Raw genomic sequence first — 56978 nt, 5'->3', positions numbered from 1 at the left:
TGCAGCTTGCCTGAATGGCCACAAACGGTGCAGCGGTACACATACAGCACAAGCGGGGTATTGGTGGTCGGCATGGTCGGAATTTCCTATCTCTCGACGCTGTTCGTACAGGTCGGGTAATTCTTCATGGAATCAGTACTGGAGAGGTCGCTAATTGCACTGAGTGCCTCCGCCAAACTCACAACCTTGGCTCCAGCAAATTCAGTCGGAACCTGTGATACGAGTGCCATTAGCAGAACCTGCCCTTTTGATTCGGCAAGGAGGTTCAACGGCCCCTTCTCACCAGCCTTGGTTTTGCCGGGAGCATCTGGACGAAACCAGTTGATGCGGATCTGCTTGGGGTCAATCGAGAAACTCTGTAGCAGTTGCCCATGAGTATTCTGAATGACCCATTTTTCAGTGTTGTTCATCGCATTTTTCCTATGCGTTAACGTAGGTACGCCATTGCATGTTCGTGTGACAATCCATCATTCCGACGTTGGTAGTACGCCTTCACATCCTCCATTCTTTTGATTTGCACGTCCCCAAGGTTCTGCATGATTGCCTCGGCCTTTGCTCCATGAAGCTTCAAGAACGACTGTGTGCACATCTGCAATTCGTCGCTTCGGCCCATGTCAAAAGTGTTCATCATTGGGTGTGGTTTGTCCTCCCCCCAACTCATGGAGACCTGCACAAATACAGTACCGTCTGCACGGAACCCAAGGGCTTCGTAGTAGGGAACCTTATCGGGATGGCAGCTCAAGCCGATAAATGAGTACTTCGACTTGATGCTTTCCAGCATTACTCTCAGAACGCCTTGCCGGCGGAAATCTTTTCGCACTGCGGCATAGTTCAACCCGCAGTCAGTAGAGCCAGGAGCGCTTAATGCGATTGCGAACCCTACGACGTCGTTCGTTGAAACCTCTTTGGCAACCAGAGCCTCAACGCATAGGCCATGAAACCCTGTTAATGCCTCCTCCAGATAGGCCCGCACCTCAATTTCCACCTGCGAGCTGCACAGGCTGCTAGTGGGCCCATACGGCTTGACCAATTTCTGAATCAAATCCGTGTAGTACAGCTTTGAAAGCCTCACAGCCTGGTCAATATCTCTCTGGGTTAACGAGTATGTGATGCTAAACAGTTGTTGGGCCATGCTTACTCCATTGTTCGTGGATCTGGTGGTGGGCAGGGTGACTTGTTGCCCTGGATATCAGCAGCCAGCAAGCCCAAAGGCGGCGGTAGTCGCATTTCCCTTCAGTCATCAACAACGACAGGACAATGCCTGAAGGCCTAAGGCGGTTGAGTAGTCCGCCCCTATCAGCTTGTCCCGCCACTCCTTGCATGTGCGCGAATTGTTTGCAAGTCAGGTGACGCTGAACGCCCGAAGTACCTGTGCTTCCTCGATCACCGGGCTTGTGGCGGAATTTCATCCTGAATGAACAGATGCTGCACATCACCACCCGGCTTTTGTAGATCTCCTGAGTCATCCGAATTCAGCGCTTCGCGGATACTGGAGAGTACCGAACGACCTAGAGTTTCAAGCGCACGCTGGTCTTGGCCACTAGGGTCGAGCATCTGGCACTCGGATACATGGTAGGCATAGTCGCCGGTCTGCGCTCCTGCGGGAGAAAGCTCAAGAAGGGTCGGCCACTCGTTGCACAAACGGTTTCCACACAGAACGCAATCCGTCGGGTCTCCCCGCCCTGCCGCTATCAGGTAGAGGCCGTTGTACCCGTCCGGATCTTGGTCCTCAAGGCGTACCACCTCACCAGTTCTCCGACGCTTGCACGAAAGCGAGTGCAACATGCTGGTAGTAACGTCCGCCACCAGCTTCGACACTGCTTCCGCAGGCATGCTGACCAGTGCATGCTGTAGCGCCACTTCCAGCAATGACTTTGGGTCGTAAATCGTGCCGTCAGATGAGAACGGACCTTCGACGGTCACTCTAGCCTCGAACTTTGTAAAGATTTCATCACTCATTTGCAGTGCTTCCCGTGAGAATCGTAAGTCGTTGAAAAGTATTGTGACCTTGCTCACCCAGGCTGCGCTTCCTGGTCGACGCGAAAACCGCTCCTCTCCTACTACTGCAAAGCCCGCGACAATGGCGGGCTGATGGTGCAACTGCTTTTCCGTTAACGATTCGAATTGTGGGCCGAGGGCTCATAGTGATAATCGCGGTACGACACCGCGGCGACGAACACAAAAGTGAAAACACCGGCGATCGCGGCTGCGTTGCGACCGACTCCGATCGGATCGATCGAATATCCGATGTCGAAAAGAAACCCTGCGCACAGTGTTCCCGCCACACCAAAAAATAGAACGCTGACGATCGTCATACCCACTGTCGCAAGGACATACGCTGATGGTGTTCCTGCCATGTCGGACTCCTTGTTGATTATCACTCGGACGCGAGAATGGCGCCCTTACGCCGGCCCACCCTCCCACTATGGCGGGGCACCGGTTTGCATGGTCATGTTCCGTATCTATCGCTTGTGGTCCAGGAAATTGCGGCCCTTCTGGCGCACCCTTTTAACGTGCGAAACCACAATAAAGCCGACCCAAAAAATGATCGAAATCCACGAGGCTACGCGCTTCCATTGAACTGTAAACACGTCACCACCAAGCAAATCGAAGATCCCGACGATCGCGAAAACAAACCAACCCATCGATACCGTCATGGCGACAGGACCACTGAAACTTCTCAGTAGCATTAACGCCAAGAGCTTGAGTCCGACCAAATACTCCTGAACAGCGGATTGATCACCGCCATCAGTGGCGGCCGCGTTTGTTTGCTCCAGGGTGACTTGAGCGTCGGGCTCAGAAGGTTCGGCCTTTTTGCCATTGAAAAGGTACATGAACGCACCAAACATCATGACCACAACCAAAACCGTTCCTGCCCATGGGGATAATGAAATATCCATCGCTGCTCCTAACTTTTCGGGCGGGAAAAGCCCCATCCCTCTACTGACCGGCCCCGCATAATGGCGAGGCTGGGGTGACCTGGTGGACTGCTATGCAGATAGGATCGGATTTCCTTTATGCATGTATACCTGCACGAGAAGCGGATGTTCTTGCTCCATCGTTTTGACAGTTATGCGGGCTTGTCGATACGACTTCAGCAGCTGTTCATTTTTTTCTTTCCAATCAGCCGTTGGCCCCTTCCACAACTTCCACCCGCGAAGATTTGCGTGCTTGATACATGCGTCATTTGAAGCGGCCGCAGCGTATCGTGCAGCTTGATAGTCGGCATAAAACTGGCGACGCTGATCTTCTGTGTATAACTCGCGGCTTAGCTCCAGGTTGGTCATTGCTGCCGTCGCTAATTTGGACATACCTTTTTTCCCGTTTTCGATTTTTACCGTGCCCGCCCCCACGAAATTTGCTTCGCTTGGGGTGTATCGGACTGTTGAAAGCCGACTTGAGAAAATAGGCTTTCAGCAGGGCCAGCGAACTGGCCGCGGGGTAAGTCACTCAACGCGACTCAACCACTCCTGCACTACCGCTGGCACATCTGGATCTTCAGTCGCCATGAGCGACTCAGCGAGGCTGCCCTCGCCGATTTTCTCGAGGAGCTCGAACCACACGCAGCCATCCCAATCATCACCTTCGTCTTGATGCTGCAACGCAACTTCTGTTGCAGCGGCTTCGGCCAATGCCAAGAGGTTGGCGTACCCCGCTGCGACCAGAGACTGGTCCCGTTCTTCCTCATTGGCTTCGACATAGCGAATGAGCGAGTGAAACAGCACACCAACATCTTCTAAATCTTTGCTGCGATCGTTCGACTCAATCATGAAGGCTTTCCCAGTAAGTGATTACGGGGAAATTATAGGTGCGTTTAACGCACCTCGACAAGTCCTATTGGCGTCAAATCGCAAAAGATTTGCCAATGATCTGACTCACGCCCAGAAAGGTTCTATGGCTGGGGTTTCGTACTCCTGGATCGCCGCTTTGTGCTGCTGGTTGTGAGCTCGGTACCGCTCGATGTGCTGCTGACAAAAAACTTCGAGCGACTGCTCGTCGAGTCGCGGCGAATACACGGCGACCGGGGTGCAGTCCTGGTCAGCAAACTGCAAGGTCCCGTCGGGATACATCGCCCGGCCGATCCCACCCAGCAGCATTTCGACCTCGGTGGTGAATGGAAACTCGCCGGCCTGGTCCGGACGGAAGTGGTTCGCGTCGTTCATTGGGGTAATCCTGCTATGCGGTTGACTTGACGAACGACACAGATCGTTCATGGGGTTGTTCGGTACGTCGTTTCGGGTGGCCCGGGCTCACCGGCGCCGGGACCGCCCGGCGGTGTTGAAATGTGCCATCGTTAGTGAAGGACTTTTAACACCACTGCGACCCCTGAATTCAGGGGAGTTGCCGTTTCCCAGATGTGCCATCGTTAGTGCTCGATGGTTCGGATGGCACAATTGGTCAAGTCGGCGCTGTTTTTTGCTCCCTCACCAGTGGCGAATCATTACTCCGTAAACAGAGGTTTTCGGCTTTGCCAGTAATTTGCGTAATCAGGTTCCGCAAGATTGCGAATCCAGGGAATGGTCCCTACGCGTCCACTGACCTTCATCAGGACCGATGTAAATTGGCAGTAGTCGCCTGCATGGACTCTGACCTTAGCTCCAGACAGCAAGCCTTCGGTCACATAACGCCGTTCGATAACCACCGCATCACCCAGCACAGCATCGAACCATTCCTCGTCCATTCCCTTTGACGGGACAGCTTTGTCTGGCCACAACCGACGCGGATCGTCTGAAGTGTCTTCAAACCAGATGGCCAATTCGACGTACACAGGCGGGCGATACCGCTCTTCCCTGATCGGTGCTGCTGATCCTTGCTCAAGTGCCGCTTGGCCCGTTTCTGCCGATGCAGGTAGAAAAATGCCGGTCAAATGCCGCAAAAATGGAAAAGAGAACATTTGTACTCCACCCGTGAAAATGAATCCTTGGCCACAAAAGCCAAAGCCGGATTACAGAAATACGGACTGGGAAGCCAGCGGCGCCGGCTCAGCAGTTCGGGCGCCCTTCCGACCAGACTTCTTGCCCCGGCCTGGAGTACTCAGGCTCACGCCGTACAGCTCACACAAACTCGCCAGATGCTCACCGTTCAGAAGGCGGTGGGTTTGGCTCAAGCGCAGCAAGATCGCTTTAGGCGTGCGCCGGTGTGCTTTGGCCAACGCAGCAACGTCAGATCCATCCTGATACGCCGCTACGAGCCGCTGATCCTCGTCATCCGTCCACTTGCTGCCTTGTGCGGTTGACTCGGCTGCCGCCGGAGATTCGGCCGGTACCGCCGCTGGCGCCTGAGGGACATTTCCTGCCTCTGGTACCGGTGGCAGCTCGGCGTCGATGACGGTCGAGAGCATGGCCAGCCACCGGGTTCGATCGGAATCCCGCGCATGGTGAAAGTTCACGCTGCCGATGATCGCCATGGGATTCACATTCAACGCAGTGGCGACCTGCCAGGCGTGGTAGTTGTCGAGCAGGTCCTTGCCGGTGCGCCAGCGTGAAAACTGGGTTGGGCTCACGCCCAGGAACTCCGCCGCCGTCACATCGCCATGGAACCCTTTGGCCTGTTTGAGCTGATCGAGCCAACCCGCCGCCGACTTGACTAACTTCACATTCGGGCTACCGGTGTCGTTGGCGAACGGCGTGGAGCGCTTTGAGCGCTGGGACAATGCGGCGGCGCCAGCGGCGGCAGCCAATCGCAAGTTGGCAGTCAGCTGCACCCGGTCGTCATCACACTCGCGACCGGTTTCATCGAGCCCGGCGGACAGGTTGACCAGAATGCCGATCGAGCGGTTTGTCAAAGCCTCGTTGCTTGCCATCTCTCCTACCTCCTCGGTACAGGTATCGCCATTGCGTCAAGGCGTGCCATACACAGGCAGGCCGGTGACACGAATGTCCCGGCCCTACCCTGGCGCAGATCTACAGCTTCAGGTCCTTGCGGATCTGGGCCGCCGCCGGCATGTTCTTGTAGCGGATCACCGCTACCCCCACCGCCTTCATCAGGTCGTCGCGACGACGATCCTTGGAGCGGGCCTTGAAGTTGTTGTGAGTCGAGTCGTCGACCTCCACCAACGCCACAGGCTTGAGCTTCTTGTCGCAGAGCAAAAAATCGCACCGGTTGTGGGCGACCACATGCCGGGCGTGGTTCTTGTCAGTCAGTGCTGTGGCCTTCACCTTGATGAACGCCCCGAACACCACTTGGGGAGCAATGACCAGGTCATCGCGCACCGCTTCCCTGAGCCGCCAGAAAAAATCCTGCTCCCGCTCAGTCAGCAGCGGGATGCACTGGTAATGCTTGGTCGAGTACTTCCTGCGGTTGCCCAGCTGGAAATACACGAAGGCCGCTACTGCGCAGGCGAACACCACGATTACGGTGTTGCCATCCAAAACGTCTGCAAGTGCCATCTTAGCTCCTTTTTCTAAATCTATACACGTACCAATACGTGTTATTGGCAGTATCTGGCGAATGGTTCGCCTGTGTGTTTGGTCAAGTCAGAATTACTTTTTGCAGCGACTACAGCGCCCGGCTCAGGACAACGCCTGTTCCTGTTCGGTTGCTTCATGCAGTTGATCCGCCACCGCAACAGGCTGCGGTTGCTGACTGAGCACGGAACGGATAGAGTCAGCGAACTCCAGCGGCACGCTCGTGCTGCTTCGCAACGCCCCATCCAACTCCGACAAATCGCGCACAGAACGCCCAACTGCAACTTTGCGTGCCGATTTGACCAACTTCACAAACCGTTCTTCGTAGCCTCCCAACCCCAACGCATTCTCACGCTGCGCCTGCACCAGGATCAGCTGCACCACCGTGACTGGTTCAACGGCGGTTACCGCCGTACACGCCCGGGCCAGTGCCAAAATCTCGTTGGTGTGCATCCACTGGGCGAGTAACGGCGCTCGCCGGTGGCCATTGATACGGACCAGCATCGCCTTGCCCCGCTCCGACAGGGTGAACACCTTCGCGCCCCGGTGTGCCTCGCAACAGGTGCGCGGCTCACTCTCCACCAACCCCGCACGCTCAAGATCCCAACACGCGCCCAGCGCCTCAACCGAATGCTCGCGGCTGTGAGACCAATGGCGAGAGACTTTCCAGAGGGGCGCATTGCCCTCGGCCCAACTGCCCTCCCGGCCCAGGGACCGGAGCATGACAAATTGTGCCATCGTTAGTGGTGGGCGGACCGCAGCAACGCCCGGGCCTGAATGATCAATCATGTTCCACCTCCAGGTGACCGGTCACCGCCGGCAATTGCTGCGACCCCTCGCCGCCATCCACCGAAACGGTGGCCCCGGCGCCGCGACTTTTCCCCTTCCCGCCCTTTGGCTGATTCAATTTTCGGGCGGCGATCCCCAACTTGACCGCCTCGAGGATCTCCACCGACATCCGCTGCTGAACCAGCCGCGAGTTACCGATCCGCCAGTTGGCCTCGGTGCGATCGGCGTCCGCCTCCATTGCCCACACCTTCAGCACGGCGCGGGCTTCGGAGATACCCCCTCGCACCTGACTGAAGATTTCGAACATCATTGGGTCAATCGAGACCGAGGTCCGCTTCGATTTCCCGCCGACTTCGCGCCTGTACACGATGCGTATGAAGTCATCCGCCATGGCAGCCTCCATCACCGATCAGTGATCGACGCATATCAGGCCGCCTCCAACTGGATGTTGGTGACCAGGCGTTGAGTGACCGCCTCGCAGTCGAGGAACAACACCGCCGACAGCCGGCCGCAACGCACCATCGTGGCCACCGCATCGGCGACCTCAGCCACCGAACCGCCCAAGGCGCCCGCCAGACCGGCCGCCGTCAGCAGACCCTGGCGCAGAATGGCCAGTTCGATGCGCGATTCCAGTTCATCACCGTCGAACAAGAGCGCCGCATCCGCGCCCACCAGCTCGGCCACGTTGGCGAACGCGCCCACGCCGTACTCAACCGCGACGAAGCCACCCTCTGGTTCACCCGCAACAACCAGAGCAGCCCCCCCGCCTTGTACGGTGCTGTTCGAAGCCGCCAAAGCCGCAGTACCGACTCGGCCGGCGGTTTCGCAGTAGCGCACGATCGCCAGGATTTGCTCATTCAGCTCAATGGCCGACTTCGCCCGGGTCAATGCCACGTACAGCAGGTGCAGTTCCTGACGCAGCTCAGGGGTGTCCAGCACCAGCGGCAGGCCGCCGTCGGTGATCAGGTTGTGGAAGTCGCTGAGCAGAACCAGCTGCGGGAATTCCAAGCCCTTGGAGCGGTGGGCAGTCAGCAGCGCAACGTCGGCGTCTTCGATCTTGCTGACGCAGGCGGCCTTGATCTGGCTGACCAGCGACGGGATCTGATCGCCGTACTGTTTGGCGACGCTGATCAGGGAGTGGATCTCCTTGTCGTCGGTATCCTGGGCGTACGCCTCCAGCTGGGCGAACGAAGCAAAGGCACTGATCAGAGGATCGCGCAGCTGAGCACCGGTGTTGGCACGCAGGTGGTGAACCTCAACCAGTTTGTCGAATGGGTACTCGTCGACCCCACCCACGAAGTGCAGGCGCTTGGTGCCCAGCAGGGCTACGGCGCTGGCAAACAGTCGGGCGTTGGTACGACCGATGATTGCGTATGGCTGGGTACGGTCAACCTCGAAGCGAGTAGTGAGATCCAACCGCGACGAACGCACAGGTTCCTGCTCGCCGGCGAACTCACGCAGCAGCATGGTCGCCAGTTGGGCGATCGCTGGGCCGAAGCGATGGCTTTCGGAAATCGTGACCACCTGATCGAAGTGCGCTGGGTCGAAGGCGTTGTATGCCCCGCGGAAGCCGAAGATGCTCTGGAAGTCATCACCGGCCAAACGCACCGGGATGGTCTGGCGCAGGATCACCGCAGCAAAGACTGGGTTGGTGTCCTGGTACTCGTCCAGCAGGATCTCGTTGTAACGGTGGCTCAGGTCAGGCTCGGTCATCGCCCACAGCTTGAGGTAGCCATCGTGCGGCATGCGCAGCGGTGTGGTGTCGAGGAACTCGGCACGTTGAGCCTGGCTTTCGCCGCAGCCCCGGGACCACTGACGCAGGCGTTGCAGATCCGACCACACCAGCTCAGCCCACTGCACGGCTTTGGGCTTATCGGCGGTGGAGATCATCGAAGGTACGTGCGACGGCAAGATCTCGTTGTCGGCGGACACCATGAAATTGTGCAGGGTCTCACGCAGATGCCGGGCAAAGGCCATCGGGATGTTGTAGGCCTTGGCCAACTGGGACGGAAACAACTCGCCGTGCTTGCCGGTCTTCTTGAACTGACCGCCGACCTCCCACGCCAGACCATGGCTGGTTTTGGTGACGACGTTGGACGGAAAGCGGGCAGCTGCGTCCTCCTGGTTGGCCTTGCCGAAGGTGACGTACAGAAGTTTCAGCTGCGGCTTGCGCACCGCGTGCTCGATCAACAGGGCGGTCTTGCCGGTACCGGCTTTGGCACGAACGAGCAAACGGTGCGCGGTGCTCGCCAGAGCAACAGCCTGCTCAGTGTTTGGGGTGAATGCTATTGCGGCCATTGCCGGCCTCCTTGTGGTTTGGGTTTTAGTTGCGATCGTCGTCGTCGCGATGCCATGGGCTGAACAGGTCATCCCATTCGTCTTCTTGCTTGCTGAATTCAAAGCGTTTGCCTGGAGCTTTAGAGCTGCTGTCGCGGAACAGGTTGAAGAACAACACCGCCGGTACGGAGCCAGCCACGACCAGCAGCAGCGACAGGGCAAACGCCCAGCCCGGCATATGGTGCTTGGCGTAGGTAGCAAACAGGGCACACACCAGTGGCAGAGCAATGCAACCCAGCGCCTTCCCAATCCATTTGATCAATCCGAACTTGGCCATTTGCGGCTCCTAGTGCACAACCATTTATGTCTCAACGATACACATAGGTTTATATCGCCGCAAGCCATTTTATAGGTACGTGTTATAAATTATTTGCACAACCATTTATGCCCAATGCCCGACAAAAGCCGTCGGGTGATTGTCCAACCATTTATGCCCGAGCGCTGACAAAAAGCCCAGATCCCGGCGTAACCATTTATGCCATGGCTGGACCATAAAAGCCGGTCACCGGCGCCGGTCATTGCGCCAGCCACCTGCAACCCGGATTCGGGATGAACCGCTGATCACCGGCAAAGGAGCCCAAATGAGGGAAAGGGCTAAAGCAGCGAGACCGGCATTCCGCCGCTGGCACCGCCGACAAGCAAGCCGCCCACCGACGACACGCAACCGCTACAGGCAGCCACATCCCCACAGCGCCCGCTGCAAGCCCGCGCTCAATCAGCCCGCCACCGCCAGACCGCAACACCGAAGGCACCGACCAGAAAGAAGCCGACTCAGGACTGACCCGGGGCCAAGCCGCAAGCCGACTCCGCCCACCACCGCACGCCGCCGGAACGAAGGTGCGCAACGCAAAGCCGCCGGTCGACCAGCACCATGCCCGACCGCGGCCAGCACCAGGTGCGACATCGCCCGTCACCGCTAGCAGCGTTCCTGACGTGCCGCATCCGACACCGCGCTCCTGCTCAGCGCCCCTGCCCTGCCCCACCGCTCTTTCACCCCGTCGCATCCGTCTCAGCCCGCCTGCTCTTCCACCCCGTCAGATCCCACCTGGTGGTCACCACCGAGAAGCCGGTGAATCGCTTGGCATCCGCGTAGGGATCACTCAGCCGACCAGCGGGCTCACCGCCGACGGAGCTCTACCGGACCTGCCCGGGAACGGACGTAGGAGCGTGAACGACACAAATGGTTATGCTTACGCTGACAGAAAAGCGCGTATCTCAGCGCCAGCAAAAGATGCGGTGGAACCAGAGAGAAAGAACGACCAATCCAAACCGAAGAAGGCACAAGTGGCAGATGCACCGGAAGTACGTGCCAGTGCCGGAGAAAGAACTTACTCCCGCAGTTCCAAGCAGGCTATCAGTCCAATCGGAATGAGGGAGAACTACCAGAGATGAATCGGCAAGTGGAAAAAGAGAATGGATAAAGCAGAAGCAGCAGAGGCGACGCATCGAGCAGCGGTAGAACTACCGAAGTGAGAACCCGCAGAGAGAAAAGAGAGTGTGACAGAAGTGTATCTGCAACAAGTGGCGGCGGAACAACAAGCGGTGCCGCGGAGAAGTGGAACAACCAGAGGAAGTACCAGCACGCGCAAAAGAGATTTCGACACAAGTGCCGGGCGCACAAGTGCCGGAAGAACGACGACGCCAAAGGAGAAAAAGAAATTAAATTAATTGAAGGGATGGGCGCGGGTGGCGTGCAGCCATAGAAGGGAAATGCCGGTCACATAATCAAACTCGGCCTGCCATCGATCAGCAGAAAGTAATTCTCGGCAATCAGGTTTGATTTCGCCTCAGGTAAAGCCTCAGGTCAGTTCGGCATATTACCGTCAGGATTCTGATTGGACTTAGCCAAAGCCTCAGGTCTAACTTCGCATATCACCGTCAGGCTTCTGGTTCGTCTTTACCAAAGCCCGGTTCTGACTTGGCCCACCACCGTTAGGCTTCTGGTCCCACTTGGCAACAAAAAAGCCCCAACACCATTACGCGTTGAGGCTTTCGGTTAACCGCCCTGGGTGATTACTCCACTTCCATCTTCCCTTCGAATTGCATTTCAACCCGATCAAGCATTCCGTTGACCAAGGCCTCAAGTTCATCAAGTTCAGTGCCACGCTTGCTGACCGCAAGAGATACGCCATGCATCAAATAGCGAAGGCGATCATGCATTTGCCCACGCAATTCAAAGAGTTTCGTGATCCGCTCGCACAAGACCAGCATGAGTTTGTGGTTGGGCTCGAACTCACGGGATCGCTTGACTCTCTTTGTCAGGCCTTGATGGCTGACGTTGGTAGAGGTCCATTTTCCCTTGCCTGCCCTGAGCTTTCTGTACACCCGGATGAAGGGTTTCGCCTGGCCCCGGTGCAGGTTGAAATCAATCGCGATTCTGCCGGACTGGAAGGGCTGCATGACGTAGAGCAGTTCGCCCATGCGCATAAGCAGGTTGTCGATCCGAATCAGGTAGTCGACGGCGGTATCCACCGACTCCTTGGCAAGCCTCCGAAGGTCCTCGAAATCGTCGATGCTGGGGGGGTTGTGTATAGCCATTGTTTAAGCGTTGCTCGGGGGGTTGTGTATAGCCGCACCAGGGGGGTGCGCTCGGGGCGGATTTTCTTTGGATTCTGTCTGTATTGTCAATACGTGTTATGTATCTTAAACTTCAACCAATGCGCAGTATGAAGTACACACTTCTGATTTCCCCCTGGGTAGTGAGCAATGCGCAGTGCGCATTGCAATCCACCTTTAAGCAATTGATTTAACGAGGTTTTTAAGAATGCAAAGTCGCACAGTTGTCGGTCTAGATGCGGGTCGTAGCGCCATTAAAGTGGTTGCTTACGCCGAAGGAACCCGTTTTCCTATCATGTACCCTACCCTGGCGGTTCCCGCGGTCGAATTGACGGACCCAACGACAGCCGAGCGAGCGAAAGCGGAAACCGAAATAGTCGACGGTAAAGCCTATTTCACTGGCGACACCGCCCGACTTCAAGGCAATCTCACCTCCTCGATCGGTTTGAATGATGACTGGACCGACACCCCGGAATACCTGGCACTTGTGAAGTCCGCATTCAGCCGACTGCACAAAGCCGGCGTTCCTAATCTGGACAGTGCTTATGTCGTAATTGGCACTCCCTCGAAACTTTACGGCACCCGCCAAGAGCGCTTGGTTGAGAAAACCAGACAGGCACTTCCGAAAGGTGTTGAGATCAAAGCCCTTCCACAACCGATGGGTGCTTATTGCGATTACGTGCTCGATAAGTCCGGCATGCCAATCAAAGACAAGTTGATTGGCTCCGGTGGTCGCACCAAATCCTATGGCGTCATTGAGGGCGGTCACTTCTCAACTGACTTTCTTCTGATGAAAGAAGGCCAATATATTGAACGTGGTGCTGACTCCTGCTCCGGAATGAGTGCGGCAGCTGAACAATTGCGACGCGTGCTCGCAAAAAGAGATTTGACTGCGAGCCTGGTGGAATGTGAGGAAGCGTTTCGTACGAAGACGCTCTTCCAATTCGGTGAAGAGATTCCTATTGCAAGTGAAGTCCTGGAAGCACAGAGCCATGTTGTTCAAGAAATTATTTCTAAGGGTAATTCGCTGTTTGCTGACGACGCCCGATCCTTGAACGGTATTTTAATCGCCGGCGGCAGTGCTGAGGCAATCCATGCAATTACCTCTCAAACCTGGAAACACAGTTTTCTGATGGAAAACTCCCGCTGGTCGGTGGCGGAAGGTTTTGCACGATATGCACTGGGCCAACTTATACGGGCATCCGTTGGCGCCAAACAACAGGTAGCCGCGAATGGCTAAGCTCGTACGGGTATACGATCCAGACGAAACAGAACGGCGAATTAACTTAATTCTCCCGGATGCAGTGTGCCCGGGCTTACTCGAGTTCATGTCAGAACTTCCATACGGTAATGACACACCATTAATCAGAGGTGTTTTTTATCAGTGGTTTATTCAGCACAGTGAAGCCGGCACTCTCGACGATGCGTTGAACAAAGTTTTGTCTGGCCCCGGCGGATTGATTTCAGTTGGCTCCAAAGGGGCCCGAGAGCCTCTCAGTGCGAGACCTCGCAAACGCGTACCCAAGCAGCGATCTGTAACGGCAAAAGCTGGTGGTCGCCAGCCAGTTACAGGCCATTCAGATGAACCTGCTTTGTCTTATTCGACTGTGGCGCAGGATCTTCAACCTGCCTTACAGCCGCCGGCTCAACCGCAACCTCCTGAGCCTCACCAACAAACCGAGACCGATCTGCCCTTACCAGGAATACCTGCCGCCCAAGCAACGGTAGTTCCAGCTTCCCCCCTTCCGGCATTGCAACCGGCTGATCAGCATCCACTACCCGTGGCACAAATGGGCGTCGTCGTTGACGGCGGCCAGTTGCCAGATGCCGAGCAGGTAGCACTTCTTAATTCCATGGGCGCGATGTTCCCCTAACCCTCTCCGCGGCAGCCTCTGCCGCGGCCATTCAAGGCTCAGATAATGAATACTCTGCTGAACACCGTGTTTGTCATTCGACGGCTTCTGGCCACCGCGATCGACGGGCTCCTGGTCACTGCGTTTACGCTCGTCTTGTTGGCGGTTACCGCTTTAATTGCCGCCCACACCTCCCCCGCACTTTCAGTTCCAGAAGGTATGCCGCTTGATCGGTGGTACGAGGGAATTGCCTTGAGTTTGGCGCCCTATTTTATAATCACTTTGCCGCTCGTTTGGTTGCTGTACGAAGCGACTCTGATCAAGGTCTGGAACGGTACGACCCTGGGGAAATTTCTACTCCGGGTCCGGACGGTCTCCCTGGTTGGCAACATCTCGTTCTGGCAAAGCCTGTTCCGCACCACCCTCAAGATCCTGTCCATGTTTCTGCTGTTGAGTATTGCGAACCCTTATGCCCTGGGCGCAGTGCTGGTCGCCTTCATGGCCATCCCTGTTTTCACCGTGAAAAACCAGTGTCTTTTTGACTTGCTGGCATCGACCACCGTCACTCGTCGTTTCATCTCAAAGGCTGGTTGACGCCAGTTAATCGGCAGCCCCGCCCCACGTCGAAGTTTACGGCCCTGGTCGACCCGATCGCAGGGTACGGACCGTGAAAGGTGGCCACTCCAAGTATGCCCCCTTGTGCATCATCACTCAGCGTAAGGCCTATGACCCACTAACTGGGACGCATAGCCGCCCCCCTCAATACCAAGACTGGAACTAACGAATGAAACTGATTCTTGCTGGCCAACCTCTTTTCACCAAAGACGGGCGTGTGATGGGAAACGCTCGTGTAACAGGGGCTTTCGACCTTAATGGTGTGTCGTGCTACAACATCGTCACTGACTTCGGAAATGCTGCCAAGTTGAATGCTCGTGAGATTCACAACGCCTTTTATCTCCAACGCCCCCACGAAAATGATCAGTTGCCCATGGTTGAACAACTGCCACACGGCATGCGACATCTACACCTCACCGAAAGTCATGGCATGAACGTCGTGGGGATGGCCGAGATGGATGGCATAACCATTCAACACGATGGCTGCCAAGGAATGATGATTTTGCAAATTCCTGCCGAAAGCTGGGAAGGCGTATCGAAAGCTTTATTCATTCCCGATACTGTCTAAACCGTGTCACCACCGACCTCTTTCTGAGGTCGGTTTTTTTTTGCCTGGCCTATCAAGGAAGGCGAGTGAGTGAATGCCTTCACCGATTACAAAGCGCTGATATGCATCACCAGATACAAAGTTTACGGATACTCCCACTGGAGAAGCCAGTCAGGTCCGAGGTTGCGAAGCCTCCTTTGTAGTCAACACGGTAACGGGTAAGCGCATCACCCACATACCGCCTGATAGTATCGCTCCCTAATGCATCCCTTGTGTCTTGCTTCTGTGTTCTCAACTCGGTGATGCACCGCCAGTTTCGAGATCAGACAATAGTCGTGCATCGGGCTTCTCCCGATAGCAGACAACACATGCTTGGATGAATAGGTTGTAGCGATACTCCCTCAGGTCGTTCACCCCTAAGTGAACAGCGCAAATGACTTTCCCCGGACACCACGTCCTATACATAGCAGCCAGGTGCAACTGGTGGGGATTTCGCTAGGCTAGCCGAGCCGTGAACGTCGTACTGCTATCGACAGATCCAAAAGGCGCTCAAAGAGGTGAGCCCAGTCTTGGTAATGGTGGATTTTCCATCTACAGAGCCGCGGCTTCTGTGATTACCGAGGCTGGGCTCTTTTGTATATCAAAAGACCCAGCTTTTTTTTGCATTTTTTCCATCACTCCCCTTTTCGCACCTAGGTTATAAGGAGACCACCGATTTGGAGTACCTCCATGGCGAAGACAGACCGCAATAACCCTCGCACCCTAGCTTGCGTCCGCGAGCAACTGAGCACCCTGGTGGCCGAGACAACCCAGGCCGATTCATCCCATGACTACGGCTATTTCAAGGGGTGGGTGGGGGCGCTGTACTGGGCTGACTTGATCGACCATCCCACCTGTGAGGCGCTGAAGTCCGAGGCACACGCGGCATTTGAACAGGCGCTCAGTCAGATCGGCGCCGGTACTGCCCCGTCCAACAGCCGGATCCACTGAAAGAAATCATGCGCGATGCCCATCCTACGCCCGTTTTTTGTTCCGCTACCGTCGTTGAGCGCTGCCCAGGTGGAGGCTGGCGCGAGGCCCGGAGAGAGCTGGGAGCAGGCATGCCAGCGTCTGGAAGCAGCGAACTATGCGCTGCCACCAGAGCATTACGATCTTGACCCAGGTGCCGATTTCACCAGCGCCGGGCCGCACGATGAGTGTGAAGGTGTCGAGTGGCAACCGGGCGAGCTGGGCAACAACTGAACTGATAGAGGAAACCGGATCGTGAGTATCGAAGATATGAAAGAAGCCGTCGCGAAATGGGCCAGCACACAGCCACTTATTCGCAAGGCGTATCTCTTCGGCAGCCGGGTTCGCGGCACGCACAAACCAAACAGCGATCTTGATGTTGCGGTCGAGATTTACACCTTGCAAGGCGATGAAAACCCATTAACCACCTGGACCTGTGAAGCCCAGCGGCTCAAAGCGTCTACAGCCGGAGTCGTCCCCGTGATCATCGATCTAAATTGGTACGGAGGCCCAATTGAAACGCCATGCGTTCACGCCGGCCTCCAAGATGGCAGTATCGTGGCTTTCGATGCTGATAAAACCTGTTCGAACCAATAGACAAACTGAACACGGAAAGCTCATGTCAGGCCTCAATCCCGGCCACGAGAACTCAAATCGCCTACGCTTTAACTTTTTTTTCGATGCCACATTGCCACTAACTCAGATACATCAGTATTATAGTTACATGTTATTCCAAGGAGGCCCCAACATGTTCAAGATGCTGTCCGCTGCCATCCCCGTCTCACTCATTTTTGCCACCCTCGTCGGCTGCGCTGAAAAGCCTGTGCTCGTCGATAATGGGCCAGTCCGCATTCAATCGTCGTTGATCAATGCTCGGTTACAGGAAGGTTGGAAAGGTACGGTCAAAGCTGTATCGACCGACACGCATACCGAAATGGCCGACTTCGTGAACGAGTCGCTGAAGAACGCGAAATACAACGTCGTGCACGGCGATTCAGACCTCACCTATTCGATTCGTGAGATCTACGCTGGGCCAGCTTCTGAGTACAAGGAAGCCCATACCGGTGCCGGCGCTGTTCTGGCCACCGGCGCATCTGTGGCCTTAACGGTAGTTACCTGTGCAGCCCTGAACTCTTGCACGTCACCTGGTGTGCTCGGAAACGGCGTGGCCATGAACATGACGGCGGCCACAAACGCTGCCAATAACACCAACGGTCAGTCAGTCGAAAACCTGAATAAGACCAACCTCGTCATACACAGCATTTGCCTGGGCGGTCATAGCTGTGCGAGTTCGGCAGCAGCAACCTCTGATCCTGCACTATCCCTGGATGATCTCCGCAAGGAAAATGCACAGTTAGGTCTTACCACCGCCATGCGACTGAAGAACAATTACTGAAGGCAAAAAAAACCCGGCTGTCACGAATGACGGCCGGGTGTGGTTTTTTAAGCAGCGAGCCATGCTCGCGATGTGACATTCGCTGCAACAGCGCAACGCGTTAGCAAAATCCGGTCTTCACCTGCGTCGCTCCAAAAGCCTTCGACGCTCAAATACCCATCTCCGTGACTCAGTACCCTCGTCCGCTTCGGTAGCTGGCTTTCAAGCCCAGGTACACAAACTGCGTTCTCTCCGCGCACCAAGAGCTGTGCATCGGGAATGGTCCAGACGTCCGCATTGCCCGAATGACTCTCCGCAAGCCTGATCTTCCTAGACTTGACTGAGGAAAAGAGACCGCGATCAAAGTTTTCAATCAATGCCACCGCATGGACCGGGTCCATACGGTGAAGCCTGTACCCTCGAGCGCACAAACGTGTCGTTGCCGGCACCGCAAAAATGCCAATCCTCGCCAGACCATGCCTCAAGTCATTCATCGAATCGTTCACTGAACTGTTCATAGGTTTAAGCCCTCAGGGATTGTCTTGTCACCCGGAGATGCCGAACACCAGGTGAGAAATTGAAAATCCGTGAAGGCGTTAAACATCTCTACCTATCAGGGCAACCCACAGGCAAACCGCCTGAGGCCCGCTTTCATTTGTGGAGAGCAAAAACATGGCGATGCAGATCGTTACGGGACCAGCTACAAAGCAAAACTCGCCGGAGTGGCTCGCCTGGCGCGAGGGCGGAATTGGTGCCAGTGAAGCCCCAATAATCACGGGTACCTCGAAGTTCAGAACTGCTTACGAGTTGTTTCGCATCCGCCGAGGAATCGGCCCTCCCCCGCCTCCCAATCCATTCGTGGATCGGATTAGAGAACGCGGGCACCGCCTCGAACCCGTGGCACGAGTAGCATACGAAAGGCACACCGGATCCACGGTGACGCCTCTCATCGCGGTAAGCGCGGCGTTTCCTTTCATCAGAGCTTCGTTAGATGGCTACAACGGCTTCGACGCTATACCGGTCGAAATTAAATGCCCTGGAGATACAGCACACTCCCTTGCACTCAAAGGAGTTGTTCCTCCGGAGTACGTCGACCAGCTCCAGCAGCAGATGTTTGTCACTGAAGCCACGTATGCGCACTACTACTCCTTTGATGGGGTAAAGGGTGTGCTGTTGAAGGTCCCTCGCGATCAAAATCGGATAAATCAAATTTTGGTAGCGGTTCAGGATTTTTGGAATCGACTGCAAACCGGTAAGTGGGGAACAGATGAGTGGACCGCGGCAGCCGCAGCTTGGCTATCTGCAAACCACAACATGCTGCTCGCCCAGGAGCGCGAAGAAGCAGCAAGGGCGTTGCTTGTTTCTCTAATGCCGAAAGGGTTGAAGCGTCATGAAGGAAATGGCGTTTCCGTATCATTGAGCTCAAGAAAGGGAAATATTGACTGGCGAAAACTCTTTGCCGATCACGGGATAACAATGACAGAGGATCAACTCAATCAGTACAGGAGGGCTACCTCGGACAGCGTAACCATTCGTGATCTGCAAGGAACGCCACTGAGCAGCAACGCGTCGCCGCACATCCGATCCGTTAACTCTTCAATGTCGAACCAAATGGTCACGGTACCTGCGTTACCAAAGCCATCTGCCCATGACGTACCGGTCGTACGCGATACAGGCCGGGAGTTCATTTTCTAAAGACCCACCGCCCCCCAATTTTTTGGGGGGCTTTTTTTTGCGTGGGTGCCCAGGTTCCGACAGGTGAACCATTAGGTCCACCTGTAAACCATCCCCAAGCACGAGGACTATTTATTGGAGCGGGTATGCGCAAAATCAAACTCTCGGCAAGTCAATCGGTTTGCCTGGCTTTAGCTGCCATTGGTTTAACTTTAGCGGTGTGCGGAGGTCGTACTTACCTGTGGATCTTAATTCCAATCAGCATTGGAATTAGCATGCCTTTTTACTCTCTGGTGAATACGGGATATTTCACGTATTACCCTCCAGAAAAAAGTATCGAAGTTACTACCCAAAAAACAAAGCAATTAACGTCGCCGACTAAACCAGATAGAGAAGTAAAGACATCGGATACCAAACAAAAAGACTACGATCTCCGTGATATTCCATACCCACCTAAAAGAAAGGGTGAGCAACCGATAACAAGTCTTCCATATGGGAAAGGACTGTCTCCACAGAAACAAACAACCAAGGTCTCTAATCCGAGGTGTGCCCTACTAGGTCCCAAGCCGTCAACTCTATCTGGAGCCCGCAGTCCAGAGCCCCCAATCGGGACAACGCTTTCGCTTTTCACCAACGCTGACTCCCCTTCTACACAAGAGCCTGAAGAGATTTTTGTGAAGCCAGACTGCATTTTTTTGTGAAACCCACCAAAAACCGTCGCCATTTTTTTGGCGACGGTTTTTTTTCCTATATTTTTTGTTTACATTAGCCCTAACGAGCAATATTCAAGTTTTGGTCTACAAAAAAGACGCATACCAATTTTTGCACGCACTAAAGTGTAAGGAAACGGTAACATTTATGGCGCCTTTTTATTGACCACGCGTTTAACAGTTACCTATAATTTCCATCGTGGATCCAACCTAACGGAATTCGATGGATATTATGGTTACTTATATGTCATATGGCTTTGACAACAATCACGGCGCAACGGAAATCGGGCTTACTTCGCTTGGCTGTCTTTCCGTCGATGGAACGCCCCGCTGCCCCAGGTACCAAAAAGACTGCAATGTCCCATGCACAACTCATTGCATGGTTACCGCAATGAGTGACTTCCCTGAAGCCAAAGCGGAAATCCTGCTGGCCGGAATCTTGATTGCTTCGACTCATGCCGCATCGCTGGCAGAAATGCATGGCGCTTTGTCCAGTTTCGAAAACGCGATTCAGGCCACCTGTATCTAACAGCTGGCACGGTCCACCCTTCTAGTTTCACACCCTCGCGCTGCACGGAAACAGTTTTTCGAACCGATTGCATCTTCTACTTACGCGTTATGGATTCGATTGACGCAATCTGTCACGTACGTATAATCAACTTCAGCAGCCCACAGTGGTCGCTACCAGAGGTAATGCTTCATGAACCACGAATACACCCCAATCGAGATTGGCTTGGATGCTCTCGGTGTTGTGCTTGGTCAGGCCCCGCTTATTGAAGCCGGGATTAACGGACGTCTACTGACAAGCCAGGTGCAGGAGGTGAATGAACGCATTGAACGCTCCATGCTTGAATACCCAGAGATCCGAACTGAGATCCTGGCAGCAGGCATGAAAGTCCTACTTGAGGTGTCCAGTTCCTTGGAGCATTTCAGAGAGGTTGTTCTCCCCCGTCTGGATCGAACTGTGGACAACGTGGCTGCGTAGGATTTTCTGAATCAACGAGCCCCTCTATGGCAGCAGAACAAGCAAAAGCTCCGGAGTTGGAACTGAATCCGGAGCAAGATAGAAACACCAGCGATATCCCTGACTCCCTCCTGAGCCCCCCTGGGAAAAAGTCGCCATTCGAAAAACTGTGCGAGAAGTACATTTTGGATGGCGATCGCTCCCCTCTCCTCGTCAATCGAATCGCCTATGCGATGAATCAAGACGAGCGCGTTCGCAAAATCTGCCGCGTAAAAGCCAAAAAGAACGGCTGTGACCTCAATGATTTTGATGAGGTATTGCAACGCGTTATGGAGGTGTTCTTTCACTCCCAGCTCCCCAAGACTGTCGACACCGACGCTGTCTATGCTGTCGTTTACGCCGTCGCCAACAATGTGACCCGTGAGGTTTTTCGAGACCGCCAGAAACTGGTCGTGAATCACAGTTCTATTGAGGACATGCTGGAAAGGGGTGAGGAGATAGGGCAATCGACTCTGGTGGATCATGAAGAAATCGATCACGATCGTGAAATAGACACTCAAACTGCCACAAAGCGGATGGCAGAGGCACTTCAACGGGTGATAAGCGGAGAACAGACTGTGGCAGATTCCGGAGTATTCCAGATGGAACAAGACCCCCTAGTGCGTCTTGTACTTCAAAAACAAGAAACCGATGACGAAATTGAAACACCGGCATCCACCGCCCAGCGCAATTCACAACCCACTACTGGGGAAAAGAAAGCACGCGGGCGCACCGAGCTATCTGTCGATCAGCAAGAATTGGTCGACATCGGCAACAAGCTGGGCCTTCGTAACCAGGACTATGCTTTTGCACTCGGCATTGGTCTCCCGCGGCTTTCCTCCTACATCTATGGGCGAACAGCTTCGGTACCAGACGACGTAATGAACAAGGCCCGGGCGCTGTTTGCAGAAGAGCCGCTTCGCGTCGAGCGGTTGAAGCGATTCAACCGGCCGATGAGCCAGATTTTCAAAGAATGGGAAACACGCCTCAATCCCAAGAACGATGAAGATCTCGCCACCATGCTGGGCGTGACCAAAATGACGATCTACCGCTGGCGCAACGACGAAACCAAACCTGACCCTACGGCACTGGCCAGGTACGAACAGTGGATCGATGAATACGAGAAGCGGTTTTCCCACATGCTCGAGCAGCGGTTAGCCAAATAACCCAAAACCCCCGCCTCAGAAGCGGGGTTTTTTTTCATCGTTGAAAGCTCGGCTCGGTACGGAACGTACACCATGATTTGTCTTTATGATGCATACGCAGCTTCTGGCCACCACCACCATATCGCGACATTGGGACCTGGTATGGCGTTTCATGGTCTCTACGTAATTACCAGCCCTCCCACGGTTCTCACCCGGGGTAGTGAAGAGTTCTACTCGTTTATCGTGTCGGACTTAACGGGACGTATGCCCTGCTTGATTCCAGTGCACAGAACTCACTGGCAGCAAACCCCGGAATTTGAATCACAGCGAGTTCTGATCGAGGGGAATACTGTCCTTATACAAGAGAACTTGACGGCCCTCGTCCGAGACCTGGAGCCGGTGAAAATAATCTGGTGAGCAAAAAAAAACCTTCTGGACTTGGTCCAGAAGGTTTCTCTTATGTCAGCGCCCTGATGCAGGCCTGACTCAATGCAACGCGGGTGAAGCTGGCCATCGTGAGAACCTGATAGGCAGCGGCAACCCTCCCCTCCTCCAGCGCCACAGTCGCCAACGCATAAAGCGCGTCGGCCGGCACAAGCTCAGTCTCTAAGCTTCTGGAATCCTCGAACACGATCGTGATCTCATCATCGGACGTCAGTGATTGGCCTGAACACAGCCCATCAAAAACACCCGGAGCCTGGGACAGCACGAGGTCGAAGAACTCAACGAAGGCGCGAAGCTCGGCAGACTTCTCGTCAGACCAAGAGGTGCGCCCAGTGTCGAGGGAAGTTTGAACTGTGTGAAGCACGTACTCAACAGCATCCACCTCACGCAGAAGATCCTGATCCGCGGAAAGAAGCGCCTCAGTGAGCTGAGCGCCTGTACGCGCATCGGCCACACGGATGACTTCAAGATCACCGCCGGCGTCGCTGTAACGGCACTGGGAGATGACACGGATCATGGCTTCATAGGAGGTGTCAGCGTCCACCACATCACTGAAGGCTTCCCCACTAGGGAAAAGACCTGAAATGCGCAGGGACCGAGAATTGAGTTGAGTAGTTTGTGATTGCTGAATCATGGGGAATCTCCTGAAAGAGTATGCAGTTGAGGCGTTCCGCCTAACGGCCTTGCAACAGGAGATGGTCAACAGGAAGTTATAATCGTGCTCACACGGAACAGTACTCATGGATACTGTCAAGGCTATTTTGAATCCTCGTCGAGTGCTGTTATGCGTTATGGGTGATTATAGTGGCCCTTGGGAATTACCATACGGACTAGGATATTGCGGCCAATTTCTGCGAGAGCCACCCGAATCGTTGGGGTCACCCTGCACCCAACGCTACAATTCGCACCGCGAATCGACCTAACCTGCGAGAGACTATGAGAAACCTGGAGCGGATATTCAAACGACCCGCAGCACTGCCAACGATCTCGACTGTTGTCATGGACCTGTACGAGATGACAAAGGACTCCGCGGTTCCTCTGTCGAACATCGTGAAAAATATAAGCGCTGACCAGGTCTTGGCAGCGAAGGTGCTGAGAACAGCCAACTCCGCTTATTTTGGCCGTAGCGGGTCAGTGTCGCGTCTCGAGGATGCAATTTCGACCATCGGGATACACACGCTGCGAACCACTATCATTACGAACGGTCTGATGAAAGCGATTCCAGAAGTGCAAGGCATCGATATGCCCGCCTATTGGAAAATGGGGCTTCATACTGCGTTCATGGCTTCTCACCTGGCCGCAAAAACAGACCATGACCGTGATGAGGCATTCACGACAGGATTGATGCAGGGTTTAGGCGTGCTATTGATTCACCTTGTCATGCCGGATGAGGCGTCGGAAGTAATTCAACACGTAGGCCCTTTGGACTTTATGAAACGCCGAGAAGTTGAAATGGATCTACTAGACTTTGACAACGCGGAGGTGGCCGCTGAGCTCCTCAAACGTTGGAAATTCCCGGTGGCTATCCAAAAAGCGTTGCTCACGTATTCCAATGTTGAGCCACTACCCGATAAGCTTGGCCAATTGCTATCAGTATCCTCGGCCTTCGCTTTTAGTGTTGTCTCGGGGTTGGATGAATCTTCTGTTACCGAACGTGTTGATCCCAATGTCATTTTCGGATTCGGCTTAGCTCAAGATTGGTGGGCTGTCAGCCGAGATAGGGTATCCGCTTCGGTGAATTTGATGATTGTATGAAAACGAAAAGGATTCGTCGTGCTTAAAGGGCTCCGCCTTTATCAGGCCATAATTGACAGAAGCGATCTGCTATCTGTCCCGTTCGCAGTCGCCAGTAATCAGTGTGGATTCACTGCGGACTCTCTTGCCAGTTGCTTCGGCGATGTGTCGAGGTCCAAGCCGCATGTGTTACTCGATGTTCTGGATCGCAAACGTATCGATAAAATTGCCGCATTCTTAGGCTGCTCCGGGTTTCGTGTGCTGCAAATGGCAGACGTGTTCTGCTGGTCGGATTATTGCTTGATCCAGTCCTCCGCTGTGTTCAAGTCATCTTCAAATGCACAAGACAGCCGAGAAGCCGCGGACTACTTTGACTCCGTCACGAAATCGAACGTCGCCGGCTCAGCTGAATTCATCATTGATGAACTGATTGCCGCAACGTGGTCTACCGATCTGAGGGAGGCAGCGGAAAAGACGCAGATACCATTATTGAAGCTTCGGTCCTGGCGTGTTGGTAAACCCATGCCGACGTTGAAGGATTTGGAGGCCATTCGAGTCCTCGCAAAACACCTGGATATGGGGACGCCATTGGTGATGATGGCCCTTGGTGTGATCAAGCCAAACGACTTCATGATTGATGGTATTGCGGTCGACATTGAGTCCGAGCTGAACCATGCTTTGGACGTAGAGATACTGTAAAAAATCGCCCACGATTACCCGCGTAAAATGCACGGAAATAACACGTATTGATAAGATACTGGATGATTGCTAAGATCTGAGCCAGGCCTACTGGTTGGATCTTCCTTTTGCCCAGGACTTGAAAAATGTTCAATGCACGCGTGACCACCTCTGACCTCCTCCGCCTAAAAATACCGGCCCCCTCGATAGAGGTGCTGGAGGAGATACACACTCTCGAGGGCAGCACCCTCACCTCCTCGATTGAACGCGCAAACGCTGGCGACGCTCAATCGATTGCTTATCTCCAAGGCATCTTTTTCTCAGTTCTCCCCGTGGTTACCGACCGCCTGGCCACCGCGAAATTAACTGCGCCAAGCATTCCTTTGCTTGTTGCCATCGGCCGTGAAGAGGGGCCTGTATTTGCAAAGGCACTGAAGCGCTGGGTAGATAGCGGTTGCCCAGAAAACGGCGACGGCGGGTACCTGCGTAGGACCTACGCCAAGGCATTACATGCCGATTTCAATAGGCCTGCGGGCAGAGATGTGGTCGAAGCGGCCAACGACGTTTCCAATGGCTCTGTCGATGTTGGTGTAGCGGTTGGCCAACCTGATGAGCCGCAGAAGCAGCAATCCGGAAAAAACTATGTGAACCGGCACGTGTATGGCGGGAAGGTTGCAGTTTGCTTCTCTGCCGATCAGACCCGGACCGAAGAGCACACCATTCGGATTGAAGCGGCTTTGGCGTCTGGTACCCGCACCTACAACTGGGAAGACAAGATCGCGATTCAGCTGTCGACACGGGAGCTACCCTCGGTGCTGGCAACTTTGCTTCAAATCCAGAGCAAGTTCGATGGCAAAGGCCACGGTGCGCAGAACGAAAAATGGTTCTCTCTGGAAAACCAGCCAGGCAAAGTGTTTTTATCGGTGAATGCTAAGGGTCTGGCCTCGAGGTCGTTACCGATCGGACCAGGTGATTGCTATTCGGTTATCACGTTGGTGATGGAGCAAATGTTGAAAAATGCCCCTTTCCTCACTGCTGAATCGCTGCTGGCCCTGATCAAACGAACCGGCCTCATGGCATCCTCGCAGGGTTGAACCCCTCACCTTCTATGCTTAGACGCCTGCATTCGCGGATAGCAGGAATTGCAACAGCTGGTCTGATGTTGGGGCTTCCTTGAAGCGATCTTCAAAAATGATCGCCACTAGGCAATTCAGCACCATTGGACTCAAGCCCTTCGACTTGTATTGCTTGTAAGCCAGATCGTCCTTCTTCAGCTGCGGCTCGTACTTCGCCAACAGCAATTGCAGCTCTTCCGGGCTCTGCGCATTGATCTCGTCGCGGATTGTTGTGCGCTGTGCAGCACCCCATTGCTCGAGAAGGACATTCATTTGATTCGCCGGTGCAGTCTGCGTAGCGGCCGCAGGCTTTTTGACAGTCTTTGGCGGTTTCGGTGCAGGAGCCGGGGCATCCGTTGAGACTGCCGGTTTCTGCTTGCTTGGCGCCTTAGCGTAGTTGTTGGTTACGGCTGCTTTGAAGTAAGCAGCAGGACTGGCGACAGAGTCCTTTTTCTTCATCTGCGCTTCGGTGTAGTCCGCTTGTGCCAGCAGGTACTCCTCATCATGACTCATTCCCAGCTCTTCGATGTCCTTGGCACTCAAGGACAGAGCCTTCAGCCGCTTAGAAACCTCAGCGCCTACGATCTCTGGTGCTGGCGATAGCCCAAGCTCAGGTTGCATCAGGGGCTCAAGCTTGAACCATAGCTTGTCGTACTTGCGGTTGTTTTTGGTCATGACGACTTCGATTTTGAAACGCCCTTCAATACTGTTGACCTGGTCGACTGCACGGCCAAGCATTTTATTGAAGTCTCGAAATTCCTCATGCGGGGTTGCTGAACCTGATAGCAGGACGCTCCAGGCGGTCCAATGCTCGCGAAAGGTTTCTTTCTGAGAGAACCCGTAGTATCGGGATACGAGCTCGTGCAGAGAGAGCGCGGAGTAGCTTGTGAAGTGATACTGCATTCGCAGATCAATCAGATTGAAAATTGTCGGATCGAGTAACCGGCGTTTCAATTCTGCGGGGAATGAGTAGCGGATTGTCTGATTGTCATCAAGGATATAGGCTTCAGCGATCAAGTTTGCGACGCCCCACCCACTTTTTCGACCTGGGCTTTCGCCTTTGTAATCGAACTCCACTTGTACCTGGGTCATGCCCTTTAGGACTTTTTTCAGGTGGTCCCTGCTATTCGAGGTCGTATGACCCACGTGTTCCTCAACCAACTTGATTGGGATATCGTGGACCATCTCAGTGTCTGGCCTCTGTTGGGCGAACTGAGTTAGTGTGTTGTACAGCTTGCGTTGCAGGAATGTGAAATCACTGGTCGTTGAAACGTTTCGCATCGCCAGGGCTTCAACAGCTTTCTTCAGCTCAACAGCTTTTGAGGGTTCAATCTCCCTGACCACCAGAATTTTCGGAGCACGCTTTCGCTTCGTGGGAGTTTTGTCCTCACCAGTCGGCGCATCAGGTGTCCGTTTAGTTCGTGGTCGTGTTGAAGAGGTGTCCATCTCAAATGTGCCATTGGGTGACTGTGGTGGCACATTACCCGAACGTTTGAGATGGGGTCAATCTTTTCTCGGTGCCATCTTCAGGGTCGAATTGTTCCATGGTTAGTGTTCAGCTTGAACGGTCAGCTTTTCCGCTTTTGCTTCTCGCCTGGTCAGTCCAAAAAAACTAACAACAGCTTGTTTCTGTTTTTACTGCTTTTTAGAAGCTTTGTTAGTGGACCCCGCAAAGCCACGGTTTATAAGGCCTCCAGCGCTTTTTGTGTGCCATCGTTAGGGCCTATAGTGCCAGCGCTCGTGCCATTTGTGCCCTCGTTAGAGCAGTGCTGTGCCAGGCTTAGTGAAATGTGCCTCCATTAGGGCATTCATGTGCCATCGTTAGATCCATCCTCCAATTGTGCCCCGCTTAGTGAAATTACCCACTAGCGATGGCACATCATCTGTAACCCGCGTATTTAAAGGCTTCCATCAAATTGGGGTGAGATGATTTTCACTTGTGCCTATCTAACCGTGGCACATCACAGCCAGAACGATGGAACTGCTGGGAGCCATTTCTGGCGGTTTACTTTAGCAATGCTCTAGCGATGGCACATTTGGGTTTTGCTAAGTAGATCAAGGGGCTATGAGCGTCGACGGTCCCCTATAGATGGCACATTAAGTAGGCTCATCGTCCCTTAGTCCCAGAAACCCCTTCCGGTCCCCCCTATATGGCCCTGTAGCAACGCTGTGCCTGCGCTCTGAATCGATCACGTCAGCAACTGTTTTCACAGTGAAAAGCGTCTGTAATCGTGTCTGGCTATAACCCCTAACGCTGGCACATTTCAGAAAAGAGCAACTCAGCGCAAAATCTAACGATGGCACATTTCCTGATGGATCGAGGTTTATGGTCTCTAACGATGGCACATTTGCCTGTATGGCCCCGTGTTTTAGGGCTGTAGGTCTATTCTCGTGATTCTGCCGATTCCCGAATGGAGCTCAACTAACCGTGGCACATTTGAGGCCGACGACTTCGCCGGTGATTGTGAAAACCCGTTCGCACCAGGCTGAGCAGTGTGGATAGCCAACTGTGCCATGGCAAAGACCACTCGCCTGGGGTGTGTTTTGTCCGCCTGGCACGCTCGCGCAACCGTGTGCACCCGGCCAGAGGGCGCCGGCGTGCAGGTATCGGCAAATTGGACGTGTGCCTGATCGAAGGATCCGCCTTCACTTCATTGTGGGGGATGGGCATGTACGTCAGCCCAGGATCAGCGTAACTAAGAGGGCATTCCTTTGGTTTGCCGTAGTGCCCGATGCCGCTGTAGGTGGTGTTGACGGTGATGTGCTCCTTGCCAGCTATATATAGAAGTAGCGCCTGCCTGGAATCTGGCAAAAAAAACCCCGCACGTGCGTGCAGGGTCGGGGGGGTTATCTGGATCCTAGAACTGAAACGCTGGATCACCAGTGTCTACAGGCTGCGGGGTTTGTGCATTTACCGGCGATTGCGCTGGGGATGGAGTTGATGCCGTGTTCTGCTGTGGTGCAGCTTGGGAAGCATTCTTCACCCTGGGTGAAATGGCAAGGCTGATGTAATCCTTGGCGCCGTTGACGCCGAGCTTCTTCCAGCCTGCGATGCGCATTTCATGGTTGAAGCCAAAACTACCTGCGTAGTCAGGGCCGTCACCCACCTTTTCGCTCTCTTTGAACAGGCTGGCATTGATGCCTCCGATCGAGAGTGAATAAAACTTCTCTTCCGAATTGGCTTTTTGCTTCACCCAGACTGCGACGTCGAGTTTGAGCTTTTGGCTTTTTTCCTTATTAAGTAAGAACTCGACATACCCGATAAACAGCGGGGCTCGCTCAGACGACCGATCGGTGTTTTCGAAAATGGTTCCAGAGCCGTCAGCGAGTACCAGTGCAATAGAAGTCATGTGCATCTCCGAGGTATTTAGGGTTGGCTTAAATTGAGCCTTTGGGTGTAACTCGGTATGAATCACACGGCATTGTAATCGACTGCTAACACGTAGCTATATGTATTCGGTATTAAATAACGCCATTCGGTTGGCAGTAGCGCTCCGCCCTGTCCGGTGCCGGCGCTGGCATGAAACAGGTGCGTTTAACTATTTTCACAGTGAAAATTGCTCATTGCCTTGGCTTCGGCTTGCAGGCTCAGGAACGTGACATTTCACAGTGAAAACCTACGGCGCCCTATCATCGATGCCTTTTCCACGATTTGGACATTGATGGTAAACCCGAAAAAATCCCGCCATCGCCGTAGAGCAGGTTTTCACGGTGAAAACCTCTAGCTACGTGTCTTAAGTACGGTGCCTCTGTCTTTAGGTTTTCACTGTGAAAACATTCTGGTCGATAAGCCTGCGACGGCCTCACGGGGTCTTCTGGCGTTCAGTCTGTGCGCCCATCGTTTGGGCGACGCCGGCAGACAGATGGCCAGAGTTAAGTCGCGTGAGTCTTTCACAGTGAAAACCTGTATCTGCTCGCGTAACGCCAGACTCCACTATCTGCCTGTTTTCATAGAGAAAAGGTTCTGCCCGAAGATCTGGTAACGGAGTCGTGGCTCAGCCCGTTAAATCCTTGGGAAGTTCATAAGGTTAACCAGAAGGTCTACGGTTCGAGTACGCATGTCGCGGCAGGGTTTTCACAGTGAAAACGAGCTGTAGACCGGTGTTGCTTTTTCAGGAGGCTCGCAGGGACGGATCAGGGCTGACCTGGTGTAAGGGCATGGTTAGTGGAAATAACCTTTTCACAGTGAAAACCTGTGGTGAACAGGTAGCTGTTCATCAGCAGCGCGACGTACCGGTCGGAGGCGCCTATGGATCGCTAACAACATGCACAGCTGCATGGTCGGTAATTTCACTGTGAAAACGAGAGCTGGCGAAATCTGGTTGAGCCTAAGCGCTGAATGCGACCGAGCTATTTTCACGGTGAAAAATAGAAGCGAGAATTTTCACTGTGAAAACCCGCTCGAAACAGATCTGACGCTGATTAGAGCAAATCGAGGGGGGTAGGTTTTCACAGTGAAAAACAAGGGGTAGACGCCCTGGGCTGCCGAAAGAAAGCTTACCCATTCTTAGCTCAGGCGGCTGTAATACACTCCCTTAATGGGGCACTCAGTGGGTAGTTCGCACTGCGCAGTAGGCAATGCACACTACGTAGTGCGCAGTGCGCAGTGCGCTGTGGATAGTGCATAGCTCCCACTGCTAGGAGTATATGGGTACGGCTTACGGGGCAAAGGCTTCGATTGATAAGGTGCCGCAAGTGTTTGCGCCTGCGAGTTTGAATAGCCGAAAGGGAGGACAGTTGGATATGAAGAAAGGGGGTTTTTCACAGTGAAAAACAGACAGCGCTTTGAAGGTTTTTCACAGTGAAAAAGACCAGATCTACCGATATTTCACAGTGAAAATGAGTGAGCCAGAAATCCACCCTTTAAAAATCAACAGGTTGGGAGCATTTTAGGGCTTTAAAGTAGGGGGGGCTAGGTCAGGCCCAGGATGCTCAAAGCTATGGGCCTAGTGTCGAGGGTGTGATCCAGAGGGGAGTGACCTCGCGATGTGCCGGCGGTAGCGAGAGACCGCCGCCGTTCGAGTCGTCCTGGAGGATACCCGAACAAGGTTGAGATACTGCCCTTAGTACTTCTCGTGATTCATCAACATACACAAGTGCCGCGTTTCGTTGGCGTAGCTTCTCGCTCGATTCACGTCGTCTGCCAAGGCTTCAATGGCACGCTGTGCTGCTGGATCGGCCAGAGACTTCTCCGCTAGTTGCACAATCTTAAAGAGCGCCCAAGCAGCGATCAGGACAAGATCCTGAAATGGCTCCTGAATATAGGCATCGCCAACAGGCTTGTTCCGCTTCACATCGTGCCAGCCAGGATTCTTCATAAATGACGGTGTACTGTCAGCGCCAAACGAAAGCAGATAGCCATGAACGAGGCTGTTACGGTAATCGTTCAAATCCTCCGCGACTTGCGCGGCAACCTTCAGCACGGCGTTGCACTTATCGCTGAGCTTGGGGTTCCCTTCACCAAGCATCTTGAATTGCTCTTCAGACTTTAGTTTTTCGGTAAAGGGCCGTATGCCCGCCACGTCAGTTTCCGAGAGAGTCCAAAGTGCACGCTCCAGTGTTGTCTCGAAAAGCCCATACGCAACGACAAACGACCCAATCAGCATCAGGTGGTTCGGCTTCAGACCAAAACCGTGCAAGCGAGCTTGAATATCGAGCGATTCCGCGGGGTAGTTGTGCATACGGCATATCCAGTCGTCTTGGCTTTATGGTGATCAAGATACCGTCTGCACAGCAGTTAATGCACGCAATAGCTGGGCAAGACCGCTGACAAGTGGCGTGGGCGCCCATACGGCACCGGCGGAAAGCTTCGCGTGAGGTAAAGAATGCTGTTCGACAGGTATGCAGCTGAGAGGGGGACCGCGGGGGAGGAGATACAAATCGAAATCACGCCACCGTCTCCAGTGGCGATTTCTGATTGCGGCGCAGTTGCTACGAAGGGTCTTTGAGCATCTCCTCCAGGTACTTTAGGACCTCTTCTGGATTGACACCTTTTGGTGGTGTCAGGATCACTTTACGCCCGTCAATGCGCGCATCCAGCTGGGTGCGCTCCTTGTAAGCAATGTGCTTGGGAGGCGATGGAGTGTGCGGATGCTCCTTTTTACGGACTTCGCTCTTGGCCCAGTTGATTGAGCTGTCCTGGGAGGAGCCGTCGCGAATTCTCGAGGCGGCAGCAATGACCGTTTCTGTATGGCCTTGGTCAGAAAGCGCGACCAGGTCAGCCACGACCCTGTTACCGATGAGTTCCGGATTTTCCTCAAGCATTCCAATGACTGGCGCGGGCAGCTTGAAGTACGCCAGGCATCGGCTGATGGTGGCCATGCTGCGACCGACCCGACGGGACAGCTCAGTCTGGTTCTGAACGATCTTGTCGTCGAGCAGCTGCTTGTAGCTGACGCCTCGTTCAAAATCGGTAAGGTCTTCGCGAGCGTCGTTATCCGCAACGGACAGTACGGCCGCTTCTTCATCAGTGAGGTGACGGACAAGGGCGTAGATGGTGTGTTTGCGCAACAGCTCGTGCGCCAGGAAGCGACGTTCGCCAGCAATCAGCTCGAAGTTCCCATCTGGCAGAGGCCGAACAACGATCGCGTTGTTGAGTCCGCCGTTGTCTTCGATGGTATTCGCGAGTAGGGCAAGCTTCTCCTGGTCAAACACTCGGCGGGGCTGGTACTTCCCCTTGCGAATGAGCGACATCTGAAGAAACATCACTTCGCCTGGAAGCTTCTCCGTGGCCAACACGACATCCGCAGGACCTGGCTCAAAGTGACGTGCAGCGGATACCAACGCACCGTTCGGAGGTGACGGAGTTTCAGCGGCTGGATCATCAGACAGGCCCATCTGCCGAAGAACCTCTTCCATCGGTTTCAGATGTGCCTCAGGCATAGTTTTTGGGACTGAGACGCCCTGAATGCTACTGCCCTCGGTAGCGATGACCGAGGGTTTGCCGATAGGACTGGTTCTCCTCATTTGGATTTCTCCAGCACGGACTTAGCGCGTTCCATGACTTCGTCGAATACCTTACGGAAGGCGCCGAGGGAGTTTTCGGTACCTTGTTTCCAGAGCACCAGCGGGATGCCATCCTCCAGGCTCTTCGAATAGTCCTCGGAATGGATCAACTGCTGCTCGGTCACCTTACCCGGGAACAGCGAAGAAAGCCTAGCCAAGTTGGCTTGAATACGAGGACGGTTCCTGATGTACATCGTCGGAATCGCGATGATTTCAGGGGCCCGCCCGAAATCCGCGCTCATGTCATTGATCTTGAAAGCCAGTCGCGACAATGCTCGAAACGAAAATTTGTCCATGCGTATTGGGCACAACAAGAAATCCGCAGCGGCGAGGCTGTTACGCGAAAGCATGGTGCCAGATGGGGCGTTGTCCATGATGATCACGTCGTAGCTGGACAGGTCGCAATGCGGGACCTTGCCTTGCCGAGCCCGCTCAATGAACAACGAATACCGAAAGTCAGCGCCTTGCGCGTTTCGAAGGACCACATCCATGTCGTCAAGCGAATCGAATGCGGGAATCAGGTGAGGGCCATCCTCGCCGAAAGGTTTCTTGATCACCTGATCCAGATCCATGGGCGGGAAGGTTGACCCGAGGCGCATCAAGTTGCCCAAATGGCCTTCAACCGCACGGTCCACCGGTAGACCAAGCTCGGCAAGTTCCTCAGTCGTCTGATCTGGGTCATAGCCCAACATGCTGGAAACGTCTGCCTGAGGATCGTTGTCGATGATCAGCGTTTTATAGCCTGCCAGCGCTGACAAAATCCCCGTGTTGCAAGTGGTGGTGGTTTTTGCAGTGCCGCCTTTTTGTACGTAGGTGCTGATCGTGATTTGTCGACCAAGGCCTTTGGTATTGCCGTTCTGGCGGCGGATTGCAGCAATGCGGAACATATCAATCAGTGAGTAACTACGAACACCGACAGGCCCACGAATTCGGTCGATTGTGAGGTCGTTATCCTTCTCGATCGCTTTCAGGGTTTGCGAGCTGATCTGCAAGCTTTCCGCTACGAATTTCGGGCTGTATCTCAAGGAAGTGAAGTCGGTGAACGTGTATTGATCGAGTTGTTCTGTAGCTGCATTCATGTGCGGCACCGGCGAGTGAAAGTACGAATGGGGCCATTCTGTACCGGATGTATCAGCTGATACAAGACAAAATGGGGTGATACCCGCATAGAAATCGTCATTTGCACTGTAGCTTCATATAGTAAAAAGGCAAATTAATGATCAATACCCTATGGATTGCGAATAATCAGCTAAGTATCTAATGCCGCACGTTGAAACAGACAATGGCTAATCACTGGCTTGGTGTACGTGCCAAGTACGAGCACCTAGGGCAGCAGGGAAGGGGTCTTTCGCACAGGGGGGGCGCTCGATGACCTGCCGGCATCTTCCGTGAACGTCACGATGGGCTGGCTGATATTCTTGTCAGGAGGCCGCGACTCGCTCTCCGAAATGCACACGACTTGCTGTCGTGACGGCAAGCTGGCTTCATTAATAACCACATGAGCACGTAGGCAATGAGCGCAGCAGTTGAGTTTTCAACCGTAATTGACGGTGAGCAGGTCCAGGGTTGGATAGTTAAGGGTGGGAAGTCATACCGTGCGTATGCGGAATTTCGCGGGGAGCGAATAGATGTCCGCGGTACTACCAAGTCAAGCGCTGAAAGCAAGTGGCGCGAAGAAGCGAACCACAAGGCAAACGAGTAGGAAAAGCCGAGCAACCGCTACACACAAGCACGCCGTGAGGGGTTCGGCAGTACCAGGGCGCGGGTTTCGCGCCTGTTCACCCGGAGCGCAGAGCATGAAAAGTTTCAACGAATGGCTGCACCACAACGACGGTGAGCATTATGAAGCGTTACGAGAAGAGTTTTTTGAGGGCGGTGGAGAACCCGGCGGCTTCTTGGACTGGGCCGAGGCAAAGTACGAGGTCGAGGTTGCCGAAGTTGAGCGCAAGGCAGCGCAGTCGGATGCGCCGAATCACTTAAATGACCCTGCGCACACCACCGACGTTGGGGACATAGCACCACCACCAATACTGACTGAGCCGCTGACGATCGTCCTGGAAGGCGGTGGACTGGATGTTCTGAATAACTCCATGAAGGCTTTCCATGCGCTCCTGAGGGGCGCCGGCTTGCCCTTGGACGAATTCAAGAGGCTTGAAAAAGCCAGCCATGATGCCGATGGGAAACTGGCATTCTGGATTGGCGTCGAAGCCCTTAAATACTTGGATGCCCAAAAAGCGTCCCGGGGTGCGCCAAAGCAATAACTGAGCTATTTGAGCCGCGGCGTGCTCAGTGTCTGAACCACTCTGGCATGCAGGTTATCGTTTTCGGTGTGCAGGTAACGGCTAGTGGTTTCGATCTTGCTGTGGCCAGCCAACGATTTGATCATCACCAGATCGCCCGTGGCTTTTGCCAGATGGCTGAAGCAGGAGTGACGAAGCCAGTGGGTTGTCGCTTCCGATAGTCGGTCGGCCAGTTCAAATTGTTCGCGCTGAATGGCCAGGCCCGCCGCCCGGGTCATGATCTCGATGATGGCTTTGAGCACTGTGCTGGTGTGCGCCCTTTTGAGTTTCGAATTGGCGGCTAGGAGGAGGGGGGTTGGATCTTTCGCAGGTATATCCGGCGGCAAACCGAAGGTCTCTCTATATAGCCGCAGGTCCTGGTACAGCTCCTCGGAAATGGGTACTTCACGGACTTTGTTGCGTTTACCGAGAACAGTCAGCCACCAGGTCCCATTGGCCGAGCATTTGAGGCTGCTCATGTTGGAGGTGGTCGCCTCAAAGGTTCGCACACCGGTCAGGTAATACAGGCTGAACATAAAGTGATCCCGCGCTCGCTTGCGTGGGCTTTTGGTCAGGCTGATTGCTTCAAAGGCGAGGGCAATGCCTTCTTCAGGCAGTAAGCGCTTGATCGTGTTGTCCTCCGGCGCATGCGGCTTGCGTACTAGGCCGACCGGGTTACCTTTGAGTCTACCGCCCTTGACCATCCATGCGTACATGCTACCAATTTGCATCAGGGCATAGCGCTGCGAGCTTAGGCTGAGCGGTCCTGCAAACGGGCGCCACTGCTCGTGTTTACGCGGATACTTGGTTTCACTGACCCACAACTCGCGGGGCTGAGGATCGGCCAGGAAAGTGGCGTAGTCGTTCACGTCCATGACGTTGATCTGAGACAGTTGCTTCCCGCGAGTGTACTGGGACCAGAAGATGAATCGCTCCACCTCCTTGCGCATGACCCGGCGAGACTTCGGATTGGTGGCGGTGGTATTCACCCATATCGCCGCCGCCTCGATGTCGCTGTTGGCTTGGATCAAGTCGGGATGTTGACTCGGTTCCACCACTACATCGGAATCGAGCAGAGCGATCACGGCGTTGGACTGGAAATCTAACCGACTGAGCATGCTTGTAACTGATTTTGTCATCGTAGATCTCGCATTTTTCCGTTGGACACCAGCCAATCGTCAATCTGATCCGGTGCAAACCACCGCCGATCACCCGTCGCTGACTCGCATTGGTACTCTTCCTGTGCTCCGCCGGCGGGGTCGACGCCGACCCGGGTAGCGGTTACGACCAGGATGGCATGCTCGCGGGCAAAGCCATCGATCTCCTGCACGACCACCAGTTCTGAGCCCCGCGACAGATAGCTGCGGTAACGGAAGCCGTCGACGCCCGGCGAGAACGCTTCATCCTCGCCCTCGTCGTCGCCATGCTCCCACTTGAACGGTGGATCAGTTTGCACTACGGCGCCGGCCGACTCAGGGTCTACCGATTGGACCGGTTCGACAATGGGCTGCCCTTTGCGTCTGCGGGTTTTTGGCGGAATGATGGAAAGCCTAGCCGCTGTCACACACGATCGCTCGAAGGCGCTCAATGCCGGCAGCGATCGCACCAGGTCATCCCATTTCAGATCACGGTCCTCGTCCGCCGCAATCCTGCTCAAGTGCTCCGGCCGGATTGACCACCGGCAAGCCACGTCGGCCATTCGCCAGCCACGCTGTTCAATGAACGCTTTGAAGGCCTCTCGAGAAAGCTTCGCTGGGCGTAAGAAGGGCGAACCCTTTTCCACTTTGCGTGATTTGGCTTGATCCACAGCGCAAGTCTTTTTAATTAAAAACCCGATTCTAAAGGGTTTTATCGAAACGGCAACCCATTCCGCACAAATGTGAGCTACTGCTAGATTGATCTAACGGCCACCCCTCCTTATGAAAAGTCGTGATAATTATGGTTATCACGAATTATCGTATTTCCTAATAGGAATCGTATTGGTTTCAGTATGAAATGTTGTAGAATTCTACGGAGACCACTTCCGAGCGTCCATGGCGTTGCCGTTTACATACGTAACGCGTTGTTTTTTCTGGAATTTTTCGGCCAGTCGTTCGTCCGTGATGAACCGAATGAGCCAGAAGTAAATCGTTGAATTCAGCACCACACACCCCGTACCGGTAATTGATACAACAGTCAGGATTCGAGCCGTCGGCTGAATCAGCTCGTTCAATATTCAGCGTAAGCCTGAATCATTGACCTCGGCGCAGAGCCTGATAAGTGGCTTGCTCGAGTCTCGTGAACTCCTAGCAAAAAAGCGGTATGGAAAAACCGAACTACCACTAGCGCAAACCTTTCAATGACGGAGCCCTGATAGCCATGACAAAGCAGTCACCCAATGCTCAGCTGAAAAGCACACGGCTGTTGGTGCATCAATACGCGGAACGGCTGCTTGGCCTTGGCGAGGAGGTTCGGCAGTCAACCATCCGGGAGATGATCGCCGCAGAGCACGGCATCTCGGCATCCCCCAACTTGGTCAACGATGAGGTCAAGAAATTTTGGGTGCAGGCCGGACCAGCACTGAGTGCTCGGCTACGGCGACCAAGCATTCCCGATGACGTGTGTGCGAGTTTCGACAAAATCTGGGATGTCGCACTCAACGCCGCTGTTGCCGGGCATGAAATTGAACGGCAGCAGCTACAGGCTCAGGCAGACAACGCGGTAGCAGCGATGGAAACTGCCCAAGCCAATGAACTGGCTGCCATCGAGCGGTTCGACGGTCAGACACGCGAGATTGAGGGGTTGCGGGCAGACAAGCTCAGGTTCACGGAGCTGCTACAGGCCAATGAGGCTGAACGTAAAGCGTTGGCGGCGGAGCTGAAGGACCAGACAGAGAAAACAGCGGCTCAGCTGGCCGTGAATATGCAGGAACAGCAGCGCCTTCAAGGGCACGTGGATAGCCTGCAACAGCAGTTGACGGATCTGCGGGCAAGCTCCCAGAGGGATCTGACCACCTTGGCTGAAAGCCACCAGGTTGAACTGGTCAAGACACAAGACTTCTTGATGCGAGAAACGGCCAGGGTACGTGATGAGGAGAAGACCAAAACCGACAAGCTGACCAAAGAGCTTGAGCGGGAGCGGAATGAGAAGGATCAGCTGCGGCAATTGCGATCAAAAGCCAGTGATGAGGCGGCGCAACTCCGCGGGCGACTTGAGGTCACGGATCGTAACTTGGAGAAGCTGGAGCAACGGAACGCCCAACTCAGCGAACAGAATGACAAGCTGCAAACGGCCTTGCTCGAAAGCGTCAAACCCCAAGTGATTGCGCCTGAGCAGAGGGATGAAGATCTGCCGACGACTCCTGTCAACAAATAAAGAGGCCGGCAGTTGACGGGAAGGTTTTCAATCGCTGCGCCTGCCGCCGATCAAGTTCCCCAGCCTGCATCGCGCTGGCCAGGGAGTTTTGATCGCGTTTCGCTTTACCAGTCGCGGCTCAAACGCTCTGTTACGACTGGAAATCCGACCATCGTGCAACCGGGTTTTGGCGTCACAGTGGGTAGCTTCTCCGCCTTGATTAGGGCTTTGAGGTCCAGATCCGCATCAAAGGCAACAATGTCCGCTTCCAGCAAATATTCGAACCCATCCCTACTCCCGCACACAGGTATCACCTGATGTGCGATGGCCTCACGAATGCGGGTCATGTTGTTCAACACCGATTTCTTTTTTTTGCGTGGCTGAACGAATGCGGTGAAATCCGGGGTGGCGTCGCCCAAGGCCTTCAACGCTGCGGCCTCAGTTGCCGGGCTGAGTTTACGCCTGGATGACTGTGCATCAGGATCAGGTATCGCTACGGCTATCGGTGCGGCGGATGCTGTTTCGGAGCTGATTGCCGCTGGCGATTCTTCCGGTTTGGTTTGCTGTTCAAACTGGTTCTCAGGTACCGACGCTGTTTCCGGTTTGTTCATGGGAACAGGTTGAGGGGTGGCCACCTCCTCGCCGAAGTCGGCGAACGCGTCCCCGAAGCCGTCGTCGTCTTCTGAAGAGGTACCGACAAACGCCATGAATTCGTCATCGTCGTTATCATCGGCGGATACTTGCTCAAGCAGCCCCGCCATTTCAAGTTGCAGCTCGTCCGGGTGCAACTCCTCTTCCTCCGCCGGCACTTCAACGGCTTCCAATGGAGGCTCGCTGATCTCAAGCGTGTTGGGGGGCGTCGTTTGCACCAGGCGCAACGCCGGTTTGATACTGACCAGTTGCTGGGGTTCAGCATCTACGGTTTGTTCAATCGGCGTAGTCGGCTGGTCCAGGGCAACACCCGATGTGGCCGGTTGTTCCACTTCAGCTGGTGTCACCACACCGGTGGACGGGCCAGAGCCGGTATCCGCCGGCGACTGAGCATTGGGGGCATTCAGTGGCTGCGGGTTCTGAGCCGTGACTTGTGGTGCTGAGGCCTGGGCCTTCGCTTGTTTGCCGGCTATGTTCGCCTTGGCGGCAATTTCGGTACCAAAGCCCAGAGCGATCAGCGCACGGAGGCCGTCGACCTCTTGAATGCCAAGGTTGTGAGTGAAGAGCGGGCGTTCGACGTCCAGTTTTGAGCCCAGATTCGGTAGACCGGTCAGGCCTGCCAATTCAGGCGTCGTGGAGACAGGTCGGATAATGATGACGGGCTCCCACGTTGTCATGTGGGCCCCTGTCTGTGAGTCCCTGAAGGATGCCGAATACATTGGGAGAAAGCGGCTCATGTCTGCATGGTTGTGGGTCGTGTACAGCACACCCTTCTCTTGCAGGGTCGACATCAGATTGAGTGTGACCCGGTAGCGGCCGTCGCCCTCGTCCAAAGACCAGCCCATCTTGGCAAGGATGAGCATGCGGAGGTCTTTTTCCTTCACCACAATCAGCCCGTCATGCTTCTGTGCAATTTTCAGCGTGGAGTCCCGGGCTTTATCTCCTGTGCCGTTGACGCGTCCGAATTCGGTGATGATGTCCACGAAACAGTGGTAGATCGAGCTCGACTCTTCCTCGGTGATTTCGAGTTCATTCAAACTGTCGGTGATGTTCGATTCAGCCATGCCGGTCTTCTTGTCGACCAGGATCAAATACTCCATCAGCGCGGTCATCCGGTCATCGAGGCTCAGGCCATTACGATCGACGGGGAACTGACTTGGATGATGGTAGTGACCAATGACCAGGTTGATCGCTGTTCTGTCGCGCCCAGGTAGTGCCCAGTATTCTGGAAACCGCGCCAGAATGCGGGCGCCCAATGAATCGTGGGAAATGCGGTTGTCATCCTGGGGGGTAAGTGCACTGCCCTCTTCCTTGGTTTTGACTGATCCATCTGGCTCGAGGACATAAGCCTCCAGCTTGCCGATGTCATGTGCCAGTGCCAGGATCGGGATCAGTGGGTCCTGAGGGTCGAATCGAAACTCCTTGTTCTTGAGGTCGATGATTTTGAACTTGGGTTTGCCCCGAGCTTTTACGTAGACCCCATCAAACACATAGGTGCCGGCATCAGCCAGGGCCGTATCAGCAACGGCCAGACAGTGTTCCCATAGGCGCCGGTTACCATGGCCACCTTTGCGATGCGACGCTGGGAAGTGCTGGTGTGCCGAGTATGTGTCCCAGATTGCCCAAAAGAATTTTACGTGCTGCGGATACTTCTTTTCGTTGGCCGCTACCCAGGCATTCACCAGCGCACTGCCAATGGGGAGTCTTTTGGCCAGGCTGTCGACTCGCTTGGGCGCCCGGGCCGGCATTGGCACGTCGCCAAGCGTTGAACGAGCGCCATTGAGCCGATTGCCCAACTTGCCTTTGAACAAACGGCTCATCGCTGTTACTCGACCGAACCAGATGTACCAAACACCCATTATCAAACCGGCAACAACACCCAGCACCCATCGAGAAACCGTATTCCCCACATATTGCCAGTTCTCCAACACCTCTAACGGCTGACCACCGAATTCGACCAGCGTGAACACCAGCCACCAAAACCCAAAAACAAGAAAGGCCGCTCGGATGATTCTGTTGTTTGCGTTCACAGGAACACCTCGGAAGCCGCCGGCTGGGATTGGGATGGTTGATCTGCCTGTGGGGACGCGGGCGCCGGCGATGGTGCCGACTTAGGCACAGGTGTTCCGTTATTGTCCTTTAGTGTGTTGTTGCAACCGCCGCCGCCCTTAACGAAGCCGCTGCATCCCCAGAACGGCGATTTATCAGCGTTTCGCAAGTACATGGGTTTTCCGCACTCTGGGCATTCATGTGCCTTTGGCCGCTCGACAGGATCGCCGTTGCGATCGTTCATGGTGTGCTTGCACTCATCTCGGTCTGAGCATCCCCAGAAATGGCCGGTAGCGGTTTTGATCCGCCGCATAGGGCCCTGACATTTCGGGCAAGTCACCACGTTGCCCTTTGAATCTTTGGTATTGGCGGTCGGATCGAAGTAAAACTCCAACTTGCCGTCATCCAGCAGCCGCAGGCCCGTTTCGAATTTTTTCCCTGAAGTTGTGCTGACAAAGCCTTTGAGGCCGAGCGCCAATTTCTCTGTGAGCAAGGTTTCCGCTTCGGATACCTTTAGGGTGCGCTTGGCAATTTCACGCCAGATCGAAAAGCCGCACTGCCCCGCACACGCGAACGTCTTGGCTTGGATTTCAACAGCCCCACCGCATGTCGGACACGGGGCTTTGAGCACCTTGACGGTGATGCCGGCATACTTCTCTTTGATGGTGTCGAGAATCTGGATCGTCAGCTCGGACAGCTCCTGTTTGAAGGTCGCCCGACTGTATTGGCCCTTTTCCATCAATCGCAGTTTCTGCTCCCATTCACCGGTGAGGATCGGTGAGGTCAGAGCCTGGATGTTGTTCTCCAGCAGGAACCGGTAGACCGTCATGCCCTTGGCGCTGGGCGCGAGGTACTTTTTGTCTCGCACCATGTAGGGGTCTTTCTTCCGGTTAGATCCATCCTTAGCCGCCAATAGCGATTCGATCATGGCCGAGCGAGTAACCGGCGTACCGAGCCCGCGGTCCTTCATCGCCTCCCGCTGCTCTTCGTCGTCAATGAGGCGGCCTGCGGTTTCCATGGCACCGAGCAACGTGTCTTCGGTGTACCGCTGAGGGGGCTTTGTTTTGAGCATCTTCAGATCAAGGCCGGCGGCGCTTACGTGCTCGCCCTTCACGTAAGGGACCAACTCTTTTTTGTCTTCAGCATCCCCTTCACGGTCGTCGGCATCGTCAGCGTCTGCGGCGCCCGGACCGTACACCTGCATCCAGCCAGGTGAAACCAACACCCGTCCGGTAGTGCGGAACACTTCATTTTCAACGGTGGTTAGCCGCACGGTAACGGAATACTCGGCCGCCGGATGGAAGACCGCGATGAATCGACGCACGATCATGTCGTAAATTCTATGCAGGTCTTCGGTCAGCTCTCCCGGGCGCTTACCGGTGGGCACGATCGCATAGTGGTCAGATACTTTTTTCGAGTCGAAGATCTTTTTGTTCGGTTTGACCCATCCAGCATCCAAAACGCGCTGGGCATGCTCCTCATATGGGCTGCCCCCGAAGGTGCTCATGAGCTTTTTGGCTTCACCAACGAAGTCATCTGGCAGGTAGGCGGAATCGGTTCTCGGGTAGGTGGTCAGGCCGAGATCAAGGTAGAGTTTCTGGGCCAGCTCCAGGGTGTAAGCCGCCGAGAAGCCAAGCTTGCGGTTCGCCTCCCTCTGTAGCCCGGTCAGGTCGTACAGCTTGCCAGCGCCCTTTTGTGCCGGCTTCACCTCTTCTTCCACACTGGTCGGTACCGCACCGGAGCACTTGGCGATAATTCCGTCTGCGATTGCTCGGTTCAGTATTCGGTGTGGGGGGTTGTCCTTTTCAGTGCCGGCGGTATCCGCAGTCCGAGGTGCTTGCCATTTTCCGACATAGTTGCCGGCGCCAACACCGAACGTACCGTGCACTTCCCAGTAAGGCACCGGCCGGAAAGTCAGAATGCTCAGCTCCAGGGCACAGACCAAGGAAAGCGTCGGGGTCTGGACCCGGCCCAACGGAAAGGTTTCGGCTTTAGCGGTCTGGCGCTCATAAAGCCGGGTGATACCGCGAGAGGCATTGATCCCGACGATGAAATCGCCTTCGCTTCGAATCTCAGCCGCCTCTGCAAGGTTGTCGTAGTCCGCCCCGGGGCGCATTCCTGCATAGGCTGATTGAATGGCTTCGTCTGTGGTTGAGGTCATCCAGAGGCGAAGCATTGGCTTCGTGCACCCGGCTCTTTTGTAGATCAGACGGAAAATCAGTTCCCCTTCTCGACCGGCGTCGCAGGCGTTGGCGATAGCCGTAACATCCGATCGGCGCATGAGGCGATCGAGCACCTGGTAGAATTTTTTCTTTTCCTCAATGAGGCGCAGTTCGAATTGATCCGGAATCACCGGCAGGTTACTGATATCCCGGCCAGCCTTGGCCATCTCCTCTGAATGGATCTCCACCAGGTGTCCAGCAGCGGGGGCAAGAATGGCGTCTTCACTCTCGAGCCAGTTTTCTACCCTGCTAAACCCGCCGATCGCTTTAGCGATGGTGGCTGCGACAGTCGATTTTTCAGTGATGATGAGAGTCTTGCCCATTGCTGACCATGCCTTCAGTTTTATAGGGGTTGAAGCCGACCGCCTGTAATGGTCGGGGCTGCTGTGAGTTACTACTGCCACCAAAACGGAAAAAGCCATCGACAGTGGTCAAGGACCTCGATGGCTTTTTTCACTTCGTTTGGCGTTGCCGTTTAATTACGCGCCAGGCTGTTCATCCAATTGGCCTTCTTGTGGAGCGAAAGCAGCGCCGAACAGTGCGGCTCGATCTTGGTCGGCAGGTTGTTCGGTCTGGGCCGTGCCGTGGCCTTTGAAGAGCTCGGCCGCCCAGCCTGGAACGATTTTGATGTGTCCGGAATCCGGGGAGACTGGTGCGGGCATGTCCTTCGCCTGGATGAAGGGGGTCTTCGAGACTGGGGCAACTTGAGTCTCAGGGTCCGGCATCCCGAGGGCTTTCACGTCGATACGGAACTCACCCGACACGACGATGGGCATCCCGCGGGCCAGTTTCTCGGCGAGGGGCTGAAGGTTGCGCCCATACCAGCGGACCGGGATTGATTGATCCGAATCCTTGCTCTGCCGGATCAGAACCACCAGTCGGTCATTGATCGGGGTGCCATCAGTCGGATGTTTACGATTGCGTTCCAGTGACTTGGCCTGAATGAAGCCGGCGATGCGAATCTGGTTCGATGCGTTCTTGTTCAGCTCCATCGCTTTCCAGTCGAACGAGTCACGACGTGCATCGTTGTCATCGCCCGGCATCGCCTGCAATTCCTCGACGGACTTCGGTGTTCCGGAATCGACGGCTGCGGCATGAACCGCTGCGCCCCACTTCTTCATGAAGTCATCACGAAAGCGCGTACCCATGTGCATGAAGTTTGGGGCTTCAAAGCGGATGCTTTTGAGCTTTGCAATCCGGTTTTCGCCCTCTACTGCACCGTCGGTATGGACGTACGCCATGATCAGGTCCCACTCTTTGATTTCGCGGGGAATCGGCGACTTTTTCGGGTCGTAATGGATCGGAAGCATGTGGTTTTCACTGCGGGTCTGCTGGATGAAGCAGATCCCTTTTACTGGGTCGTTGTTCCGCAGGACGCCGGCGATATAGCCTGAGTTGAGCATCCCGTTTGGATACGAGTAGGAATCCGGATTGCGCTTTGCGTCCTGGGGGAGCATGGAGTACCTCATTTTTTGCTGGAGTTGGTTCGGTCGAGGATACTCAACACGTACCAATAATACAACATCAGCAAAATGATACTGAATGAATCTGCTGCCAGCGTTATCCCGGCCAACCCAGCTCATGCGCCGATCGCCTGGTTGGCCTTTAGGAGGGAGCACAACGGTATCAATTCGGGAAGTAGCCTCGCTGATCATGCGAGTGGCAGATGCCAGGGTAGAGAAAAAGTTTGGGAACTTGTCGATGGTGGGTCGGCTCTATCCTCTGGTTTGAGGCTCTTTTTACGCACAAAATTCACGCTAAAGCTGTCTGCTTTTGGCCTAATCCGTCTCTATGCAGAGCCTTGAAAAACGGGCGCTCCGCCTCTTGTTCCACATGAACAAGAGATTGAATCTTGTTGTTAACTGTGTAGAATTAATTTTACAGATAATGGCATTTCCCTGCTTTATTTATACAAGGGGCGCCCCTTCTTCTTCGACCCCACGCGAACAACCTGGAGCCGTAACCATGACAAAACCTAGTGACAAGAAACCAAGTGGCTCTACGCAAGGGCGGTCTCGCGCTTCAGCAAAAAATGTAGATACGACACCTGCTACTGCAACTGAAACTAAGAAGCCGCAGAGCAAGGCTCGTACCTCAGCAAAAAAACCAGCAGCTGCTAGTACTGCAAAGTCCTCACCACCTAAAGCTGCCCCGGCTGCTACTAAGGCTCCGAGAGTGCGTTCTTCCGCTGCTGCAAAGAAACCAGCTTCTACTCCAGCTCCAGCCGAGACCCCAGCCGCAGCTGTTACGCCGGAGCCCGCCAAAGCTGCACCGAAAAATAGTAGGCAGAAAATTTCAGCATTAGCTAAGCAGGCGTTAGAACAAGCTCAGTTGGCGCGAGAAGCGCAAGCGGTAGCTGATGCAGGGTCGCCGACTGAAGATGAAACGTCGACTCGTGATAGAAACAAAATCGAAGGTGCTCGTCTGATTAAGATGATCAAAAAGGCCATTGTTGAACGTGGCCTTCAAGATCGCGCCATCGCCGATATAGTCGGTGTGACTCAGATCTACTGGAACTCCCTGGCGAATGGCAACCGCCAAATTAAGTCACTGGGTAAAGAGAAGCTTCAAAAAATTGCTGAGTTTTTAGGACTGCCTCTCATACAGGTCTACTTACTCGCAGAGCATTTTACTGCTGAAGATTTTTTCAACTCCAAAGACCTAAACGAGCAGCTTTGGCTTTCTATCAGGAAGATGCAGGAAGATCCCCAGTGGGCCGGATACGCACCGAGCTCTGAAGAGTGGGAGCAGACACCGATCAACGTGCGGATTACGCTGGTCTCTTTGTATGAGCGCGAATCGAAACGCTACCTGATGGCCAAAGCCGAAGTGGAAGTACCAGGTAACAACTTTACTGAGTAACAACCCTCGCCGCGGTTACCAAGAAATGAAGAAGCCCCGATCAATGATCGGGGCTTTTTTTGTGGGTTAGAAAATGAACGACTGGACTGGGTCCTGCTGTTCGGGTTCAGACACTGGGGCAGCGGGTTCGATTGCTACGGCGTCATGCTCTACATCGAAGAAGATGTTCGCATGGGCCTCGCGATCAGTGGGCAGAGGTGGAACGATGGACACGCTTGTTTCAGGTTGTGTTGTATTTGGTGCTGTCGTTGTCGGAGTCACTTGGAGAGCTTCACCGAAGAAGACGTTACTGGTGGTATCTGGTGCACCTGTGACGGTCTGATCAGTGACATCGAGAGGATCGAAAGCAGTGGCTTGGTCGCCAATGATTTTCTCGGGATCCATGCAGAACGAGAGCAAGCTCGAAACTTGGATGAAGGCGACACCTTCGATGTTTTGTCCTGTTGGTACGGCAGCTAGAACTTCACCGCACAGCTTAGCCAGATTTCCGAACTTGCTCGAAAGCACGCTCATGGCTTCTGCCTTGTCCTGGACACGGCGCACCAGCCCCAAAACACGAGAGGTTGTGTGGCCTTTCTGCGATCCCGACCAGGACTTACGAACATCCTCGGAGATCTCAAAAGCGGCCTGACCAACCAGCCCCTTTACTTCCTGTTGCAGTGCATCTTCTTCACCAAAGTAGTTGGTGTCGTTGATACGAATCGCGGAGATGTCGAACGTCAACATCTTTTCAAGAACACCGTGCTGCGGAGCGTGCTGACGAATCAGTTCAGCCCGGGTTCTACCACCTGGCTTTGATACGCTAGCGTTCTCCGGGGCGTTAGCCCATTCTTCAACCTTGCCGGGCAGTTCAGCCAAGAAGATCTTCTTCTCTGCCAGGTATTTTTCCTTGATTTGCTTCAGTGCCTGGGCCAGCCCTTGGGCATGTGCTGTTGGTACAAAGTAGCCTCGCACGCGGTTGTTGACCCGCCTAGAGACCCCCACCTTCAAGATTTCGCGCTTTGCTTCTGCTCGGTATTTGTTAACCCAGGCAAAGGTGCCACTCGGGAGTGTTTTGCCAACTTCACGAATGAAGTCATCAGCCTCTACCGTCTTCTCACCGGTGCTGCCGCCGATGATGTAGTCGAACAGCACAACGTCCTGAAGGATCTGAACGCTTACGTCGGCGGTGGATTGGATTGTGCTCATGTGCTTCTCCTGAAATTCACTGAAATGCAGGTCTCTTGCGAAGACCCAGTGACAGGAGATGGCGCACAGCCCCCCATAAATTGAAGGCAAAAAAAACCCCGGCAAGCCGGGGTGTGATGGAGCGTTTAACGATTAGTTGGAAGGCCCAACAATCGTCGACCAAGTTGAGAGAATCGCAGCTGCTTCGTCTTTCGGTGCAAAGTCGAGCACTGTCATCCGTAGCGCTTCGACGTATGCCTCTTCGACCTTTTTCCCCATTTGGGTGAGCAGGTTGAAGTTCATCGACCAGTTGAGGACGTTCCGTGTGGTGATCGTAAACTGGAAAGCCATGCCACCGGCGCCGGCGTCTTCATTCAAGCCAATAAAATTGGCCCGAATTTTTGCAGCAAGGCTGGCCATGGCTTTTGCGGCCACCGGATTTGCCTTGGTCTCACTTACGAGGAGATCAGCTTCATCCGCCTCAGGGAGATAAGTTTCAAACATGACGTTGAAGCGGTCCTGGTTGGCAAAGTTCATTTTCTGCGTGCCTTTGTAGACAGCAGCACTACCACCTTGACCGCCAGCAGAACCGCGACCATTGGTGTTACCGGTGGCCATGATCATGCAACCAGGTGCGATCTTAATGATTTCCCCTGTCTGATCCAGATGAATTGGAGCACCATCTAGAACACCGTTAAGGCCCATAGCGACGTCAGCTGGTACTTGGTCCCACTCATCCAACAGCAGGATGGAGTTAGGTTGCATAGCCCACAGGCAAACCTTGCCATACACCCATTTCATGCCTTCATCTTTTCCGCATAGCTTCCAGCTGCCGAACAGGTCGGATAGGGTGGTTTCTTTTGAGCATTGCTCCCTGAAAACCGAACGTCCAGTTCGAGCAGCAAATGCCTCGACCAGTCGTGTTTTACCGCATCCGGAAGGGCCATAGGTATACATATTGCGTTTCATCTCGGCGCCGAAAAAACCGGCTGGAAGATTTGCCGCCGCCGCCCAGAGGATCAAACGAGTGAGGCTGCTTTCTTTGAATTTGAACCGCCCTACGACCGGAGTGTGTTGGGTTGCCGGGAAAATCTTGGTTTGCATCTTGTCGAAGAACGGCGACGTGGTTTCAAAAACCTCTTTAGCGTTTTTAACAGCGATCGGAGCGGAGGTGTCGATGAATTCCATGGTATTCCCCATTGTGCAGGTTGGGGCCTCTTGCGAAGGCCTGGTACACGGAAATGCGTAACAGGGGACTAGAAGTGGAAAGGATCGCAAAAAAAAACCGAGCTCTGTGAAGAGCTCGGTGGGTGGGTTGGTTTATGACTAGGCAACTGCCTGTTTAAGGGCGCCAAATACCGCTTTTGCCAGTTCGTTTTCCGTGAGAGCAACACCAAAGTTCAAGCCAGCGCTTGCGTATTGGCCCTTGTATCGGTCACCGATCAGAACAAATCGAACCTCGATGTCGAGGCTCGACGATTCTGCGATCGCCGCTTTCAGTACATCGCTGTCACCTGGATCGCCATCGGTTGCCACAATCAAGATCTTCCGGGCCTCAGGCCGATCTATCAGTTTCTTCAGAGCCCAGACCACCGCGAGGTGAGTCTTGGTTCCATTTGCTGCTGTTGGAGCATAGCGTTGCAGCGTACTCGCCCAGCTTTCATCAAACGCATGCCACTCCCTGACGACGGTGTTGTAAGTAGCTATTCCCACCGGAATCGAAAGGTTGTGAAGCACTTCCCCTACCGCAATGGAGACGCGCTTACAGGCCTCGTGAGCGGTGATTCGTGCATCCACTTCACGTGGACCAGGTGCCGGACCGAACTTGCTGTCCATTGAGGAGCTTTCGTCACCCAGGAGATAGAAGCAGGTGTCGATCGACTCCCCTTCTGTCGTCTTGGTGAAAAGCTTCTCTTCGCCCAGCGGGTACCGCCACAGTGACCGTGTATTGAGCTTGCCTTCGGTTGTGCGTCGGGTTTCACTTTTGGTCACCGTTTCGATCATGTCCTCGAACGTCAAGGACAACATCGCGGCGGTCTTTTGAGCACCCGCTCGAAGGCGTGTACGGTTCTCAATAGAGCCACCCGTTTTCGATAGGCGCTGTTCCTGCATTTCGCTAGCGTTGTCGGGTTGATAGCCCCCTCCAGACTTGGTTAGTGCTTTGGTGTTCGCGGTGAGGATTTCCTCCAGACCTTTACCGAATGGACCCAAATCCTTCGAGGAAGCGTTCAGGATTTGATCTATCGCGCTGCTCAGGTCGCCCTTTGCCGGCGTTGGATGTCCAGCCTGCCCGTTTGGATTGCCCTGTGCCGGCGATGGATTACCACCCTGCTCGTTCGCGCTACCCGGGGAAGGTTTCCCTTCACCGCTACCACTAGCGCCTGAGTTTTCATTGGGTTTCCCTTTAGCTGCCGGGTTGTCTTTTGCCAGTTTCAGCAAAGCGACAATTCGGTCAGCGGCATCAGAGGCACCCTGTGTATCTTTCGCGTGGCAGCCGTCCAGTGCGATCTGCTTGACCTGGCCAACAAGATCGGACCCGAAGGTACTGACCGCGAGAGCTCGGTAAGCTTTAGCGAATTCCGAAAGGCAGTCTTGTTTGAGCAACTCACTACGAAGCTCAGTGACAAGCCAGCTGGCCAGAATCGACGGCGGCGTTTCGCGAGTTAGATCTGGACCACGGAACACCCCATTAGCCTTCAGGATGCGTAATGCAGCGTGGATCTTCTGGTTAGCCCCCGGGTATTTGGGAATACCTAAGAGTTCGCCACGTGGATCTTCCAGAATGTTGCACAGATCGCCAGTGATGCCGGGTTTTAATGGAACAGAAAAGTCAGTGTGCAGTCCGTGGCAAACGATCTCGTGCGAGATCAGCCCTTCAATCAGCACAACGTCTTCTTCCGTGCCCAGCGCCGCCATCTTTGGCAACGTCATCAGCAATCCACCAGGGATCATTGGATCAGGACCGATTGAAGCTGTGCTGATGTTGTCCCAAACGATGCGTACCTTTCGACCATTCACGTTCGCTTGCGCGATAAGCATGTGCGTGTACAGGTACAGGTGGCGCATAGAGATTTTTGACGCGGATGGCAGTTGTGCTTCGAAGTGGCCCATGTTGAATCCCCTTGCAATGAAATTGCGGCATCCAGGATGCGAATGCCTTACATGGGGGGATGCGTGACACGGGTTTAGAAACGGGGATTCAGTTCGACTTGATCGGTTTCAAACCGTGGTGTTCGAGTTGTAGGCGGACAGCGTGCAGCACGTCAGCAAGCAATGCCTCGGTGTCGATGCTCGGTAGAGGTGTGTGGGCCTCTTGTGTAGCCTGCGGGGAGGCTAACGCGGTTGTTGAACGGTTGGTGCGTTGTTGCGCGACATAATCTTCAACGAGCTCCCTGAGCAGTGCCGAGGATGTCAGGCCGGGCCGGTGCCCTTCCGCCAGCGATGAGACAATCTGCAAAAACTCTTCTTCAGTGGACCTGCTCACCCGGGTGGATAACGGTTGGTCGGCACTTTCGCGGCCGGCGAAATTGATTGATTCCGCCCGAACCAGATAGGGTTGCAGAATTGGCGCCATTAGTGCCCGAACTTCATCGTCGCCAGGGTACTGGAAGCACTGCATTTTGAGCTTTCTACTCAGAAAGCCGAGCAGCACTGGCGAAGCCTCGACGTCACTTACTCGTCGCAATTCGTCCACTGCGTCGTTAGCATATTTCAGAACTGTGGGCTGGCTAAGCACATACGAACGGCCGATTTCTCGGGACATTTGACCCGATAGAAGTCGTTCATAAATCGCTACCTTGATAGCCAGTGGTGTTGATTTGGCGCCCAACCTGTTCCCCTTTTATTGCTTTGTTGGGATGAGACCTGCATCTATTGCGCCCTGCTCTATTTCCGACCTCCCAAGGGTAACACCCCAGAAAAGCATCCTAGAAGAACCTGATTGCCTTTCTCCATCGATATCGAGATCACCGAATCCACGAGCGTCAGCATCCATTTCCGCTAACTGGAACCCATCGGTGCAGGACGACAAGCGCCGTAACCGTTCTGATGCCTGCTGCTGGATAGGCTCTGGTAGGTACATAATAAAATGGCCCAGGCCCCCTTTGCGTGCAAGCCTTCCACGGAGTTGGTGCAGCTGGGAAACGCCAAAATTTTCTGCGTTAACCGCAACGAGCAAATGCAGATAGGGAAACGTTACCCCGACCTCGATGACTGTCGAGGCCACGAGCAGCTTGATTTTCCCATCCTTCATTGCCCGAATTGTCTTTGTTTTGACGTCTTCAGGAAGGCCACCGTGAATCATACCGACACTGTCGCCCAAGACACGTCTGAAACGCTCGTAGGCCGCTTCAACAGAGTGACGTGAAGTATCGGAGTTACCGTTGACCACCGGGTAAATGAAAGCCGCCTGCCGTCCTCCATGGATGACCTCCATGACAAAATCGTTCAACTTCTCCCGCGCTTTTAAAGTGATTATTCGAGAGATGATTTCTCGCTCAACAGGCGCCTGCTGGAGAATCGAAATGGGCATCCCGCCGAGCTTTACCAACGCAACGGTGCGTGGGATGGCGGTAGCTGTCGCTTCAAGAAAATTGGTGTGCGGAGCCAATAGTTTTTTTCGCTGTGAAACGGAAAATTTATGCTGCTCGTCGGCGATCACCAGGTCAAACACAATGCCTTCTTTCTTCGCCGCTGTGAGCACCGCCGTGGTACCGACGATAATCCCCTTCGAGATGTCTCCTTTGGCTTTGCTGACATACTGGGTGACAGGAATCTCGTAGAAAAGTGACGAAAGCTCGCTGGCCAGCTGATCCACCAAAATTTGGCTCGGTGCGATTATCGCCACGCGTGCACCGGCCAAGTAGCTCGCGGCGGCGGGAACCATAAACGTGAAGGTTTTTCCCGTCCCCACATCACCGCTCAACAGGCGGTCCATTGGGAACGGAGATCTGAGGTCCCCCACGATTTCATCAATGGCTCTGAGTTGGTCGACGGTGGGCTCAAATGGTGCCCTCTGGAGAAGGTCGGCGACCTGGTCACGATTAATACGTAACAGCGAGCCTTTCACCGCCGGTCTCGATCGATTGGCGATGACCTTGTTTACCAGCGCTTTGACAGAGAGAGATTTGGCCACCTCAATAGCCGCGAGCCCTTCTCGAACAGAAAGTGGCGTGTGCAAGGTACGCAGCAAGGTAGCCGGGTCAGCGAATCCGGTGAGCTTGGCAAATTCGTCTTCGTGCATTAGCGCCTGTTCGAGCAGCAGGCAGGCTGCTTCATTGATCTGTGGGAGCGCTCTGCCAATACTCTCGGTAAGGAGATCTGCGCTGACCTGGTTGGTCTTCCCTTGGTAAATGGGGACCACCCGCCCAATTTGCGCTTCACCGACCACGGTGGGGTTTGCCAAGCCTAAGCGGCCGTCGAAGGTGGTTAACTGGCCGTAAAGGTTAACGACAGATCCAAGTTCCGGTTGAAGCCAGCTCTCGATCGCGGGCTTGCCGATCGCATTGATCTGAACACGGTCCCCCCGGCCGTCGACAGCCCGCATGACTGCACGAAAGGCGCCCTTTAACTCGCCGATCATCTTTCCTTCCCGGGTGAAAATCGAACGCTCGACCAGCGTCAACGCAAGGTAGTGAAACTCCCCTGTGTTAGGAATCGGGAGGATTTCGATCGGGTCGTGATAATCACGGTACCCCTTCGGCACAGTGAGGAGGCACTCGGGGAGCGTCGAGAACCCCAATCTGGATAGCCTGCCGATGTCTTCGTTCATGCTGGATATTCGCTGGTTTAATGTTCAAATGTTATTTCACGCGTAGCAATAAGACAACCAGTGGCTATTTCAAATCTCGCGCTCGTACACTTAAATTTTTCCCCCAAAAAAAACCCCAGGCAGTGTATGCCTGAGGTCTGTGTGGGTTTGTGTTCAATGAGACACACGGGAAGAACCGTTCTGATCGGTGATAACGCGTACGTTGTCGCCTTTTACGAACGGCTCGTTAGAGTCTTTAGCTTGCGTTACCGCTTGCAAGTCGTTACCTGCCAGTTTGACGGTGATCTCGACGCCATCAGAGTCATGGACCTTTTTGTCCATGATGCTGCCGACGGCTGCACCAACGGCTCCTGCAACAACCATTACTGCTAATTGGCCCAATCCGCCACCGCCGTTGCTACCAGCGATCGCACCGAGTGCACCACCAGCCATACCGCCCAGAGGAGTGGCTTTGCCGTTGATCTTGACGTCGCGAATCGATTCGACGACGCCGAGCTCAACCTTCATTTTTTTACCAGCTGTGGCTTCGTTGTAGTCTCGACTGGTCATGTTGCTTGCGCAACCGCCCATAACAACGGTAGAGATGATCAAAGCAATAGCTACGATGCGTTTCATGATGGGTACTCTCACATTCAATTGGATTAGTGTTTGGTGTTTTTAAAGCTTGCGCAGAGTCGCGTTAGCCCGAGTGTCACAAGTAGTGCAATGCCCACGCAGACAGTCAGCAATGACAAAAACCATTCCGAGTCGTACTGGATGGAGCCGCCTACCATTGCCATTAGGTACAGAAGAATTTCCATTTTTGGTTCCTGACGAACTACCGGCCACTTGGGGGTAAGTGATTTACCTTTCACTTCCGATATGACGGACACGCGTGTGTAATTTCGTCCCGACAAGAAATCGCCCCTAGCATTACAGAGACCTGTGCGACATCTCCCTGCTCTATGGAAAACCTACAAGGGGCGGGGTTATGAAAAGGCTGATTGGCGGGCAACCGCTGTACACCAAAGATGCACTCGTGTTTTCAAATGCCTCGGTTATTTGCGTAGGCAACAGTGGGAAAACCATTACCTATCAGATCCGAAGCGAGTACGGAAACATCGGAATTCTCAAAGAGAATGACGTTGCGGAATGGTTTGACCTGCATCGCCAAGAAGCGAAAGAGGAATTTCCTCGAGTCAGTGGTATGCCTGGAGGTGGTTTTACGTTAACGGTTGGCGAAGCTCATGCTGCTAACATAAAGACGATAGTTCCGCCTGAACTGTACAGTATCGAAATCAACGACCTAAATGTTTGCTCATTCATTGTCCAAGGCAAGCATTGGACATGCTTCTCCGAGTTACTTTGTTTGAGTAACAGCTATTAACGAAGTATCGACCGACCTTCTTGGTCGGTTTTTTTTGGCAAAAAAAAAGCCTCATGGCTGAGGCTTTTCTTTATTACAAAATTTAATTTTCCTTTTTGCCATCCATCATGGTTTTCACTGAATTCTGGAGGCCATCCACATTTGGCAATACAGAAGCAGCCATGATGTCAGCGGTAAACTCGGTAAGGTCTAGTTTTGAAAAATCGACACGCTGGAATTCATCAACTGTGAACCCCCCACAACTTGGACTTTTGGGAGTGCCCCAACCTTTCCCAATTTGGGGTTTCCCTTGTTCATTAATGATTTTTGCCAGCTTAGAGTTGTAGCAGCAGTAGGACTCCGTAGTTTCCACGCAAGCTCCAAATACCTTTTTCGAGCAATAGCTTCCAACCAAATGGCAAAGATTTGCTCCACGGTGCATACCTAATTTCTGCTCTTCTGGTTCGCAGGATCTTAATTCCATGACGACCTGAATAGCGACGGCAATGGCAAAGCTATATGGGTCAAAATAGAATCCCCCACCTAAACCGTATACAGGCCCGCCTAACAACCCTGTTGCTGGAACGGCACCAAACGTATAAGTGAGGCCATACATCCCGATCTGGAAGTCTGCACCCGCAGCGTGCTCAAGGCCGAATGCTTTAGAACCACTTTGAATCCATGCTGAATTGTCATAGGCGAAGTCATACATGTATTTTGCGCCGTACTGTACAGCCCCCATTGCGGTGCTCGACGCCAGCGACCCCATAATCGAGTTGTTTGACTGTGCCCCACCGCTCTTCTCGCAGCAGTTCTTGATGCCGCCATACCCCTTAGCGCAGGTTTCCGCTACACCATCAAAGAGTGCTCCATTGGCTCCATAAACACCTGCCTCACGGGCCGCTTCTTGGGCAGCTACAGCTTTAGCGAAATCGGTGTCATTAGGATAACCAGTGTCCCAGCAGACGCCCTGGTAGCACGAAGTTTTGGTACTACAGTCTTCCGTCGTTGTGGTCGTGCCTTTTTGAGTAATGCAGCTATATGTCACCTGTTTCATCACGCAGCCAATTGGGTCCGTGCTTTCGAGGCAGGCCTCATCAATTTTTTTGCATCCTTTATCGATGAATTGTTGGCAGTCGTTTTGTTTGCTCGGATTGATACAGGAGTAGTCATCCTTGTACCTCCAGCAGGCTTTATAAACAGGAAGACCGTTTATAACACGTGTTTCTGGGCCTTCCACACAAGTGTGGGATGCCAAGTAACAAAGCGGGTTATCGGTATATGATGTGCATTGGCTAGTGTCGAGTTGATCTTTAGTGATGGTGTAGGTGTTACCCAGTTTTACTGTATTTGATGGCGTAGGCAACGATGGGTCGCTGCATCGGAATGTCCGTTGCTCTGTCAGACAAGTTCCGTCCCATGCAGCTGAAATGCAAGAGGTGCCAGTTTGCCAGCAACCGGCGATTTTAGAAATTGCCGCACAATAGTCAATTGAGTTCGGCTGAATGCACTCGTATGTATCTTTATAATCCCAGCACCCCCCAACTTGAGCAATCGTCACATTAACGCCAGATATATTTTTTGATGGTGTGGTATCAACGCAAACGGAACCAGTCTTTCTGCATGATGCTGCGACGACAGGATCTAATATGCATGGAAACAAAAGCAAGAATAGAAGTGCTTTTATCAGTTTCATCGCGACTTCGCCTCTAGGTCAATACACCCGTTAGATATAACAGACCCAACAACAATAGGCGTCGAGGCGACACCTTGAATACTAATAGAACAAGGGCCAATTTTTCTTGCATTGATGCAAACCAAAGTTATTTGATTATTACCTTCGTGAAGATACCCTGTAATATCAATGTTAGGTGCCACGCCTCGGCATCCAGCGTTGCAGCCGTCATCGTAGAAGTCGCCAATATAATTGTTAGATTGATCCATAAGAGACGCATTGCCGTTATCGGAATCAAATGTCACGCGGCTATTTCGTAGATCACGGCCCGCCCACTCACCGAAAATATTTTGGTATACGACCGCGCCGTTAATCAACAATTGGCCATTATTATCTATCTGGTAACCGGTTAGAGTAAAACTTTGTGGTGTCCCCTGGATGGATAGGTTCATGTTAAAGGTCTGTGAAGTCCAGGTTGGGACATTGTTTCCTTGGTCGACTGCGTAGTTGAATGGCTGTGGTGACTGTAGAATCGTGGGCATTGCGCCGCGATGGCAATCAAGCGACTGAAGTGCGTTATGGGTCGTGTTACATAGATAGTTCGAATCTGCGTCCACTTCGACTACTTGC

The 56978-nt window shown here is 54.0% G+C and carries 57 protein-coding genes (2 of these 57 running past the window's edge); 21 read left to right on the top strand and 36 right to left on the bottom strand.

All coding sequences use genetic code 11. From position 1 onward, the window contains the following. The 16 genes from AC3IX1_RS30550 to AC3IX1_RS30475 all read right to left on the bottom strand — a co-directional run. Positions 1-74: the 5' end (the start) of an FmdB family zinc ribbon protein gene (locus AC3IX1_RS30550; protein WP_185819127.1), read on the bottom strand. 109 nt of this gene lie to the left of the window's left edge; 74 of the gene's 183 nt are visible here — the first part of the coding sequence; it begins with the start codon at positions 72-74; its stop codon lies off the left edge, out of view. A 12-nt stretch (positions 75-86) separates the two neighbouring features. Further along, a complete protein-coding gene (locus AC3IX1_RS30545) occupies positions 87-410 on the bottom strand; it encodes a hypothetical protein (RefSeq protein WP_185819126.1) in 324 nt (107 codons plus the stop codon). 17 nt (positions 411-427) lie between these two features. Beyond that, positions 428-1132, bottom strand: coding sequence for a GNAT family N-acetyltransferase (locus AC3IX1_RS30540; RefSeq protein ID WP_185819125.1), 705 nt, complete (start codon positions 1130-1132; stop codon positions 428-430). Between the two features lie 251 nt (positions 1133-1383). After that, a complete protein-coding gene (locus AC3IX1_RS30535) occupies positions 1384-1959 on the bottom strand; it encodes a hypothetical protein (protein ID WP_102650465.1) in 576 nt (191 codons plus the stop codon). Positions 1960-2111: 152 nt separating this feature from the next. Next, positions 2112-2357 (bottom strand): hypothetical protein, encoded by a 246-nt coding sequence (locus tag AC3IX1_RS30530; protein WP_146013514.1) that lies wholly within the window; start codon positions 2355-2357, stop codon positions 2112-2114. Positions 2358-2462: 105 nt separating this feature from the next. Then, complete coding sequence (locus AC3IX1_RS30525; protein WP_102599807.1) at positions 2463-2900, bottom strand: hypothetical protein; 438 nt, start codon at positions 2898-2900, stop codon at positions 2463-2465. Between the two features lie 90 nt (positions 2901-2990). After that, positions 2991-3311: a hypothetical protein gene (locus tag AC3IX1_RS30520; RefSeq protein ID WP_102599806.1), complete on the bottom strand. Its 321-nt coding sequence runs from the start codon at positions 3309-3311 to the stop codon at positions 2991-2993. Between the two features lie 135 nt (positions 3312-3446). After that, entirely contained in the window at positions 3447-3770 is a 324-nt protein-coding gene (locus AC3IX1_RS30515; RefSeq protein WP_102599805.1) for a hypothetical protein, read from the bottom strand. A 105-nt stretch (positions 3771-3875) separates the two neighbouring features. After that, complete coding sequence (locus AC3IX1_RS30510) at positions 3876-4163, bottom strand: hypothetical protein (RefSeq protein ID WP_102599804.1); 288 nt, start codon at positions 4161-4163, stop codon at positions 3876-3878. 278 nt (positions 4164-4441) lie between these two features. After that, complete coding sequence (locus AC3IX1_RS30505) at positions 4442-4894, bottom strand: hypothetical protein (protein ID WP_102599803.1); 453 nt, start codon at positions 4892-4894, stop codon at positions 4442-4444. Between the two features lie 51 nt (positions 4895-4945). Continuing rightward, complete coding sequence (locus AC3IX1_RS30500; protein ID WP_102599802.1) at positions 4946-5803, bottom strand: transcriptional regulator; 858 nt, start codon at positions 5801-5803, stop codon at positions 4946-4948. A 100-nt stretch (positions 5804-5903) separates the two neighbouring features. Further along, the gene (locus AC3IX1_RS30495; RefSeq protein ID WP_256580180.1) at positions 5904-6389 is read right to left on the bottom strand and encodes a DUF2726 domain-containing protein; all 486 of its coding nucleotides are present in this window, start codon (positions 6387-6389) and stop codon (positions 5904-5906) included. Between the two features lie 123 nt (positions 6390-6512). After that, positions 6513-7130, bottom strand: coding sequence for a hypothetical protein (locus AC3IX1_RS30490; RefSeq protein ID WP_146013513.1), 618 nt, complete (start codon positions 7128-7130; stop codon positions 6513-6515). 58 nt (positions 7131-7188) lie between these two features. Then, positions 7189-7587, bottom strand: coding sequence for a hypothetical protein (locus AC3IX1_RS30485; RefSeq protein ID WP_102599800.1), 399 nt, complete (start codon positions 7585-7587; stop codon positions 7189-7191). Between the two features lie 35 nt (positions 7588-7622). Continuing rightward, the gene (locus AC3IX1_RS30480) at positions 7623-9494 is read right to left on the bottom strand and encodes a UvrD-helicase domain-containing protein (RefSeq protein ID WP_102599799.1); all 1872 of its coding nucleotides are present in this window, start codon (positions 9492-9494) and stop codon (positions 7623-7625) included. Between the two features lie 25 nt (positions 9495-9519). Next, positions 9520-9810 (bottom strand): hypothetical protein, encoded by a 291-nt coding sequence (locus AC3IX1_RS30475; RefSeq protein ID WP_102599798.1) that lies wholly within the window; start codon positions 9808-9810, stop codon positions 9520-9522. A gap of 890 nt (positions 9811-10700) precedes the next feature. Between AC3IX1_RS30475 and AC3IX1_RS30470 the strand changes: the two genes are divergently transcribed. After that, positions 10701-10925, top strand: coding sequence for a hypothetical protein (locus AC3IX1_RS30470; RefSeq protein ID WP_146020187.1), 225 nt, complete (start codon positions 10701-10703; stop codon positions 10923-10925). A gap of 621 nt (positions 10926-11546) precedes the next feature. On the opposite strand, the gene AC3IX1_RS30465 is transcribed toward AC3IX1_RS30470, so the two are convergent. Beyond that, positions 11547-12071, bottom strand: a complete 525-nt coding sequence (locus AC3IX1_RS30465) for a hypothetical protein (RefSeq protein ID WP_102599797.1) — start codon at positions 12069-12071, stop codon at positions 11547-11549. A gap of 226 nt (positions 12072-12297) precedes the next feature. Here AC3IX1_RS30465 and AC3IX1_RS30460 point away from each other — a divergent pair, with 226 nt between their 5' ends. The 13 genes from AC3IX1_RS30460 (at position 12298) to AC3IX1_RS30400 (ending at position 22040) form a co-directional block, all read left to right on the top strand. Then, a complete protein-coding gene (locus tag AC3IX1_RS30460) occupies positions 12298-13329 on the top strand; it encodes a ParM/StbA family protein (RefSeq protein WP_102599796.1) in 1032 nt (343 codons plus the stop codon). Further along, positions 13322-13963, top strand: a complete 642-nt coding sequence (locus tag AC3IX1_RS30455; RefSeq protein WP_173678026.1) for a hypothetical protein — start codon at positions 13322-13324, stop codon at positions 13961-13963. Before AC3IX1_RS30460 ends, AC3IX1_RS30455 begins: the two co-directional genes overlap by 8 nt. Positions 13964-14008: 45 nt before the next feature. Then, on the top strand, positions 14009-14536 hold the full coding sequence (locus tag AC3IX1_RS30450; protein WP_102599795.1) for an RDD family protein: 528 nt from the start codon (positions 14009-14011) through the stop codon (positions 14534-14536). Positions 14537-14726: 190 nt separating this feature from the next. Next, positions 14727-15125 (top strand): hypothetical protein, encoded by a 399-nt coding sequence (locus tag AC3IX1_RS30445; RefSeq protein ID WP_102599794.1) that lies wholly within the window; start codon positions 14727-14729, stop codon positions 15123-15125. A gap of 708 nt (positions 15126-15833) precedes the next feature. Beyond that, positions 15834-16094, top strand: coding sequence for a hypothetical protein (locus AC3IX1_RS30440; RefSeq protein ID WP_102616825.1), 261 nt, complete (start codon positions 15834-15836; stop codon positions 16092-16094). 15 nt (positions 16095-16109) lie between these two features. Then, positions 16110-16346 carry a hypothetical protein gene (locus tag AC3IX1_RS30435; protein ID WP_102599436.1) on the top strand — a complete coding sequence of 79 codons (237 nt, stop codon included), beginning with the start codon at positions 16110-16112 and terminating at the stop codon, positions 16344-16346. 21 nt (positions 16347-16367) lie between these two features. Then, on the top strand, positions 16368-16709 hold the full coding sequence (locus tag AC3IX1_RS30430; RefSeq protein WP_102599437.1) for a nucleotidyltransferase domain-containing protein: 342 nt from the start codon (positions 16368-16370) through the stop codon (positions 16707-16709). Positions 16710-16860: 151 nt separating this feature from the next. Further along, entirely contained in the window at positions 16861-17508 is a 648-nt protein-coding gene (locus tag AC3IX1_RS30425) for a hypothetical protein (protein WP_102599438.1), read from the top strand. 651 nt (positions 17509-18159) lie between these two features. Next, a complete protein-coding gene (locus AC3IX1_RS30420) occupies positions 18160-19182 on the top strand; it encodes a lambda-exonuclease family protein (RefSeq protein ID WP_102599440.1) in 1023 nt (340 codons plus the stop codon). Positions 19183-19307: 125 nt separating this feature from the next. Further along, the gene (locus tag AC3IX1_RS30415) at positions 19308-19862 is read left to right on the top strand and encodes a hypothetical protein (RefSeq protein ID WP_146013512.1); all 555 of its coding nucleotides are present in this window, start codon (positions 19308-19310) and stop codon (positions 19860-19862) included. 232 nt (positions 19863-20094) lie between these two features. Then, positions 20095-20400, top strand: coding sequence for a hypothetical protein (locus tag AC3IX1_RS30410; RefSeq protein WP_146013511.1), 306 nt, complete (start codon positions 20095-20097; stop codon positions 20398-20400). A 171-nt stretch (positions 20401-20571) separates the two neighbouring features. After that, positions 20572-20856 (top strand): hypothetical protein, encoded by a 285-nt coding sequence (locus AC3IX1_RS30405; protein WP_102599441.1) that lies wholly within the window; start codon positions 20572-20574, stop codon positions 20854-20856. A gap of 26 nt (positions 20857-20882) precedes the next feature. Beyond that, entirely contained in the window at positions 20883-22040 is a 1158-nt protein-coding gene (locus AC3IX1_RS30400) for a hypothetical protein (protein WP_102599442.1), read from the top strand. A 436-nt stretch (positions 22041-22476) separates the two neighbouring features. Here the strand turns inward: AC3IX1_RS30400 and AC3IX1_RS30395 are convergent, their stop codons facing one another. Next, positions 22477-23097, bottom strand: a complete 621-nt coding sequence (locus tag AC3IX1_RS30395) for a hypothetical protein (RefSeq protein ID WP_102599444.1) — start codon at positions 23095-23097, stop codon at positions 22477-22479. A gap of 365 nt (positions 23098-23462) precedes the next feature. On the opposite strand from AC3IX1_RS30395, the gene AC3IX1_RS30390 reads away from it, so the two are divergent. The 3 genes from AC3IX1_RS30390 (at position 23463) to AC3IX1_RS30380 (ending at position 25969) form a co-directional block, all read left to right on the top strand. Next, positions 23463-24218 (top strand): HDOD domain-containing protein, encoded by a 756-nt coding sequence (locus tag AC3IX1_RS30390; protein WP_489388827.1) that lies wholly within the window; start codon positions 23463-23465, stop codon positions 24216-24218. Positions 24219-24236: 18 nt separating this feature from the next. Beyond that, positions 24237-24896 (top strand): hypothetical protein, encoded by a 660-nt coding sequence (locus AC3IX1_RS30385; protein WP_102599446.1) that lies wholly within the window; start codon positions 24237-24239, stop codon positions 24894-24896. A 125-nt stretch (positions 24897-25021) separates the two neighbouring features. Further along, positions 25022-25969 carry a hypothetical protein gene (locus AC3IX1_RS30380; protein WP_102599447.1) on the top strand — a complete coding sequence of 316 codons (948 nt, stop codon included), beginning with the start codon at positions 25022-25024 and terminating at the stop codon, positions 25967-25969. 18 nt (positions 25970-25987) lie between these two features. Here the strand turns inward: AC3IX1_RS30380 and AC3IX1_RS30375 are convergent, their stop codons facing one another. The 5 genes from AC3IX1_RS30375 to AC3IX1_RS30355 all read right to left on the bottom strand — a co-directional run bounded on the left by AC3IX1_RS30375 (position 25988) and on the right by AC3IX1_RS30355 (position 34074). Further along, positions 25988-27436 (bottom strand): RepB family plasmid replication initiator protein, encoded by a 1449-nt coding sequence (locus AC3IX1_RS30375; RefSeq protein WP_173678011.1) that lies wholly within the window; start codon positions 27434-27436, stop codon positions 25988-25990. Between the two features lie 1412 nt (positions 27437-28848). Beyond that, entirely contained in the window at positions 28849-29340 is a 492-nt protein-coding gene (locus AC3IX1_RS30370) for a hypothetical protein (RefSeq protein WP_102599448.1), read from the bottom strand. Between the two features lie 1713 nt (positions 29341-31053). Next, positions 31054-31671: a hypothetical protein gene (locus tag AC3IX1_RS30365; RefSeq protein ID WP_102599449.1), complete on the bottom strand. Its 618-nt coding sequence runs from the start codon at positions 31669-31671 to the stop codon at positions 31054-31056. Positions 31672-31921: 250 nt separating this feature from the next. Further along, a complete protein-coding gene (locus AC3IX1_RS30360; RefSeq protein ID WP_102599450.1) occupies positions 31922-32956 on the bottom strand; it encodes a ParB/RepB/Spo0J family partition protein in 1035 nt (344 codons plus the stop codon). Continuing rightward, on the bottom strand, positions 32953-34074 hold the full coding sequence (locus AC3IX1_RS30355) for a ParA family protein (protein WP_102599451.1): 1122 nt from the start codon (positions 34072-34074) through the stop codon (positions 32953-32955). Before AC3IX1_RS30355 ends, AC3IX1_RS30360 begins: the two co-directional genes overlap by 4 nt. A gap of 717 nt (positions 34075-34791) precedes the next feature. Here AC3IX1_RS30355 and AC3IX1_RS30350 point away from each other — a divergent pair. After that, positions 34792-35256, top strand: a complete 465-nt coding sequence (locus AC3IX1_RS30350) for a hypothetical protein (RefSeq protein WP_102599453.1) — start codon at positions 34792-34794, stop codon at positions 35254-35256. Between the two features lie 5 nt (positions 35257-35261). On the opposite strand, the gene AC3IX1_RS30345 is transcribed toward AC3IX1_RS30350, so the two are convergent. Next, on the bottom strand, positions 35262-36413 hold the full coding sequence (locus AC3IX1_RS30345; protein ID WP_102599454.1) for a tyrosine-type recombinase/integrase: 1152 nt from the start codon (positions 36411-36413) through the stop codon (positions 35262-35264). Then, on the bottom strand, positions 36410-37081 hold the full coding sequence (locus AC3IX1_RS30340) for a hypothetical protein (RefSeq protein ID WP_173678009.1): 672 nt from the start codon (positions 37079-37081) through the stop codon (positions 36410-36412). Before AC3IX1_RS30340 ends, AC3IX1_RS30345 begins: the two co-directional genes overlap by 4 nt. A 551-nt stretch (positions 37082-37632) precedes the next feature. Here AC3IX1_RS30340 and AC3IX1_RS30335 point away from each other — a divergent pair. Continuing rightward, entirely contained in the window at positions 37633-38628 is a 996-nt protein-coding gene (locus AC3IX1_RS30335) for a DNA-binding protein (RefSeq protein ID WP_489388826.1), read from the top strand. Positions 38629-38732: 104 nt separating this feature from the next. Here AC3IX1_RS30335 and AC3IX1_RS30330 read toward each other — a convergent pair whose 3' ends face one another. From AC3IX1_RS30330 to AC3IX1_RS30320, 3 genes are all read right to left on the bottom strand, one after another. Next, a complete protein-coding gene (locus tag AC3IX1_RS30330) occupies positions 38733-41288 on the bottom strand; it encodes an HD domain-containing protein (RefSeq protein ID WP_102599456.1) in 2556 nt (851 codons plus the stop codon). Further along, positions 41285-43852, bottom strand: coding sequence for a DNA topoisomerase (locus tag AC3IX1_RS30325; protein WP_489388825.1), 2568 nt, complete (start codon positions 43850-43852; stop codon positions 41285-41287). Before AC3IX1_RS30325 ends, AC3IX1_RS30330 begins: the two co-directional genes overlap by 4 nt. Positions 43853-44008: 156 nt before the next feature. After that, positions 44009-44986, bottom strand: a complete 978-nt coding sequence (locus AC3IX1_RS30320; RefSeq protein WP_173678008.1) for a hypothetical protein — start codon at positions 44984-44986, stop codon at positions 44009-44011. Between the two features lie 508 nt (positions 44987-45494). Between AC3IX1_RS30320 and AC3IX1_RS30315 the strand changes: the two genes are divergently transcribed. Then, complete coding sequence (locus AC3IX1_RS30315; RefSeq protein WP_256580143.1) at positions 45495-46391, top strand: helix-turn-helix domain-containing protein; 897 nt, start codon at positions 45495-45497, stop codon at positions 46389-46391. A gap of 66 nt (positions 46392-46457) precedes the next feature. On the opposite strand, the gene AC3IX1_RS30310 is transcribed toward AC3IX1_RS30315, so the two are convergent. The 6 genes from AC3IX1_RS30310 to AC3IX1_RS30285 all read right to left on the bottom strand — a co-directional run bounded on the left by AC3IX1_RS30310 (position 46458) and on the right by AC3IX1_RS30285 (position 53943). Then, the gene (locus AC3IX1_RS30310; protein ID WP_102599458.1) at positions 46458-47579 is read right to left on the bottom strand and encodes a DUF3150 domain-containing protein; all 1122 of its coding nucleotides are present in this window, start codon (positions 47577-47579) and stop codon (positions 46458-46460) included. 132 nt (positions 47580-47711) lie between these two features. After that, on the bottom strand, positions 47712-48746 hold the full coding sequence (locus AC3IX1_RS30305) for an AAA family ATPase (RefSeq protein ID WP_158244043.1): 1035 nt from the start codon (positions 48744-48746) through the stop codon (positions 47712-47714). A gap of 138 nt (positions 48747-48884) precedes the next feature. Continuing rightward, positions 48885-50669: a vWA domain-containing protein gene (locus AC3IX1_RS30300; protein WP_102599460.1), complete on the bottom strand. Its 1785-nt coding sequence runs from the start codon at positions 50667-50669 to the stop codon at positions 48885-48887. A gap of 88 nt (positions 50670-50757) precedes the next feature. Beyond that, positions 50758-51387 (bottom strand): hypothetical protein, encoded by a 630-nt coding sequence (locus AC3IX1_RS30295; protein ID WP_102599461.1) that lies wholly within the window; start codon positions 51385-51387, stop codon positions 50758-50760. 12 nt (positions 51388-51399) lie between these two features. Further along, complete coding sequence (locus AC3IX1_RS30290; protein ID WP_102599462.1) at positions 51400-53328, bottom strand: helicase-related protein; 1929 nt, start codon at positions 53326-53328, stop codon at positions 51400-51402. A gap of 153 nt (positions 53329-53481) precedes the next feature. Further along, the gene (locus tag AC3IX1_RS30285; protein ID WP_102599463.1) at positions 53482-53943 is read right to left on the bottom strand and encodes a hypothetical protein; all 462 of its coding nucleotides are present in this window, start codon (positions 53941-53943) and stop codon (positions 53482-53484) included. 355 nt (positions 53944-54298) lie between these two features. Between AC3IX1_RS30285 and AC3IX1_RS30280 the strand changes: the two genes are divergently transcribed. Continuing rightward, positions 54299-54694: a hypothetical protein gene (locus tag AC3IX1_RS30280; RefSeq protein WP_102599464.1), complete on the top strand. Its 396-nt coding sequence runs from the start codon at positions 54299-54301 to the stop codon at positions 54692-54694. 82 nt (positions 54695-54776) lie between these two features. Here AC3IX1_RS30280 and AC3IX1_RS30275 read toward each other — a convergent pair whose 3' ends face one another. Further along, positions 54777-56369 carry a conjugal transfer protein TraN gene (locus AC3IX1_RS30275; protein ID WP_489388824.1) on the bottom strand — a complete coding sequence of 531 codons (1593 nt, stop codon included), beginning with the start codon at positions 56367-56369 and terminating at the stop codon, positions 54777-54779. After that, positions 56366-56978, bottom strand: partial view of a hypothetical protein gene (locus AC3IX1_RS30270; RefSeq protein WP_102599466.1) — the 3' portion only. Its footprint extends 515 nt past the window's final position; only the last 613 of its 1128 coding nucleotides appear in the window; its start codon lies off the right edge, out of view; it ends in the stop codon at positions 56366-56368. Before AC3IX1_RS30270 ends, AC3IX1_RS30275 begins: the two co-directional genes overlap by 4 nt.

The organism is Pseudomonas sp. KH_046_2 (assembly GCF_057838985.1).
Note: the sequence above shows the minus strand (reverse complement) of the source record. Positions and strands in the feature narration are given on the sequence as shown.

Bases quoted from the DNA above. Each gene is read 5' to 3' on its own strand.
- AC3IX1_RS30545 (WP_185819126.1), bottom strand. From the start codon at position 410: ATGAACAACACTGAAAAATGGGTCATTCAGAATACTCATGGGCAACTG.
- AC3IX1_RS30540 (WP_185819125.1), bottom strand. From the start codon at position 1,132: ATGGCCCAACAACTGTTTAGCATCACATACTCGTTAACCCAGAGAGAT.
- AC3IX1_RS30535 (WP_102650465.1), bottom strand. From the start codon at position 1,959: ATGAGTGATGAAATCTTTACAAAGTTCGAGGCTAGAGTGACCGTCGAA.
- AC3IX1_RS30530 (WP_146013514.1), bottom strand. From the start codon at position 2,357: ATGGCAGGAACACCATCAGCGTATGTCCTTGCGACAGTGGGTATGACG.
- AC3IX1_RS30525 (WP_102599807.1), bottom strand. From the start codon at position 2,900: ATGGATATTTCATTATCCCCATGGGCAGGAACGGTTTTGGTTGTGGTC.
- AC3IX1_RS30520 (WP_102599806.1), bottom strand. From the start codon at position 3,311: ATGTCCAAATTAGCGACGGCAGCAATGACCAACCTGGAGCTAAGCCGC.
- AC3IX1_RS30515 (WP_102599805.1), bottom strand. From the start codon at position 3,770: ATGATTGAGTCGAACGATCGCAGCAAAGATTTAGAAGATGTTGGTGTG.
- AC3IX1_RS30510 (WP_102599804.1), bottom strand. From the start codon at position 4,163: ATGAACGACGCGAACCACTTCCGTCCGGACCAGGCCGGCGAGTTTCCA.
- AC3IX1_RS30505 (WP_102599803.1), bottom strand. From the start codon at position 4,894: ATGTTCTCTTTTCCATTTTTGCGGCATTTGACCGGCATTTTTCTACCT.
- AC3IX1_RS30500 (WP_102599802.1), bottom strand. From the start codon at position 5,803: ATGGCAAGCAACGAGGCTTTGACAAACCGCTCGATCGGCATTCTGGTC.
- AC3IX1_RS30495 (WP_256580180.1), bottom strand. From the start codon at position 6,389: ATGGCACTTGCAGACGTTTTGGATGGCAACACCGTAATCGTGGTGTTC.
- AC3IX1_RS30490 (WP_146013513.1), bottom strand. From the start codon at position 7,130: ATGCTCCGGTCCCTGGGCCGGGAGGGCAGTTGGGCCGAGGGCAATGCG.
- AC3IX1_RS30485 (WP_102599800.1), bottom strand. From the start codon at position 7,587: ATGGCGGATGACTTCATACGCATCGTGTACAGGCGCGAAGTCGGCGGG.
- AC3IX1_RS30480 (WP_102599799.1), bottom strand. From the start codon at position 9,494: ATGGCCGCAATAGCATTCACCCCAAACACTGAGCAGGCTGTTGCTCTG.
- AC3IX1_RS30475 (WP_102599798.1), bottom strand. From the start codon at position 9,810: ATGGCCAAGTTCGGATTGATCAAATGGATTGGGAAGGCGCTGGGTTGC.
- AC3IX1_RS30465 (WP_102599797.1), bottom strand. From the start codon at position 12,071: ATGGCTATACACAACCCCCCCAGCATCGACGATTTCGAGGACCTTCGG.
- AC3IX1_RS30460 (WP_102599796.1), top strand. From the start codon at position 12,298: ATGCAAAGTCGCACAGTTGTCGGTCTAGATGCGGGTCGTAGCGCCATT.
- AC3IX1_RS30455 (WP_173678026.1), top strand. From the start codon at position 13,322: ATGGCTAAGCTCGTACGGGTATACGATCCAGACGAAACAGAACGGCGA.
- AC3IX1_RS30450 (WP_102599795.1), top strand. From the start codon at position 14,009: ATGAATACTCTGCTGAACACCGTGTTTGTCATTCGACGGCTTCTGGCC.
- AC3IX1_RS30445 (WP_102599794.1), top strand. From the start codon at position 14,727: ATGAAACTGATTCTTGCTGGCCAACCTCTTTTCACCAAAGACGGGCGT.
- AC3IX1_RS30440 (WP_102616825.1), top strand. From the start codon at position 15,834: ATGGCGAAGACAGACCGCAATAACCCTCGCACCCTAGCTTGCGTCCGC.
- AC3IX1_RS30435 (WP_102599436.1), top strand. From the start codon at position 16,110: ATGCCCATCCTACGCCCGTTTTTTGTTCCGCTACCGTCGTTGAGCGCT.
- AC3IX1_RS30425 (WP_102599438.1), top strand. From the start codon at position 16,861: ATGTTCAAGATGCTGTCCGCTGCCATCCCCGTCTCACTCATTTTTGCC.
- AC3IX1_RS30420 (WP_102599440.1), top strand. From the start codon at position 18,160: ATGGCGATGCAGATCGTTACGGGACCAGCTACAAAGCAAAACTCGCCG.
- AC3IX1_RS30415 (WP_146013512.1), top strand. From the start codon at position 19,308: ATGCGCAAAATCAAACTCTCGGCAAGTCAATCGGTTTGCCTGGCTTTA.
- AC3IX1_RS30410 (WP_146013511.1), top strand. From the start codon at position 20,095: ATGGATATTATGGTTACTTATATGTCATATGGCTTTGACAACAATCAC.
- AC3IX1_RS30405 (WP_102599441.1), top strand. From the start codon at position 20,572: ATGAACCACGAATACACCCCAATCGAGATTGGCTTGGATGCTCTCGGT.
- AC3IX1_RS30400 (WP_102599442.1), top strand. From the start codon at position 20,883: ATGGCAGCAGAACAAGCAAAAGCTCCGGAGTTGGAACTGAATCCGGAG.
- AC3IX1_RS30395 (WP_102599444.1), bottom strand. From the start codon at position 23,097: ATGATTCAGCAATCACAAACTACTCAACTCAATTCTCGGTCCCTGCGC.
- AC3IX1_RS30390 (WP_489388827.1), top strand. From the start codon at position 23,463: ATGGACCTGTACGAGATGACAAAGGACTCCGCGGTTCCTCTGTCGAAC.
- AC3IX1_RS30380 (WP_102599447.1), top strand. From the start codon at position 25,022: ATGTTCAATGCACGCGTGACCACCTCTGACCTCCTCCGCCTAAAAATA.
- AC3IX1_RS30375 (WP_173678011.1), bottom strand. From the start codon at position 27,436: ATGGACACCTCTTCAACACGACCACGAACTAAACGGACACCTGATGCG.
- AC3IX1_RS30370 (WP_102599448.1), bottom strand. From the start codon at position 29,340: ATGACTTCTATTGCACTGGTACTCGCTGACGGCTCTGGAACCATTTTC.
- AC3IX1_RS30365 (WP_102599449.1), bottom strand. From the start codon at position 31,671: ATGCACAACTACCCCGCGGAATCGCTCGATATTCAAGCTCGCTTGCAC.
- AC3IX1_RS30360 (WP_102599450.1), bottom strand. From the start codon at position 32,956: ATGAGGAGAACCAGTCCTATCGGCAAACCCTCGGTCATCGCTACCGAG.
- AC3IX1_RS30355 (WP_102599451.1), bottom strand. From the start codon at position 34,074: ATGAATGCAGCTACAGAACAACTCGATCAATACACGTTCACCGACTTC.
- AC3IX1_RS30350 (WP_102599453.1), top strand. From the start codon at position 34,792: ATGAAAAGTTTCAACGAATGGCTGCACCACAACGACGGTGAGCATTAT.
- AC3IX1_RS30345 (WP_102599454.1), bottom strand. From the start codon at position 36,413: ATGACAAAATCAGTTACAAGCATGCTCAGTCGGTTAGATTTCCAGTCC.
- AC3IX1_RS30335 (WP_489388826.1), top strand. From the start codon at position 37,633: ATGACAAAGCAGTCACCCAATGCTCAGCTGAAAAGCACACGGCTGTTG.
- AC3IX1_RS30325 (WP_489388825.1), bottom strand. From the start codon at position 43,852: ATGGGCAAGACTCTCATCATCACTGAAAAATCGACTGTCGCAGCCACC.
- AC3IX1_RS30320 (WP_173678008.1), bottom strand. From the start codon at position 44,986: ATGCTCCCCCAGGACGCAAAGCGCAATCCGGATTCCTACTCGTATCCA.
- AC3IX1_RS30315 (WP_256580143.1), top strand. From the start codon at position 45,495: ATGACAAAACCTAGTGACAAGAAACCAAGTGGCTCTACGCAAGGGCGG.
- AC3IX1_RS30310 (WP_102599458.1), bottom strand. From the start codon at position 47,579: ATGAGCACAATCCAATCCACCGCCGACGTAAGCGTTCAGATCCTTCAG.
- AC3IX1_RS30305 (WP_158244043.1), bottom strand. From the start codon at position 48,746: ATGGAATTCATCGACACCTCCGCTCCGATCGCTGTTAAAAACGCTAAA.
- AC3IX1_RS30300 (WP_102599460.1), bottom strand. From the start codon at position 50,669: ATGGGCCACTTCGAAGCACAACTGCCATCCGCGTCAAAAATCTCTATG.
- AC3IX1_RS30290 (WP_102599462.1), bottom strand. From the start codon at position 53,328: ATGAACGAAGACATCGGCAGGCTATCCAGATTGGGGTTCTCGACGCTC.
- AC3IX1_RS30285 (WP_102599463.1), bottom strand. From the start codon at position 53,943: ATGAAACGCATCGTAGCTATTGCTTTGATCATCTCTACCGTTGTTATG.
- AC3IX1_RS30280 (WP_102599464.1), top strand. From the start codon at position 54,299: ATGAAAAGGCTGATTGGCGGGCAACCGCTGTACACCAAAGATGCACTC.
- AC3IX1_RS30275 (WP_489388824.1), bottom strand. From the start codon at position 56,369: ATGAAACTGATAAAAGCACTTCTATTCTTGCTTTTGTTTCCATGCATA.